Source organism: Arthrobacter sp. 10T416, from assembly GCF_056394165.1.
The window spans coordinates 1-56276 of sequence record NZ_JBFTHI010000004.1 but is presented as its reverse complement, the minus strand read 5'-3'; the positions used below and the strand labels follow the sequence as shown (position 1 = coordinate 56276).

Here is a 56276-nt window from a genome sequence, read left to right as displayed (position 1 = left end):
ACAACGTTGGAGAACGTGCGGGCGCATTTCCGGATGGTTTCCCGGACCGGCCAGAGCCAGGCCGAGTCGATGTGGGCGTGCCCGGTGGCGACCAGCTGGTGCGACGAGGCGTAGGCCGGCCGGTCCAGGACCTCCGCCAGCGCGGCCCGGCCGGCGGCGGCCGTGCCCGGCACGTCGTCGGGGTCCATGATGTCCAGCATCCGCTCGAACGCCCGCAGGATCTCGGGCCGGCGCGGCAGGTCCATCGGCAGTTCGTGCATCAGCCCGCTGAGCGCAACGATTTCCTGCTGCAGGTCCCAGACAGTCTGGTTGATTTCGGCGATCACGATCGGGCCGAGCCGGTAGTGGGGTTCGGAGCCGGCGGTCGCTTTGTCCCCGTAGGGGGTGGCGGCGAACGTCCAGCCCTGTGAGAGGTCCGGGTTGGCTGCCGCCTCGACATAGAAATCCACCGCCAGGCCGGTGCCGAGGAGCTTCAGGGGAATGTACTGGTTGCGCGGCGAGACGGCCTTGATCACTGTTCCGTCCGGCCGCCAGGCGGTGCCTTCGCACTGGAATCCGGGCGCGTCGGTGCTGAAGCCGAGGTTCACCAGGATTTCCACGGCCGTGTCCGCGCCGCCGCCCCAGCCCTCGGGTACCTCACCCTGGAGGCGCAGCCATTTGGTACTCCAGGGACGCCCCCACGGCGCCCCCTGCGGCTGCGGCACGAAGTCCTGCTGCAGCGCCTCCTGAACCGGGACCGGTTCGTCGGGCACGTCCCAACTGCTCAGGGTGAGCGGGAGGCTGCGCGGATAAACCGCGGGGATGATGCGTTCGCGCAGAAAGCGGTCCAGCCGGACTTCCGTGAGACGGCGGTCGTCGTGCAATGTGATCCTCTTAGCGCTGGTGCGGGCAGTTCGACGTCGTGCTCGACCTTGCGTCCAGTCGATGGATAAAATCTACGGCGCCGGGCGCGGTTAAGCCAACGACGCCCGGGTGCCACCGGTTCGCCGACGGGGTTCTGCGGCGGGCGCTGCGGCGGGCCAGGTGGTGGCTCAGGCGATGGCAGCCGGGACGCCCACGCGCTCGTGCCCCGCGTAGACATTGAGGGTGGTGCCCCGGCTGAACCCGGCCAGTGTCATCCCGCCCGCCTCGGCGAGTTCCACGGCCAGGCTCGAGGGCGCACTGACGGCGGCGAGGATCGGGATCCCGGCCAGCGATGCTTTCTGGACCAGCTCAAACGACGCCCGGCCGGACACCTGGAGGACAGTCCCGCGGAGCGGCAGCAGCCCCTCGCGCAGCGCCCAGCCCACCACCTTGTCCACGGCATTGTGCCGCCCCACGTCCTCGCGCAGGCACAGCAGCTCGGCGGACCCGTCGTCGGAGATCCGGAACAGTCCGGCGGCGTGGACTCCGCCCGTAACGTCGAAAACGGCCTGGGCTTCGCGGAGCCGGTCCGGCAGCGACGCGAGGGTCTCCACGGGAATGGTCAGCGGATCCCCGGCCGGGCTGAAGTGGGATGACTTGCGGACGGCGTCGATCGAGTCGGTGCCGCAGATCCCGCAGGAGCTGGAGGTGAAGAAATTCCGGCCCGTGTCCGGCCGGACGACGTCGGCGCGCAGCTGGGCTTCGACGACGTTGAAGGTCTGGACGCCGTCCTCGTCCTCGCCGGCGCAGAAGCGCAGCGAGACGAGTTGCTCCGGTTCCCAAATGACACCCTCGGAGACCAGGAAGCCGGCCACCAGGTCGAAGTCACTGCCGGGGGTCCGCATGGTCACGGAGTAGGACAGGTGGCCCAGCCGGATCTCCAGTGGTTCTTCGACCGCCAGCACGTCCTCGCGGTGCCGGACCGGGAATTCCAGGGCCTGCGGGGAGCCGTCCAGCACGAATTTGTGCACCTTGCGGCGTTGTGTCAGGCGGCCCATTGGATACTCCTCATCAGCAGTGCGTGCGGTACCGTCCGCCCGCGGAGGCGGTCCGGTCCTACATCCATCATGAACGTGGTTGGCGCGTCAGCCAAGCAGGGCGCTCCAGTCCACCGGCCCCTCGGCGGCCTTGCGGGTGGTGCGTTTTGCGGCCGGTTTGGCGGGGGCTTTCGCGGCAGCGGGCGCGGGCAGGGGCGCACCCCAGGGCAGGGCAAACGCCGGCACCGTCTCGCCGAGCTGCACGCCGTGCGGCGGGACCACCAGGATGCCGTCGGCCGCGGCCAGCCCGCGCATCATGCCCGGCCCGGTGTGCTGGGCCGGGGAGGCCATGCCGTACAGCATCCGGAAGGGCATCAGCCGCGTCCGGCCGGGATCGGCGTCGATCATGGTGCCGCAGGGGACCTCGCTGACCGCGGGTGCCGGCCCGTGGCCCAGGGCCGCCAGCAGGGGCGCGCCGATGGTGGAGAGCGCCATCATGGCCGCGAGCGGATTGCCGGGCAACCCGATCACGAAGCGTCCGTCGGGCAGCTCGGCCAGGACGGCGGGGTGCCCCGGGCGCATCGCGATGCCATCGATCAGCAGCCGGCCGCCCAGTTCCGCGACGGTGCGCCGGAGGTGGTCGGTGCCGGACCGGCCGGTTCCCCCGGTGGTGATAACGACGTCGGCCGGTACCTGCTCCGCGTCGGGCTCTGCCGGGGCGGTGCCCTGGGCCGGCTGCACGGCACCCGGGGCGGCGTTACTTGCCGCGGGATCGTTGGTGTCCTCGAGGGCGGCGAGCCACTCCTCGTCGCGGTCCCCGATCTTGACTTCGCCCGCGCAGACACCGCCGAGCATTTCGACGACGGCGGCCAGCTGCGGGCCGAAGGTATCCCGGACTTCCCCGGCCGCCGGGACTCCCGTACTGACGACTTCGGCGCCCGTGAGCACCAGCCGGACCACGGGCTTGCCGAGCACCCGCAGCTCGTCCTGGCCGGCGAGTGCGGCCAGGGCCAGATGCGCCGGGTTGAGTACGGTGCCGGCCCTGATCAGCAGTTCCCCGGCCGCAGCCTCTTCGGCGGCCTTCCGGATATGTTCACCGTTGCGGGGTTCCCCGGGTTTGGCTCCCCCGCCCAGCTTCAGTTCCGGCAGCCCGTCCTCATCGGGGGCGATGACGCCGCTTTCGCTGCGGAGGACAGCTTTCGCCCCGGGCGGGATGAGCCCTCCGGTGACAATCGGACTCGCCTGGTGCGGGGCCAGCCGCTGTCCGGGGTCGGCCAGGATCCACGGCCCGCTGCCGTTGACCGCCCAGCCGTCCATCGCGGAGGACGGGTAGTGGGGCATGTCGTGCAGGGCAAGGACGTCCTCGGCAAGGGTCCGGCCCAGTGCACTCCGGAGCGGGACCGGTGCGGGCGGGATCGGAGTGGCGCAGTCGAACGCCAGCTGGCGGGCCTCCTGCCAGCTGTGGGCGATGTGCCGGTGCGGGGTCTCCGGTTCTTCCGGGCCGTCGGATCCGGGGGCGGATCCGGGGGTAGGGGCGACGGCGTCGGGCCGGGGCCGGTCCTCGTGGGAGCCGCCGCCGCGGGGAGGCTCCGCCGTCATGCCCCGGGAGCCTCGGCGGCCGCGTACTCCTTGGCGAGTTTGCGGGCGACGCCCATGGCGGCCTGCATGGACACGCTGTCCGGCGCCTGGCCGGATCCGGACGCCAGTCCGGCGGCAAAGCCTGCGATGAAGGTGGTCAGCGGCGCGGCGGGGCGCACCACCGAGTGGGCGGCGACGCCGGCCAGTCCCAGCACTTCGTTGATGTCAATGTCGACGTCTTCGAGCTCGAGGGCCTGCAGCAATGCACGGCACCAGTCTTCTAGCGTTTCATCCTGGCTCTTCACCGTTTGCCTCCAAGGTCGAGTTGGGCCGCCGCATTTCCGGGGGGCCGAGCTGGAGTCGGCCGCACCCAGAGCGGCGGCGTCCTCCCAGGTATCCACGTCGTCCGTGGAGCCCGGCGGGACCGGAACCTGCCGCAGCTCCAGACTAGCAAGGAGGGAGAAGACCGATCCGCCTGCCAGGGCGTTTCGCCTGGCGGCTTCAGCAATGGCCCGTTCTAGCGCGGCCGTGCCATAAAGCCCCACCAGGGGCTGCGTCCGCCCGTCCGGGGACACCGCGAGCACGCCGTCGCCGGCCGCTTCGTCGACGCCGGCTCCCGCTTCCAGGAGGGCGCGCACCGCCCCGGCGACGTGGGGCATATCGCAGGCGAGCACGAGGGTCAGCGGGGCGGCGCCGGGAGAGCCCGGCCCGCCGCCGGCCAGGCGCCGGAGTCCCGCGGCAATGGCCGCGGCCGGGCCGGAGAACGGCGGGTCTTCCCGGCAGTCGAGCACCCCGGGCGGGAGGCCGCCGGGGTCCGGGCCGACCACCACCGTACGGCGGGCGCCCCGGGCGGCACGCAGGGTCCGCTCCAGCAAGGTGGCGCCGTCCACCGTGAACCGGGCTTTAGGTGCGCCTCCGAGCCGGGAGGACCGTCCCCCGGCGAGAATTACGGCGTCGAATTCCACCCGCCCAGCCTAGCCGCCCGTGCGCCAGAGCGCTGCCGGGCGAGGGACTTAGTGCGCCTTTTCGGGGAGCAGGAACGGATCCCAGGCCGGGGCTGGCTTCTCCAGCTCTTTGATCTGCCAGATCGTGCCCCTGGGCGGACCCGGCACAAACCCGAGCTTCCAGCCCATTTCGGCGGGGGTGTGGTCGCCCTTGGCGTTGTTGCAGCGCAGGCACGCGGCCACAAGGTTCTCCCACGAGTCGGCCCCGCCGCGGGACTTGGGCTGCACGTGGTCAATGGTGTGAGCGGCCTTGGAGCAGTAGGCGCAGCGGTGGCCGTCACGCCGGAGGACGCCCCGCCGGCTGACGGCCGTGAGGGTGTTGTAGCGGGGGCGGATGTAGCGGTTGAGCAGGATGACCGACGGGCGCCCGAGGATCTCTTGCGGGCCCACTATGGGATCATCCCCCTCGGCCACCACACTGGCCTTCCCTGTCAGCACAAGGACCAGCGCCCGGCGGAAGGTGACTACCGTCAGCGGTTCATATCCAGCATTCAGAACGAGAGTGCGCATCCGCATACCTCTTCACGGCCGCACCCGCCAGGGGCACGAGGGCCGGCTGCCCTGTGCATGGTCGGGCTATGGATCGACACCACAAGAGTAAACACGGATCGCCCGGATCACCGAATTTATTCGTCGCGGATCTATCGCGCCGCGTCCGGAGCGGGTCTCTCCCGACGGCGGTGGGGCCGTCGCCGTACATGGCAAAGGACCCCTGCCGCCGGGCAGGGGTCCTTTGAAATGCTGTGGCCGTAGGCCGGGGTAAGTCCTAGCCGCCGACGCGGATGAAGACCGGGCCGGAGCCGACGTTGACGCTGTACAGCGCGGTGGTTCCGCCGTTCCAGCCGCCGTGAACGGCCATGCCGTTGCCGACGTAAACAGCGATGTGGGCCATGCCCATGCCGCCGTTCTGGTAGTAGGCGAGGTCGCCCGGCTGAGCCTCAGCGGCGCTCACGGTGCGGCCCAGGGAGAGGTAGCCAGCCGGCCAGCCGTGGTAGTGGACGCCCACTGCGGCCAGCGCGTTGGTCACCAGCATGGTGCAGTCCTGGGACACACCGATCTGTGCGTAGGCAGCGGCGGCGATCGAGGCGCCCATGCCGCTGACGGCGGCCGGTGCCTTCGCGTCCAGCGATGCGGTGACCGCGGTGCCAGTGCCGGTACCCGTGGTGGTTCCGGCTTCCTGCACGTTGACAACCGGCTTGGCTTCCTCAACAAAGGGGGCCGGTGCGGTGGTGACTGCCGGCTTCTCGTAGGAGATGGCGATGCTGGAGGCCGCAGAGATGGTGGCCGGTGCGTTGGACTGTACTTCCGTGGCGGAAGCGGAGGTCGATTCGCGCTGAACATTGGTCTCGGCAGCGTTGGCTGCGATACCGCTGGTCAGTACCAGGCCGGAGGCAGCAGCGATAACCGCGGCCTGGCGACCCATACCACCGGCGTTGTCGCCGACGGCCTTAGCAATGACAGCCAGCGAGTTGGTCTTGGTGACCTCCGCGCGGTGGCGTGCAATGTTTGCACGAGTAGTCATTTAGTTCTCTCTTTCGTGATCCTTGTGTCCGCGCGCTTGACAGGCGGGACTGAGGACGCTCCGGCATCTTGGGGGTACGCCGGATCGCCCCGAAACGGGTTTCTTAGCGAAGGGTGTACTGCGAAGACGCGCCAAAAGCGGGAACTGCGTTTACTGATCCAGTCCGGGCGCCGGCAAGGGCAGCACGGAGCATGGAGTTCAGCGGGCTCATCTGAGCCTCGCTGGCGCGAGAACGCGCAGCATTGTGGCGTGAAGACACGAAAGTAGCCTCTCCCAATGCCTACGAGGTGAGCTGTCGGATTCGGATGGGAGTCACCCGGCCGCGCTGCTTCCTGGGAAGCTTTGCGACTTAACCCCTAGGTCTTCTTGCGAAGACCAAAATTGGTTCCCCCGCCCCTGCCAGACGATGTGATGCGAACGGACCTTGAGCGGTGGCAGAGTTAGGCAATCCACTCAAGAGCGCCAACTTCGGAGAAGTTGGCGTGCTTCATACGGTACAGCAGTTGGGACTCAATGTCACATTCAGATCACGGCGTGTCACAGAAATGCGAGTGGTCCCTCGGGTTGGCTAAAGCCAGCCCAGCGGGTCAACGACTTCCCCATTAACCATCACCTCGAAGTGGAGGTGGCAGCCGGTCGAGGCGCCGGTGGTCCCGCTCATCGCCACGACATCTCCGCGTGAGACCTGCTGGCCTACGTGGACATTGGATGACGACAAGTGGTTGTACGTGGTCTCCAGGCCATTGCCATGGTCGATCACGATGCGGTTGCCGCCCCCGTAGGGGTGCCAACCGGAAAAGGTAACGGTGCCGCTCGCCGCGGCGTGCACGGCCGTGCCGCACTGGGCGACATAGTCCTGGCCGCGGTGGAACTCGCCGACGGCCCCGGTGATGGGGCTGATGCGGTAGCCGAAGGGTGAAGCGGTGACCATCACGTCCAGCGGCGCGCCCAGGCTGCCTGCCGACGCTGCCCGGGTGATGGAGCCGGCCGACTGGGCGCTGAGCAGCTGCTTGAGCTTGCTGTCCGGATCGCCCTTGGTGGTCACGGCGGTGCGGTTGAAGTTGATTGCGGCTGCTGCGGCCTTGACTTCCGGCTGTGCCGCGGCGGAAACGGAACCGGACCGGGCCGTGTCGGTGGCCATCGCGGGGCCGGTGGCCGGCACGGCAACGGTGAGGACCAGACCGGTGGCAGCCAGGGCAATGCCGGCTTTCTGCCCGACACCGCTGACGGCGGCAAAGTCGGTCACCTGCCGGAACGGGCTGCGTCTGCCGCGGCGTTCGTCGCGGCGCGCATCGCGCGGGCGCTCGTCGTGTACGACGGCGGCCGGGCGCGGCTCCGGAGCGGGACCGGTCGCACGACGGCGGCCCCTGACGGTCTGGATGGTCAAGAAGGTTCCTCTCTGGAAAGCCTGCGAAGTTAGCTGTCGGATTCGGGTCAGAGAGTTCAAAGACCCGGTCCGCCGGTGCAAGCATTGAGGCGCAGGGGTGTCCAGGGACATTCCTGCGAAAGCGCTTGCCGCTAGCGGACTTCACCCCAAGGCTGCTGGTTCAGCAGCCGTTAGTGGTTCCCCCGCCTCTGCCAGAAAGGTGAATCGCCTACTGATCCGCTGGCAGAGCTCGGCTCCGGATCAGATAACGCTTGTGTATCGGTGCTAGTCATCAACTATAGGCGATTAAGGGACACGGTAATAATTCCGTTATCCGGCCTGTGCATAACTATCCGGCGTCCCCGCGGGCGTCCGGAGGGACGTAGTTACCCCAGCGTAACGAAGACGTGGGCCGCGACCTCGGGGGGCAGTTCGAGGGCCCCTTCGATGTCCGGAACGCGCACCGAGATGTACTCCCCTACCCGTTCCAGCGATACCCGGGCGCCGGGACGGATTCCGCCTTCATCGAGCTGGACCAGCAGCTCCGGCTCCACCTGGATGGGCTCGGCCAGGCGGCTGACGGTGATCCGCGAGTCGGCACCGTAGCCTGCCATGGCGTCAAGGAGGTTGACCACTCCACTTCCGCGCTCGGGCGCCGGGAGGCCGCCGAGGTCGGCAAGTCCGGGGATCGGGTTTCCGTAGGGGGACACGGTGGGGTGGTCCAGCATTTCGAAGATCCGGCGCTCGACGCGCTCACTCATCACGTGCTCCCACCGGCACGCTTCCTCGTGGACGTAGGCCCAGTCCAGGCCGATGACATCGGCGAGCAGGCGTTCGGCGAGGCGGTGCTTGCGCATAACCTCGATGGCGCGTTTCCGTCCCGTTTCCGTGAGTTCAAGGTGCCGGTCGCCGGAAACAACCACCAGGCCGTCGCGCTCCATGCGGCCAACGGTCTGGGAAACGGTGGGGCCGGAGTGGCGGAGACGTTCGGCGATGCGGGCGCGGAGGGCGACGATGTTCTCTTCTTCAAGTTCCAGGATGGTCCGGAGATACATCTCGGTGGTATCGATCAGATCCGTCATTCAGCTCAGCTCCTCGAGCGCCGTCCTTGCGTCTTTCCCACCGTACAGCCTGCAGGATGCGCCCTGGCTGGATCCGGCGTACGTCACGTTCAGCCTAGCCTATTTTGAATTACTCCGGATAATTCGCTGCCAGCGCTGCCCGGCCGCGACCGACCCCTGCCGCCGCGTCTCAGTGACCGGACTATGACGGGACAATTTCCCGCCCGCGCAGGGCCGTCGGGCAGAATAAATAGCGTCACGGCCGCCCCGGCGCCGGACCCGCCCAGCCACGCCACGCACCCAGCCGACAATTGGAGCCACTGTGAGCGACACCAGCATCACCATCCCCGCGAACCTGCTGCCACAGGACGGCCGGTTTGGCGCCGGCCCCTCGAAGGTCCGGCCGGAACAGATCGAGGCCCTTACCGCGGCGTCGGCTACGCTGCTGGGCACCTCGCACCGGCAGGCGCCCGTGAAGGACCTGGTGGGCTCGGTCCGGAGCGGCCTCAGCGACTTCTTCCGCGCCCCCGACGGCTACGAGGTGATCCTCGGCGTCGGCGGTTCCACCGCGTTCTGGGACATCGCCAGCTTCGGCCTGGTGGAGAACAAGGCGCAGCACCTCTCGTTCGGCGAATTCGGTTCGAAGTTTGCCGCCGCCACGAACAAGGCCCCTTTCCTCGCCGAATCGTCGATCATTACCTCGGCGCCCGGCACCCGCCCCGAAGCGCAGGCCGAGGCCGGCGTCGACGTCTACGCCTGGCCGCAGAATGAGACCTCCACCGGGGTCGCGGCGCCGGTCAAACGTGTGGCCGGAGTGGACGGGGACGCGCTGGTGCTGGTGGACGCCACGTCCGCGGCCGGCGGCCTGGACTTGGACGCCGCCGAGGCCGATGTCTACTACTTTGCCCCGCAGAAGAACTTCGCGTCCGACGGCGGCCTGTGGCTTGGGCTGTTCTCCCCGGCCGCGCTGGAGCGCGCCGCCCGGGTCAAGGCCGGCGGCCGCTGGATCCCGGACTTCCTGGACCTTCAGACGGCGATCGATAACTCCCGGCTCAACCAGACCTATAACACCCCCGCGCTTGCCACGCTGGTGACCCTTGACGCGCAGGTTCGGTGGCTGAACAGCAACGGCGGACTCGACTTCGCCGCCGGACGGACCGCCGACTCTGCCGGGCGCATCTACCGCTGGGCCGAGGAATCGCCGTACGCCACACCGTTTGTGGCCCGCGCCGAAGACCGCTCTAACGTGATCGCCACCATCGACTTCGACGACTCGATCGACGCCTCCGCCGTTGCCAAGGTGCTGCGCGCCAACGGGATTGTGGACACGGAGCCGTACCGCAAGCTGGGCCGCAACCAGTTGCGCATCGCCACCTTCGTGGCGATCGAGCCCGACGACGTCTCTGCCCTGCTCGCCTGCATCGACTACGTCGTCGGAGAGCTCAAGAAGTAACGCGTCAACGCTCGACGGCGTCGTCCGGGTCTTCCGCCCCGGCGGCGCCGTCCGTCGTTGACCGACCCGGGACAACCTGGAAGTAGCGCAGACCGCGGGCGCGCCGGTTGAACGCGATCCGCAACTGCTTGGCCCGGACGATCCACACCATGCCGATCAGGGCCGCCAGGACGCCGGAGGCCGCCGCGACCCCCATGGACCAGCGGGCACCGGCGACGTTGGCAACCCAGCCGACCAGCGGGGCGCCAATCGGGGTGCCGCCCATAAAGATGGCCATGTAAAGGGCCATGACCCGGCCGCGCATGACCGGGTCCGTGGTGGTCTGCACGTAGCCGTTGGCGCTGGTCATCATGGTGATGGCAAACAGCCCCACCGGAACCAGGGCCACCCCGAACCAGAAGTAATCCGGCGCCAGGGCGGCCAGGCCCGACGTCACGCCGAAGGCGCCGGCCGCGCCGAAGATCACCCGCATCCTTGGCCGGCCGCGCCCGGCGGAGAGCAGCGCGCCGGCGACGGAGCCGATGGCCATGATCGAGTTCATCAGGCCGAAGGCGCCGGCATCGAGGCCGAATTCGGTGCCGACCATCGCGGCGATAAAGAGGACAAAGTTCAGCCCGAGTGTCCCCACGATGAATACGGCCACCAGCACCACCACGATGTCGGGCCGGAAGCGGACGTACCGCAGGCCCTCGCGGATCCGGCCCTTCCCGGCCGGCGCCCGGGGCAACTGCCGCAGGGAGTCGGCGGGGATCTTGGCCAGGCTCAGGAGCAGCGCCAGGAACGTGACGGTGTTGACCAGGAAGACCCAGCCCGGGCCGATGGCGACGGTGAGCAGCCCGGCGACGGCCGGCCCGATCATCCGGGCCACGTTGAACGAGGCGCTATTGAGGGCGACGGCGTTCGGCAGGTAGTCGTCGCGGACCAGTTCGGAGACGAACGTCTGGCGGACCGGGGCATCGAAGGCGGAGACGACGCCCAGCAGCAGGGCGAAGATATAGACGTGCCACAGCTGGGCTGCCCCGGACAGCACCAGGGCGCCAAGGGCCGCGCTCAGGAGCGCCATGGCGGACTGCGTCAGGACCAGGAGCTGCCGGCGGTTGAAGCGGTCGGCGGCGAGACCGGCCACGGGTGCTAGGAAAAGCTGGGGCCCCAGCTGCAACGCCATGGTGATGCCCATCGCTCCGGCGTCCTGGTGGCTGAGATGGTCAAAGACCAGCCAGTCCTGGGCGGTGCGCTGCATCCAGGTCCCGATGTTCGAGACCAGGGCGCCAATGAACCAGATGCGGTAGTTCAGGATGTGCAGCGATTTGAAGGTGGACCTCATGTCCTGGCCTTCCGCTGCACTGCCCCGAACGGTTCCAAGCTGCTAGTCGGCCTCTACGGTGGAATCGTCGGCAGGTTCGTCCACGGCAGGTTCCTCGTCGGAGGTCCGGGTGTCGTCCGGCTCCTCGTCGGAGGTCCCGGCGTCGGAGTTCGCGGCGTCGTCAGCGGTATCCCGCGGCGCGTCCCCGGCCGGTGCATCCCCGGCGCGGGCCTCGGCGTCGTCGTCCTGCTGGGCGTCCTCCGGCCGCACGCGCTCAGCCCACGGCACCCATTCCGGGGCCAGGATGGAGTCCTCGGAGGGCAGCAGGCCCAGCTCGTCCACGGTCACCACCTTGGAGCGTGAATTGCGGGTCAGGACCGCGTACCACTGCCAGCCGCCGTAACCGGGAAGCTTCGATTCGAAGAGGTGGGTCACCAGCCGGTCGCCTTCGCTCTTGGCGCCGAGGTGCTCCCCGATTTGCTCCGCCGGGGCGATGCCTTCCACTGCGGCGCGGGCGACGTCGACCGAGGCGGCCAGGAACGCGTCCGGCTTTCCGATCCGCCACGCGGGCACGCCGTAGCGCGGCTTGGACCCTGCCTTGGCGCCGGCGGCGGCCGCACCGGCCGTCACGGCGGCGTTCTGCTCAGGTTCCGGAGTCATCGCAGGACCTTAAGCGTCGAGCTCGTCGGCGACTTTGCGCAACGCGGCGGCAATCGCTTTGGCCTTGTTGCCTTCCGGGTACTTGCCCGCGGACAGCGTGCCGGACAGGTTGTCCAGCACACTGACGAGGTCCTGCACCAGCGGGGCCAGATCCTTCGCGCTGGGCCGCTTGGCCTTCGCGATCGACGGCGTCTTGTCCAGCACCCGAAGGCCTAGGGCCTGGGCCCCCTTGCGGCCATCGGCCACACCAAACTCCACCCGGGTCCCGGCCTTAAGCTCGGTTACACCCTCGGGCAGCGCCGACTTGGGCAGGAAGACCTCCTGGCCGTCCTCGCCTGCGAGGAAACCGAATCCTTTTTCCTTGTCATACCACTTGACCTTGCCGGTGGGCACGTAATCAACCTTCTTCGTTCTACGGGGACGCGGCCGGCAGTCAGCGCGTCCGCATGGATATGCGGGTTCAGGGTGTGACTGCCCGGACCGTGTTGGTCTGTTCCCCCAAGGTTATCCTGCCTTGGCCATTTTGACGGTTTGAGGCACGGGCGAAGCCGGGCTGTTAGCGTTGGCTCCATGACTGAACAGCGCTTCCGGCGGCCCCTCCTTCTTCTGGCAGCCGCCGTTGCCGCGCTCTCGCTGGCCGCCGTCGGGACCGTTATGGTCATGGCCCTGAACAACACCGTGGCCCCCGCCTGGATCACCTCCGCCGCCCTGTACGGGCTGCCGGTGGCCTTCCTGCTAATGCTCATCCTGGTGGTCGACGCCGTCGCGGCCCGGCGCCGTGCCCCCGGGCACGGCGAAAGGTAGCGTTGGACTGATGTCCCTCATCCGCGCGCTCAGCAAGGAACTGCAGGCACGCAGCGACGACTCGTTGCGTGTGTTGTTCTCCGCGCGGCCTGACCTGATGTCCCCTGCTGTTCCTGACTTCTCCGCCCTTGCAGCCCGGGCCAGCGGCCGGGTCAGCGTCCAGCGGGCGCTGGAGCGCCTGAACCGTCCGCAGATGCAGGTCCTGGAGACCCTCCACCTGTGCACCAACACGGACACCGGCCAGAGCGCGTCGGCCGCCGCGCTCAAGAGGCTCATCAACGGTTCCACCGTCGCCGCCCTGGACCGGCTGCTCCACTCCCTGCAGGACCTGGCCCTTGTACACCGCGCCGATCCCCCGCACGGCGCAAGCCCGGCCACCGCCCGGCAACGCCACTACCTTCCGGTCGGCAGCCTCAAGGACGTCGTCGGCATCTACCCGGCAGGGCTGGGCAGGAGCTACACCGAGCTCGTCCGGCTCCAGCCCGCCTTCGCCCAGCGCGTGGTGCAGCTGGTGGGCGAACTGCACCACACGGGGGCCGCGATCAGCCCCGCGTCCACGCCCATGGAGGCAGCGTTGTCGCTCCAGCACTGGACTGCCTCCCCGGAGGCGCTGCACGCGCTCCTCGCGACGGCGCCGGAACGCACGGCAGCGTTGCTGGCCCGCTTCGGGAACTGGGCCATGGGGGCCGTGCCGCAGGCGCAGCGGCGCGCCTCCGTGCTCAACGAGGGCGCCGACGTCGGGCCCGTCGACTGGCTGCTCGCCCGCGGGCTGCTGGTGCCGCTGGATGCCGCCCACGTCGAGCTCCCGCACAGCGTCGGCGTCGCGCTCCGCGGCGGCTTCGTGATCGAACACTTTGCACTCACTCCCCCGGTCCCGCGGCTGGGGCAGACCAGCGCGTCCCTTCGCCGCAATGCCGCGCTCGGGGCGATCGCCGAAACCCTGCGGCTGGTCGGTGAGCTGCTGTACGCCGTGCGCGAGCAGCCTCTCGTCACACTGCGCAGCGGCGGCGTGGGCGTCCGGGAAATGAAGCGGCTCGCGGACGCGCTCCGGATCGGCCTGCACGAGGCCGGAGTCCTGGCCGAACTGTGCGCGCTCTCCGGGCTCCTGCGGCTCGACGTGGACAGTTCGGCCTGGGTTCAGCCGCAGCAGCTGGAGTGGTTGACCCTGCCCAGGCAGGAGCAGTGGCTGTGGCTGGTCAACGCCTGGCTCACCAGCGAACGGGTCCCCTCCCTGGTGGGGCAGCCCGTCAGCGGTGCAGCCACGGCACAGGTGCACCGCGGCCCAGCGGGCACCACCATCAACGCCCTCTCCGCCGAGGCGCAGCGGCCCGACGCCCCGGTGGTCCGGAAACGGATCCTGGAAATCCTGCACGAGCTCACGGTGGAAGCGGCCGCCCCGGACGGCGAGGCACCGGTCCTGGACGCGGCCGCGGTGCTGGAACGGGCCGACTGGTCGCAGCCGCGGATGGCACGCCGCTTCAGTTCGCTTATCCAGGGCGTCCTGGCCGAGGCCGAGATGCTGGGCCTGGTCGGCTCCGGCGCCCTCAGCCAGATCGGTGCCGCCATCGCCGTCGAGCAGCCCGAGGAGGCGCTGGCCATCCTCGGCGAGCATCTGCCCGCGGCGCTGAACCACGTGCTGCTCCAGGCCGACCTGACCGCCGTCGCGCCGGGCTACCTTGACCCCGAGCTCAGCGAAAAGCTGCTGACCATGGCTGACGCGGAGGGCCAGGGTCCCGCGACTATCTACCGTTTCTCTGTGGCGTCCGTCCGGCGTGCCCTCGACGCCGGCAAGGACGCCGCCGGCCTGCTGGACTTCCTGCGCGAACACTCCGCCACGGCCGTGCCGCAGCCGCTGCAGTACCTCATCGAAGACACCTCCGCACGCCACGCCCGCCTCCGGGTGGGCCCGGCGTCCAGTTTCATCCAGAGCGAGGACGAAACGGCCCTGCTGGAGCTGCTGAACACTCCGGCAGCGTCCGGGCTGGGACTGGTCCGGATCGCACCCACCGTCCTGATTTCGCACACCGCGCCGCGGGAGGCCGCGCAGCTGCTGCGCGGCCTGGGCCTGTCCCCCGCGGTGGATGACAACGGTTCGGGCGCCGTCAGGCTGGGGCGCAGCACCGCGCTTCCGGGCGGCACCCGGCCGGTCTACACGGCCCCGCGCACCGCACCCGCCGACGCCGACGTCGACGCCCAGCTCGCCGTCCTGCGCAACGGGGTCTCCCTCCCCGCTGCCGCCGCGCCCGGCGGCTCCGGGGCCGGGTCGACGGGCGGCGAAACCGCCACCCAGCTGGGCCTGGAGACGCTGCAGAAGGCTATCCGGCTCAAGCAGCGGGTGGTGATGAACGTGGTGGACAGCCTGGGGAATGCCACCCGCGAAACGGTTGTTCCGGTAGCTGTGAATGGCGGGCGGGTGCGTGTGTTCGATCCGGCGAAGGAAACCGAACGCGTCCTGTCCCTGCACCGGATCATCGATGTTGAAGCCACAGAGGAACTGCTGCAGTGAATGACGGACCGCTGATTGTCCAGAGTGATAAAACCATCCTGCTGGAAGTGGACCACCAGCAGGCCACCGAGGCGCGCCACGCCATCGCGGCGTTCGCCGAGCTGGAGCGCGCCCCGGAACACGTCCACAGCTACCGCCTGACCCCGCTGGGGCTCTGGAACGCCCGTGCCGCCGGGCTCGACGCCGAACAGGTCCTCGACACGCTGCTCAAGTACTCCCGGTTCCCGGTACCGCACTCCCTGCTGATCGACGTTGAAGAGACCATGTCCCGGTACGGCCGGCTGCGGCTGGAGAGGGACCCGCAGCACGGCCTGGTGATGCGTACCTCGGACTACCCGGTCCTCGAGGAGGTCAGCCGCGCCAAGAAGATCGCTCCGCTGCTGGGGCCCCGGATCGACGGGGAAACCGTGGTGGTGCACTCCTCCCAGCGCGGGCAGCTCAAACAGTTGCTGCTGAAGATCGGCTGGCCCGCGGAAGACTTCGCCGGCTACGTCGACGGCACACCGCACCCCATCATGCTCAACGAGACCGGCTGGAAGCTCCGCCCCTACCAGCAGCTGGCCACCGAAAACTTCTGGGCCGGCGGCAGCGGCGTGGTGGTGCTGCCCTGCGGCGCCGGCAAAACCCTGGTGGGGGCCGCGGCGATGGCCACCAGTTCCACCACCACGCTGATCCTGGTCACCAACACAGTTTCGGCCCGGCAGTGGAAAGACGAGCTGCTCAAGCGGACCTCCCTCACCGAAGAGGAAATCGGCGAATACTCCGGTTCCGTCAAGGAAGTCCGGCCGGTCACGATCGCCACCTACCAGGTCCTCACCACCAAGCGCGGCGGCCTGTACCCGCACCTGGAACTGGTGGACGGCAACGACTGGGGCCTGATCATCTACGACGAGGTGCACCTGTTGCCGGCCCCGATCTTCCGGATGACCGCCGACCTGCAGGCCCGCCGCCGGCTGGGCCTGACCGCCACCCTGGTCCGCGAGGACGGCCGCGAGGGCGAGGTCTTCAGCCTCATCGGCCCCAAACGCTATGACGCCCCGTGGAAGGACATCGAGGCGCAGGGATACATCGCCCCCGCGGACTGCGTCGAAGTCCGGGTTGACCTTCCCCGGGACGAACGGGTGGCCTATGCCATGGCCGAGGACGCGGACAAGTACCGGCTGTGCGCCACGTCCGAGACTAAAACCGGCATCGTGGAGCGGCTCGTGGCCGAACACGCGGGCGAGCAGTTGCTGGTCATCGGGCAATATATCGACCAGCTGGACGAGATCGGCGAGCGCCTGAAAGCGCCCGTGATCAAGGGCGACACTTCGGTCAAGGAACGCCAGCGGCTCTTCGACGCCTTCCGCGCCGGCGAGGTCCAGACCCTCGTGGTCTCGAAGGTGGCCAACTTTTCCATCGACCTGCCGGAGGCGTCCGTCGCGATACAGGTCTCCGGTTCGTTCGGCTCGCGGCAGGAGGAAGCGCAGCGGCTCGGGCGGCTGCTGCGGCCCAAACAGGACGGCCGGGCCGCCCGTTTCTACTCCCTCGTGGCCCGGGACACCCTGGACCAGGACTTCGCCGCGAAGCGCCAGCGGTTCCTGGCCGAGCAGGGCTACGCCTACCGGATCATGGACGCCAAGGACGTCGGCGCCGGCGGCTAGCAGACGCCCATTCAACACACATCCGGCTTTCAGAAAACTCACAGAGTCTGGGAGCATCATGGGAATCATGAAAAAGAACGGTCCCGAAGCCAAGCTGCTCGTCGTCGACGATGAACCCAACATCCGGGAGCTGCTGTCTACCTCGCTGCGCTTCGCCGGGTTCGAAGTGGTCTCCGCCGGCACCGGCCGCGACGCCCTTGCCGCGGCGGAGCTGCACGCCCCGGACCTCGCCGTCCTCGACGTGATGCTGCCCGACATGGACGGATTCACCGTGACCCGCAGACTGCGCGCCGCGGGCAAGCATTTCCCCGTGCTGTTCCTGACTGCGAAGGACGACACCGAGGACAAGGTCACCGGCCTCACCGTCGGCGGCGACGACTACGTCACGAAGCCGTTCAGCCTCGATGAGGTGGTGGCGCGCATCCGCGCGGTCCTGCGCCGCACGCAGCCGTTGCAGGACGACGACGCCGTCATCCGCGTCGATGACCTGGAGCTCGACGACGACGCTCACGAGGTGCGCCGCGGCGGGACGGTCATCGAACTCTCCCCCACCGAGTTCAAGCTGCTCCGGTACCTGATGCTCAACCCGAACCGCGTCCTCTCCAAGGCCCAGATCCTGGACCACGTCTGGGAGTACGACTTCAACGGGGACGCCTCGATCGTGGAGTCCTACATCTCCTACCTCCGGCGCAAGGTGGACATCGACCCTGCGGCTCCGGCCCTGATCCAGACCAAGCGGGGCGTGGGTTACGTGCTCCGGACGGCCGAGAAGCGCTGACCTTGCTGCACCGGTGGAAGGCGGCGTCGCTGCGGTCGCAGCTGGTTGCGATCATGATGGCGCTGATGCTTGTGGCCCTGACCGCCACGGGCGCCGGCACGCTCGCCCTGCTCCACAGCTACCTCCAGGGCCAGGTCGATGACAAGCTCAAGGCCGCCGTGGACACGGCCCGCCAGCAGCAGTCGTTCAGCCAGTTGCAGGACCAGAACCCGAACGTTCCCACCGACTATTCGCTGATGCTCTTCAGCCCCGGCCAGCCCGGCTACGTCCTGGGCGGCAGCAAGGGCTCGCACCCCTCCATCGATAGCATCACGCCGCAGGACGCCCACGAGCGCGGCGAGGCCCCGTTCCAGGTCCGCGGCACCGACGGACGCAACTGGCGGGTGGTGGCCGTCATCGTCCTGGACGGCAACCAGCATTCCGCCGTCGTGGTGATCGGGCTGCCGCTCTACCCGGTGGATTCCGTGATGGAGCATGCCATCCTGGTGGTTGTCGGGGTGGGGCTGCTGACACTGGTGCTGGCCTTCTTCATCGCCACGTGGACCGTCACCCGCTCCTTCCGGCCGCTGGCCCGGGTGGAGAAAACCGCTGCGGCCATCGCCGCCGGCGACCTCTCCCGCCGCGTGGAGGTCGGCAACCCGGACACCGAGGTGGGCCGCCTGAGCAGGTCTCTCAACGCCATGCTGGCGCACATCGAAACCGCCTTCGCCGCCCGGATGGCCTCGGAGGAACGGATGCGCCGCTTCGCCGCCGACGCCAGCCACGAGTTGCGCACCCCGCTGGTCACGATCCGCGGGTTCTCCGAGCTCTACCGGCACGGCGCCCTGGCCACGCCCGAGGACGTAGGTACCGCCATGGGGCGGATCGAGAGCGAAGCCATCCGGATGGGCACCATGGTGGAGGATCTGCTGCTGCTGGCCCGCATCGACGAGCAGCGTCCGCTCCAGCAAAAGCCCGTGGACCTGCTCCTGATCGCCCACGACGCCGTGGTGGACACCCAGGCCAGCGACCGGAACCGCGTCATCTCCCTGCGCGGGCTCGACGGCGGCACCGGCGCCCCGGCCCCCGTACTGGGCGACGAGGCGAAGCTGCGCCAGGTGGTGGGCAACCTGGTGGGCAACGCCCTGCGGTACACCCCGGACGGCACCCCGCTCGAGCTGGCCGTAGGTGTCAAGGCCGACGCCGACGGAACCCGCCACTCCATCATTGAAGTCCGGGACCACGGGCCCGGTGTCCCCGACGAAGAGGCGGCACGGATCTTCGAACGCTTCTACCGGGCGGATACCTCCCGCACCCGGGAAACCGGCGGCAGCGGTCTCGGGCTGGCCATTGTGGCCGCCATCGTCGGCTCGCATTCGGGCACGGTCCGCGTCCAGCAGACCGACGGCGGCGGCGCCACCCTGGTGGTCAGCCTCCCGTTCCTGGCGGACCCGGACGCCCCGCGCGGGGACACCCGGGAGGCGGAGGCGGCCGAGGCCGGGACGGCTGGCATCGACGCCGTGACCGGCACCGCGGATACGACGGCGGTCTAAGGGTGGTCTAAGGGTCCCTGCAACGGGCTTTTCCACATAGGGCAGACGGCCGCACGGACGGCCCTGCCGGGCTGCCTAGGCTGAAAGTACCCGGAAATACCGGGCATTCGCACCCGTCCCGAAAGGCCCTCCCGTGAGCATCATCTCCGTCGACACCGAACTGCTCCAGCTCAAGTCCGCCAACGTCCAGGCCACGGTCGAAAGAATCAGCGCCGACGTCCAGGCGATGCGGCACGGCCTGGACGAGCTCCAGGCCAGCTGGCGCGGATCAGCCGCCACGAACTTCCAGGCCCTGGTGGCGGAGTGGACCCTGACGCAGGGGAAGGTGGAGGCCTCGCTGGCGTCCATCAACCTGGCGCTCAACTCCGCCGCTGCCAGCTACGCCCAGGCTGAGCTGAACAACGCCCAGCGCTTCAGCTAGCCCGCGAAAGGCCAGGGCCGCTGCGGCTAGCCCACGGGCCCGCCGCCACGCTGCTGCCACTCTGCGGGCCGCGGAACGGGCCTTAGGCGGGCCGCTAGGCCTCCCTGGTGCCCTGATGGAACCGGAGGCGCCACTGGGCGCCGTCACGGACCCACAGCGAGCTACGCAGTGCCGTCCCGGTGCGGGTGTGGCTGCGGTAGGTCAGGAGCACGGCGTCCTCGCCTAGGCGGTCGGCGGCCAGTAGTTCGAGGTCGGTGGCCATGCCGGGGTCGTCCTCAAGGGCCATCATCATTTCGTCGCGGGTCCAGAGCCGTCCGGAGCTGCCGATCTCGGTGAAGTCCGGGTGCAGCAGCACTCCGGTGCGGCCCAGGTCGGCCCTGGTTTCGGGGCGGAGCAGTTCACGCTCCAGCGCCTCGACGTGTGCTTCCGGGCTCTGGTCCGGGGCGGCCGCGGCGGCGCGGGATTCCTCTTCCAGCTCGCTGAACAGGTCGGGTTCCGCGAAGAGGGTGGACTCACCGAAAAGGGCGGGCTCTGCAATCGGGGCCCGGGACCCGGCGGCGGGTGTGGCGGCGCCGGCAGGTGTGGCCGCGGCGACCGGCTGCGGAACCCGGGGGGCCTCGCCCGCGGCCGCTGCGCTGCTGTCTCCGGCCCGGACGTAGCCGGGCCCCTGCCGCACGGCCACGCCCTGCTGGTGGGCGGTGGCTGCGGCCCGGGCACGGTCGTCCGCCGCCTCGTTGAGCTCGTGGCCGGCGTGCCCGCGGACCCATTCGAACGTGTACTTGCGCCCGGTGAGCGCCTGGTCGATCTCCTTGAGCAGCTCGACGTTGAGCACGGGTTTGCCGTCGGACTTCCGCCAGCCCTTGCGCTTCCAGCCCGGCATCCACTTGGTGACCGAGTTGATCACATACTGGCTGTCGCACAGGATGTGCAGGTGCTCGTCGGGGACATGTGCCGTGGCCCGGAACAGGTCCAGGACAGCCATCAGCTCACCCTGGTTGTTGGTCCCGTGCGGCCAGCCGCCGGCACGCCAGCAGTCATCGTCTACATACCAGGCCCAGCCGGCCGGGCCGGGATTTCCTAGGGCCGAACCGTCGGCCGCTGCTGTAATCGTCACTGCACCATCCTGCCAGACGGAAGCCGTCACCCCGCCCGGCCGGGCCGCCGATGCCCGCTGTTAACGCCGACGGCGGCCCCACCAGTAGTGGGACCGCCGTCGTCGAACGTGCCGTCGCTGACAGGAACCTGCCAGGCCAGGCGTTCAGGGCCTGAGGGCCGGGTGGTTAGAAACCGCCCATGCCGCCCATGCCGCCCATGTCGTCGCCGCCGCCCATCGGGGCGCCGGCCTTCTCGGGCTTGTCGGCCACAACGGCCTCGGTGGTGAGGAACAGACCGGCGATGGAGGCCGCGTTCTGCAGGGCAGAGCGGGTCACCTTGACCGGGTCGTTGATGCCGGCAGCCAGCAGGTCGACGTATTCGCCGGTGGCAGCGTTCAGGCCGTGACCGGCGGGCAGGCCGCGGACCTTGTCGACCACAACACCGGGCTCGAGGCCGGCGTTGAAGGCGATCTGCTTCAGCGGGGCGTCGATGGCTACGCGGACGATGTTCGCGCCGGTTGCCTCGTCACCTTCGAGCTGCAGGTTGGCGAACGCCTTGGCGCCGGCCTGGATCAGGGCCACGCCGCCGCCGGCGACGATGCCCTCTTCCACGGCAGCCTTGGCGTTGCGGACAGCGTCCTCAATGCGGTGCTTGCGTTCCTTGAGCTCAACTTCGGTTGCGGCACCGGCCTTGATGACTGCAACGCCGCCGGCCAGCTTGGCCAGGCGCTCCTGCAGCTTCTCGCGGTCGTAGTCGGAGTCGGAGTTTTCGATCTCGGCACGGATCTGGGAGACGCGGCCTGCGATCTGGTCGGCGTCGCCGGCACCTTCGACGATGGTGGTCTCGTCCTTGGTGACAACAACCTTGCGGGCCTTGCCCAGCAGTTCGAGTCCGGCGGTCTCAAGCTTGAGGCCGACTTCCTCGGAGATGACCTGGCCGCCGGTGAGGATGGCGATGTCGGCCAGCTGCGCCTTGCGGCGGTCGCCGAAGCCCGGTGCCTTGACGGCGACGGACTTGAAGGTGCCGCGGATCTTGTTGACGATCAGCGTGGCCAGGGCCTCGCCCTCGATGTCCTCGGCGATGATCAGCAGCGGCTTGTTGGACTGCATGACCTTTTCGAGGACAGCAACCAATTCCTTGACGTTGGAGATCTTGGAGTTGACGATCAGGATGTACGGGTCTTCAAGGACCGTTTCCTGGCGCTCGGCGTCAGTGACGAAGTACGCGGAAATGTAGCCCTTGTCGAAGCGCATGCCCTCGGTGAGCTCGAGCTCGAGGCCGAAGGTGTTCGACTCCTCGACGGTGATGACGCCTTCCTTGCCGACCTTGTCCAGGGCTTCGGCAATGAGTGCACCGATTTCGTTGTCACCGGCGGAGATGGACGCGGTGGCGGCGATCTCTTCCTTGGTTTCGATTTCCTTGGCGGAGGCCAGGAGTTCGGTGGTGACGGCCTCGACGGCCTTCTCGATGCCGCGCTTGAGGGACAGCGGGTCAGCGCCGGCCGCGACGTTGCGCAGGCCTTCCTTGACGAGCGCCTGGGCGAGCACGGTGGCCGTGGTGGTACCGTCACCGGCGACGTCGTCRGTCTTCTTGGCRACTTCCTTGACCAGCTCGGCGCCGATCTTCTCGTAGGGGTCGTCCAGTTCGATCTCCTTGGCGATGGAAACACCATCGTTGGTGATCGTGGGGGCGCCCCACTTCTTTTCGAGGACGACGTTGCGTCCACGCGGGCCGAGGGTGACCTTGACGGCGTCGGCGAGGATGTTCAGGCCCCGCTCAAGACCGCGGCGTGCCTCTTCATCAAATGCAATGATCTTGGCCATAACGGCAGTAGTCCTTTCGGGACAGTCGTTAAGAATGGACCTTCAGCTGCGGTGCCCGCGACGGACGATTCCTGCCCGGCAGCCTCTGTACGCCGCCGGGCCGGGGATCTCACCCCAGCCAGGTATTTCTCTCGCTCCCGGTCAGCCCGCCACCACGCCGCGACCGGCGGAACCGGGCGTCGGGTTAGCAGTCCATACGCGGGAGTGCTAACTCAATAATTAGCACTCCCCCGGGGAGAGTGCAAGCAGTGGGGGCGTGGAAGTCCGCCGTCGGGCGGCGCTCTTCGCTACGAGCGATCAGGAGCCGGTGCTGCGGGCCGTTTCGCTGCCGGTCATCGCGGCCTTGTTGTCCGCCCCGTAGGTGTAAACCATGTAGGCCGCGGCCGTAACGTCGCCGTTGCTGTCGAAGTTGATCGGCCCGGAGGCGCCGTCGTAGTCAGGTTGTTTGCCGGCGTGGAGGGCGGTGATGCAGTCCTGGTAGGACGCGCAGGCCGTCGCCGCGCCGGAGTTGCCGGCGTCCGGCGCTGTCCCGCCGGAGACGCTCACCAGTTTGGCGGCGATCGAGGCACCGGCGTCATCTTCGGCAGCGGCTGCGGCGAGGGCCGCGAGGTTGACGGCGTCGTAGGTCTCGGCCGCGAAGGCCATGTCCTTCAGGCCGGGGTCCACGGCCACCAGCGCGGCCTGGAAGTGCGCGGAGGGGAACGTGCCGGGGAGGATCCCGCGGGCGCCGTCCAGTGCCCTGGCGCCGAGGGCGTCACCGTATTGGTTGACTGCGCCGTCGCTGAGGATGAGTTTCTTGCCGGCCAGGCCGGCGTTGTTCAGTTCGGCGATGGCGCCCTGCGCGCCGCCACGGGCCACCAGGACGACGGCGTCCGGGGCGGCCGCCTTGGCAGCCGCGGCCGCCTGCTGGGCATGGCCGGCGGTGAACTCCGCGTCGACCGAGGTGCCGAGGCCGGCGCCTTTCGCCGCGGCCGCGACGGCCACGGACACCTCTTTGCCGTAGTCGCCTTCCTCGTGCACCACGGCGATGGTCTTGGCGCCCCCGTCCTTGGCGAGCTTGACCAGCACCGATGCCTGCGCAATGTCAGCGGCGGCGGTACGGAAGTAGTAGCCGTCGCTCTTGTATTTGCTCAGCCCGGGCGCGGTGTTCGCCGGGGAAATCATGGCCACCTTGGCGTGTGCCAGGACATCGATGGCGGCCGCCGCCCTGCTGGAGTCAGTGGGGCCGATGACGACGTCGGCCTTGGCCGCCACGAGAGTCTTGGCCTGGGCGGCGGTGTCTGTGCCGACCGATGCCGGGAGCAGTTCCACCGGGCGTCCCTTGTGTCCTCCGGCCGCGTTGATCTCCTTGACGGCCAGCTTGGCCGCGGCCAGCTGGGGGGCGTTGAGGAAGTCCTGGGGGCCGGTGTTGTCCAGGATCAGGCCGATCCGCAGTGTGCCGTCCCCGCCCGCTTCAACTGCCTCCACCCGTGCATTGCTGCCGGGGCCGGCGCAGGAGGCCAGGGCGACAGCCGTGGCCAGGCCAACGGCGGCCACCCGGCTAAAGCGCTTGAGCTTCGCGGCGGGGTCACGGGGGCGGGCAGCGGACGCGGTCGAGGGGAACTCCACTAGGCGGGCCGGACGCTTTCGGCCTGCGGGCCCTTCTCGCCCTCACCGACTTCAAGTTCCACCCGCTGGCCCTCGTCGAGCGCGCGGTAGCCCTCGCCGGCAATCGCCGACCAGTGCACGAACACGTCCGCTCCGGAGCTGTCCACGGTGATGAAGCCGTAGCCCTTTTCCGCGTTAAACCACTTGACGGTCCCCAATGCCATGTTCTCCACACTTTCAGCTAGCTTGCTTGCGGCCCACCCCAGTGTGTGCCGCAGTCCGTGAAACGAAGCCCGCAGACACTCTACCCACAGCCTCCCACCCGGTCCCGGGCCGGTGCCCGGGTGCCGTGCGAATAGTTATTCAGGCGTAACCGAAACAGAACGCCGGCGGCCCTACTTGAAGCCGGGCCCCAGGACCACAACCAGCGGGAGCTGGAAATCGGCGGAGTTCACCAGCGTGCTAATTCCCAGGAGGGAGCCCAGCTCCTCGGCGCTGGCCTTCTGGGCCGCACCGTTGTAGAACACCACGGAGGTCTGCTGGGGCGCTCCGCTCCAGTTGCCCACCTGGCCGGGCGTCCATCCGGCCGCGGTGACGGTGGAGGCGACCCTGCCGGCGAGTCCGGCTGTCGCGGTGCCGTTGTAGATGGTCACCGGTTGCGTCTTGTCCACGGCGGCGCTCGGAGTGGCCGACGCAGCCGGCGTGGAGGACGCCGGCGAGGGCGTTGCGGTCGGTTTGCTGCTGGCCGACGGCTTGGCCGCGGCGCTGGGTGCCTGCGATGCCGCAGCGTTGCTGCCGGCCTGGTCAGCGGACAGCGAGCCCGTGCCGGGTCCGAAGCCCAGCTTGGGCAGCAGGAGGAAAGCGACAAGGCCGATGGCCAAGGCGGCCACCCCGACGGCCAGGATCGGAATCAGGCGGCGGGTGGAAGGGGTGGCGACTGTACGGTGGACACCCTGCCGGGCGGATGCCTCCGGGATCCGGTCAAATTCGTCCCGAGCGTATTTGGTCATGGTAAAACGACGTCCTTGCTGATTTCTGGCTGACGGCCCGACGCCGGAAACCGCGCGGCTTTCCGCGCTTCCGGCCCGGCCTTACGCGGTTTTTACGCGTCTGAGCCTAAACGGCGTGCCGTGCGGGCACGTTGTCGTGACGTACGTAGTCTACGCAATCTCTTGACCAGCATCGGATCGTGGGCCAAGGCCGCTTCGGTGTCGATCAGGGCGTTGAGGATCTGATAGTAGTGCGTGGCCGAGAGATCGAAGAGTTCACGGACGGCCTGTTCCTTGGCCCCGGCATACTTCCACCACTGCCGCTCCAGCGCCAGCATTTGCTGGTCCCGGCTGCTCAGGGGCGAGTCTTCGGAGACCGCCGTCCGCACCGCGTCGACGTCCTCCGCCGGCAGGTACTCGCGTGCTGCTTCGGCCACTGCGCACTCCTAGTTCGTCGGGGACGGGGGGTCATTGGGGTTGGCGTCTTTGGGGACGGCACTCCCCCTATGTTACGGCCGAATAACAGGCTTGTCATTCAACGGGCGGGAGGGTCCCAACGGCGCCTTCGGCCGCCCTGCAAGAATGGGGTGGTGCCTGATTCGTTTCCTCCCGACACCCTTTTCGACGTTGAGCCCGCAGGCGGCCAGGCCGCGGACTTTGCCGCCCTCGCCGGCCTGCCGCTGGCCGGCCTGATGGCGACGGACTGGGCCGAGGCGCTGCGCCCCGTCGAGCCGGAGCTCCGGTCTGTCCTGGATTTCCTTGCCACCGAGGCCGCAAGCGGCCATGAGGTGCTGCCGGCGCCGTCGAACGTCCTGCGGGCCTTCCGGCAGCCGCTGGCAGGGGTGCGGGTGCTGATCGTCGGCCAGGATCCCTATCCGACGCCCGGGCACGCTGTTGGATTGTCGTTCGCCGTGGACGGCGCCACCCGGCCCGTCCCGCGCAGCCTGGCCAACATCTACAAAGAGCTCGACGCCGACCTGGGGCTGCCGCCGCGGGTCCACGGCGACCTCGGCCGCTGGTCCGACCAAGGTGTGCTGCTGCTGAACAGGGTGCTGAGCGTGCGGGCCGGAGCGGCGGGATCGCACCGCAACAAGGGCTGGGAGGCGGTCACGACCGCCGCCATCCGCGCCTTGGTGGACCGGACCGGTACCGACGGCGGCCCGGTTCCCCTGGTGGCGATCCTCTGGGGCAAGGACGCCGAAGGGGTGCGGCCGCTGCTGGGGTCCGCCGCGGTGATCGCCAGCGCCCACCCGAGCCCGCTGTCGGCCTCGCGCGGGTTCTTCGGTTCCCGGCCGTTCAGCCGTGCCAATGAGCTGCTCGCGGGCCAGGGTGGCGGCGCCGTGGACTGGGAGCTCCCGCCGCTGCCTTGAAAGGTTTGTGGCTAGGCTTAGCTGCATGACCAGCGTCCCCGCCGCCACGACCGCCAACCGGAACTCCCGGCCCCAGACCAACCTCACCGTCCTGCGCCGCGAGCAGCTCTCCCCGCACATGGTCCGGATCGTGGCCGGCGGTCCCGGTTTCGCCGGCTACGTCAACAACGGGTACGTGGACCGGTATGTGAAAATTGCGTTCCCGCAGCCCGGGGTCTCCTACCCGCAGCCGCTGGATCTCTGGGCGGTCCGGGAATCCCATCCCCGCGAGCAGTGGCCGTACACCCGGACGTACACGGTCCGCTGGGTGGACACCGCGGCCGCCGAGCTCGCCATCGACTTTGTGGTCCACGGCGACGAAGGGCTCGCGGGCCCCTGGGCCGCGTCGGCCCGGCCCGGGGATGAGCTTGTCTTCACCGGTCCCGGCGGCGGATACAACCCCGATCCGACGGCCGACTGGCACCTCTTCGCCGGCGACGAGTCGGCGTTGCCCGCGATCAGCGCGGCCATCGAGTCCCTTCCGCGCGATGCCCGCGGCCTGGCCTTCCTCGAGGTGGACGACGACGCCGACGTCCTCACTCTCGAGGCGCCCGCCGGCGTGGAGCTCCACTGGCTCAGGCGCCGCGGCGTTCCGGCCGGGAACAGCAGCGTGCTGGTGGAGGCCGTGCGCGGCGCCCGGTGGCCGGAAGGCCGCGTCCACGTGTTCGCCCACGGGGAGCGCGGCTCCATGAAGGGGCTGCGCGAGGTGTTCTTCACAGAACGCGGCCTGGAACGCGGGCAGGTCTCGCTCTCCGGCTACTGGGCCAGCGGGCGGGTGGAAGACGACTTCCAGGCCGAGAAGAAACTGCCGATCGGCAAGATCTAGCCCCGGCCCCCGCCTAGCGGCGCCGGGCCCGGCGCCGCTCGTTGCTGGCCAGGCTCCGGGTCAGGGGCCGGGCCAGCGTGTCGCCGAGCACAATGCCGGCCGCGACGCCCAGGACGATGGCCCCGGCGTTCAGCATCCCCACGGCACCGGTCAGGATGGCCGATTCCTCGATCGTCAGTACATACATGGACCGGAATATAGTCAGTCCGGGCAGCAGGATAAGGGCCGCCGGAACGGCTACCACCAGCTGCGGGGCACCCATCCGGAGCGCCACCACCCGGGCGAGGAGCCCGATCACCACAGCCGCCAGGGCCGGGGAGAACCGGGGGCCGATGCCGGCAGCCGTGCCGCCGATGAGGGCCAGGTGGCCGATGACACCGACCGCGGCCGTCGGCAGCAGCAGCTTCAGGGACGTCTGTTCGGTGACGCCGATAGCGACGACGGCGATCGCCACCAGAAGGACCAGCACCCATAACGGATACCTCGACGGGAATGTTTCGGTGACGTCGATGGACCGCATCCCGGTCATGGCACCTACCACAAAGCCCACCGCGATGCCGGAGACCAGGGCGCCGAACGTGAGCATGGTGGAGAGGAACCGGCCGGCCGCCGTGACGGGGAAGCCGTTGATCGCATCCTGCACCGATGAGACGAGCCGGCCCGTGGGGAGCAGCAGCAGGATCCCGCCGACCACCACGATGGCGGGGGCGATCTGGATCCCGACGGGGCTGCCGAACCGCCACAGCAGCAGCGCGACGAGCGTGACGACAAAGGAACACGCCGCCGTAACGAAGAAGTCCGGGGTGCGCCACCGGCCCAGTTGCCGGGCGAGCAGGCTGACCAGGAGGTTGGAGAGGAAGGCGACGGCCGAGGCAGCGAGCCCGCCTCCGAGCACACCCACAAAGACGGCGGAGAACACGCCGAACGCCACGGTGACCATCCAGCGCGGGAAGGGTTTCGAGCTGTGGGTGATCTCTTCGAGCCGGCGCACGGCCTCCTCGCGTCCCACACCCCCGGCCACGATGTCCGTGACCAGCTGGTGGACTTCGGCCAGGCCGGCGTAGTTGTTGGTCCACGAGCGCACCACCCGCAGCAGGGTGATGGGGGTCTGGTCCTTCGGGGCGTAGTTGATGGCCACCGACTGGTTGGTGATGTCCACCTCGATGTTCTTCAGCCCCAGCGCCGCGGTGATGGCGATGATGCTGGTCTCCACTTCCAGGGCGCCGGCACCGTAACGGAACATGGATTCGGCGAGCTTGAGGGCGAAGTCAATGGTTTTCCGGGCGGAGGCATCGACGCCGCCCACCTGGATCATCGGGTTGGCGTACGGGCTGCCGGCGAGCCGGTCCACGATACTCAGCGGCGCGGTGGGCGGGTTTTCACCCTGGACCAGCCGGCGGAGCATACGTTTGGCCGCGGCGTTTTGCCGCACCTGCAGGGGCGACATCGGCTCGGTCTTGGGCAGGCCGTCGGTCTGCGGCCCGCGGCGGCCGTCGGGGGTTTTTGTCATTCCGGCCTCCTCACTTCACCCTGGGGCGGTCTAGTAGAACTGCTGGCCCGTGCGCCGGGTGTACAACTGGCGGGCGACGCGCTCCCCCGCCGCCATCCACGCCTTGTATTTCAGCGGGCTCAGCACCTGGTCGTAGCAGCCGACGAAATCGGTGACGGTCTTGCTGAAGCTGGTCTTGAACAGGCCCAGGCCGTGGAAGGGGTTGGAGGTGTCCTTCAGCTTGTCGCTGGGCGGTGTGCCGCAGAAGTCATATTCCGTGCAGCCTAGTTCCTTGAGCTGGTTGATGGCCGTCCACTGGACCAGGTGCGAGTCGCCGTACTGGCTCCTTTTCTGCAGGGACCCGCCGTCCTTGTAAGTGCCCTTGCGGCCGTAGTTGATCACAAAGGCGCCCACGGAGGGGACACCGTTTTCGTAGACGAAGAGCAGGCGGCCCTGGCCGCGGGCCAGGAAGTTGGTCCAGAACTGCCGGTAGTAGTCGTACTCCCGGACGCGGACCTGGGACTTGGCCTCGACCGTGTTGGTCATCAGCGCGTACATGGCCTGGAAGTTCTCCTCCCTGGGCTCGACGTTGTGGACCTCGACGCCCTCGCGGATGGCCCGGCGGACGGCGTTGCGGCCGCGGGAGTGCAGGTTGCGGAGCAGCTGGTTTTCCTGCGGTTCGATGTCCAGCAGCGCCGTGGAGTCGTTGGGCTGCAGGTTGTGGGTCTTGACCAGCCCCGCGCCCTCGATGACCCGGCGGGCGTCGTCGGAGAGGACGATGTCCGGCTCGATCTTGATGGCAAAAACTCCGAGCCGGGCACGCTTGACGAACTCGGCGTTGGCCGCCGCGATGCCCGGGATGTCCTCCACCGAGGCCACATCCGGGCCCTTGATCAGGTACCAGAGTTTGCCGAGGACCGGAAAGGACTTCTCGAGGACAAGGTTGTAGCTGGTGTAGTCCGCCGTCTCATAGACCAGGTGAAGCGGTTTCCAGCCGAAGTGCTGTTTGACCTCGGCGAAGGCTTCGGATTGAAGCAGATTCCCGCCGTTGGGGTTCGCGGTGACGTGTGCGTCCCAGTTGGCGACCTCTTCGGCGGAGGCAAAGCGGGCAGTGAATTCACGCAAGGGTGCGGTATCCAATCTTCGCGGAACGAGCTTCGGCGGCATGGCTGGCATGCAGATTCAAGTCTATCGGGAGGCGGGCACCGTCCCGGTCCCGCGACGCTGTCGGCGGCGCCGTCGGGCGGCACGGTCCGGTTTAGGCTGGAGGTATGTACGCGCACCCTGAACCGCCCGCCGTCGGCCCGCACGCCACCGAAGGCACGGTGCAGGACGCGCGCCCCGGTGCCCAGTGGCTGGCCTTGCTACTGTTCCTGGGCGCGTCGGCCCTCGTCGCAGCGCTCGGCGGGCTGGCCACGGCCGGCAACGTCAACGGCTGGTACGCGGACGCGGACAAGGCGCCGTGGTCCCCGCCGAACTGGCTTTTTGGCCCCGTCTGGACCATCCTCTACATCGCCATGGCCGTGGCCGCCTGGCTGGTCTGGCGCACACGGGCCCGGGCCGGCAGGGCCGCGCTCGGGGTCTACGCCGTGCAACTCGTGCTGAACCTGCTGTGGACGCCGGTGTTCTTCGGCCTGTATCCGGCCTTGGGCACACCCGCCCTCTGGGTCAGCTTCGGCATCATCGCGGCGCTGGCGGTGATGGTGGCCATCACGGTGCTGCGTTTCGGCCCGATCAGCCGCACGGCAGGGCTGTTGCTGCTGCCGTACCTCTCCTGGGTGGTGTTCGCCTCATCGCTGAATCTGTGGGCGGCGCTGCACAACTAGGCCGGCTCTGCACAACTAGGGAATCAGCATTCGACGACGTTGACGGCGAGGCCGCCCATCGCGGTTTCCTTGTATTTGGAGGACATATCCTTGCCGGTTTCGCGCATGGTGATGATGACTTCGTCGAGGGACACACGGTGGGTGCCGTCGCCCCAGAGGGCCATTTTGGCGGCGTTGATGGCTTTGGCCGCGGCAATGGCGTTGCGTTCGATGCAGGGGATCTGGACGAGGCCGCCGATCGGGTCGCAGGTCAGGCCGAGGTTATGTTCCATCGCGATTTCCGCGGCGTTCTCGACCTGGGCCGGCGTTCCGCCCATGACTTCGGCGAGGCCGGCGGCGGCCATCGAGGACGCGGAGCCGACTTCGCCCTGGCAGCCCACCTCGGCACCGGAGATCGAGGCTTGTTCCTTGTAGAGCACACCGACGGCGCCCGCGGCCAGGAGGAACTTCACGATCGTCTCGTCGCGGTCGGCCTGGGTGGCCTGGTCCATGCCGGGGGCGAAGTGCAGGGCGTAGTAGAGCACCGCGGGAATGATCCCGGCGGCCCCGTTGGTTGGCGCGGTGACGACGCGCCCGCCGGAGGCGTTTTCCTCGTTGACGGCCAGGGCGATGAGGTTCACCCATTCCTGCCAGTATTTCGGGTCGCGGTAGTCGGGGTCCTGGCCGGGGGTTTCCTTCAGGAGGCGTTCGTGCCAGTCAGGGGCCCGACGTCGGACGTTCAGCCCGCCGGGGAGCAGCCCCTCGCGTTTGAGGGAGGTCTCCACGCAGCCTTCCATCACGGCATAGATGTGCAGGAGCCCGGCGCGGATCTCCTCGGCGGTCCGGGCCTCTTCCTCGTTGACGCGCATCACGTCGCTGATGCCTAGTCCGGTGGTCTGGCAGTGGGCCAGCAGTTCCGCGGCGGTCCGGAACGGCAGCGGCAGTTCCTTCTTGGAGGCGTCGAGTTCTTTCAGGGCCGCGTCCTCCTCGCCTTCGCGGACGATGAAGCCGCCGCCGACGGAGAAGAAAGTCGCCTGGTGCAGGACGGTGCCGTCGGCGTCGGAGACCGTGAAGGTCATCCCGTTCGTGTGCCGCGGAAGGACGGTCAGGGGGCGCAGGACCATGTCCTTCACCCCGTAGGGCAGCACAACGGTGCCGGCCAGTCGCAGGGTCCCGGTTTCGGCGATCGCGGCGAGCCGGTCCTCGACTTCCTCGGGGAGGATCAGTTCCGGGTGGTAGCCCTCCAGTCCGAGCAGGATTGCCGTCATGGTTCCGTGGCCGTGTCCGGTCGCGGCCAGGGACCCGTAGAGATCCACGCGCAGGGATGCCACGGCATCGAGGTCCCCCGAGGCCTTGAGTTCTTCGGCAAACACCGCGGCCGCGCGCATCGGCCCCACCGTGTGGGAGCTCGACGGGCCGATCCCAATGGAGAAGAGATCAAAGACGCCTACAGCCATGGCCGGGTTTCCTAACTGGGGATGAAAAGTGGAGTGGTGTGAAAAGAGGTGCCCTTGGAGGGGATGCCCCGGAGGGCGGAATGCCACCGGTGGGCCGGCGGCCCGGGGCCGATCCGGAAAGATCGGCCCCGGGGTGATATCAGCCTAGCTTGGCAACCGACGGGTAGAGCGGGTGCGCGGCGGCGAGCGCCTCCACCCGGCTGCGGAGTCCGCTCAGGTCCGCTCCGGCGTCGGCCGTCAGCGCCTCGGCGATGATGTCCGCAACCTCGGCGAACGCGGCTTCGCCGAAGCCGCGGGTCGCCAGGGCCGGGGTGCCGATCCGCAGCCCGGAGGTCACCATCGGCGGGCGCGGATCGAACGGCACGGCGTTGCGGTTGACCGTGATGTCGATCGCGGCGAGCCGGTCCTCGGCCTCCTGACCGTTGAGCTCGCAGTCGCGCAGGTCCACCAGGACCAGGTGCACGTCGGTCCCGCCGGACACCACGTTGATGCCCTTGGCGGTGACGTCCGGCTGGACCAGGCGCTCGGCGAGGATCCGGGCGCCGGCGAGGACACGTCCCTGGCGTTCTTTGAACTCCTCGGACGCGGCGATCTTGAACGCCACAGCCTTGCCCGCGATGACGTGCTCAAGCGGGCCGCCCTGCTGGCCGGGGAACACCGCGGAGTTGATCTTCTTGGCGATGTCGGCGTCGTTGCTCAGGATGATCCCGCCGCGCGGACCGGCGAGGGTCTTGTGCGTGGTGGAGGTGGTGACGTGGGCGTGCGGGACCGGCGAGGGGTGCAGCCCGGCCGCGACCAGCCCGGCAAAGTGCGCCATGTCCACCATCAGGTACGCGCCCACCGAATCGGCGATCCGGCGGAACTCCGCGAAGTCCAGCTGCCGGGCGTACGCGGACCAGCCGGCCACGATCAGCTGCGGCTTGTGCTCCTGGGCCAGGCGCTCCACCTCGGCCATGTCGATCCGGTGGTCGTCCTCCCGCACCTGGTACGGGATCACGTTGTAGAGCCGGCCGGAGAAGTTGATCTTCATGCCGTGCGTCAGGTGCCCGCCGTGGGCCAGGTTCAGGCCCATGATCGTGTCACCGGGACGGATCAGGGCGTGCATCACGGATGCGTTGGCCTGCGCGCCGGAGTGCGGCTGGACGTTCGCGAATTCGGCACCGAACAGGGCCTTGACCCGGTCGATCGCCAGCTGTTCGATGACGTCGACGTGCTCGCAGCCGCCGTAGTAACGCTTGCCCGGGTACCCCTCGGCGTACTTGTTGGTCAGCACCGACCCCTGCGCCTGCATAACGGCGGCCGCGGTGTGGTTCTCCGAGGCGATCATTTCGAGGCCGTCGCGCTGGCGGGTGAGTTCGGCATCGATCGTCGCCGCGATCTCCGGGTCCAGGGCGGACAGGTCCGCGTCCAGCGACGGCGAGACGACCTGCTCGAACGCTACGGTGCCGGCCATCGCGGAGGCGCCGCTCACAGCTCGCCGCCGTTCTTGGATGCGTACTCCTGTGCGGACAGCAGCGGGCCTTCGGACTCCACGGCTACCTTGAACAGCCAGCCCGCACCGTACGGATCACTGTTCATCAGCGCGGGATCAGCGACGACGGCGTCGTTGATCTCGAGCACTTCGCCCGTGACGGGTGCGTACAGGTCGGACACGGACTTGGTCGACTCGACCTCGCCGCAGGTCTCGCCGGCGGTCACCGCGGAACCAACCTCGGGCAGGTCAACGTAGACGATGTCGCCGAGGGCGTCAGTGGCGACGGCGGAGATGCCGATGGACACGGTGTTCGATCCCGCGTCCCGGGCAACCCACTCGTGCTCGTCGGAGTACTGCAGTTCAGGGGCAACTTTTGCCATGGTTTTTTCCTTTGCGTTTGAAAGTCATGGGCCACGTTAGCTGTGGCCGGGTGGGGTGGCGGGGGAGGCGATTCCTCCGCATGCTCGCTCGTTCCTCGCTTAGACGCATGCTTCCGGAATCCCCTCCCCCGCCGCTATCCAGTTCCGTTTTCGGGGCCAACAGTTCTCCGGAAAGAACCAGTGGCCGTTCGTGTAGCACCTTGGAGTTCCAATGCACCCCCAATGGCGCTTGGAACGGAAGGGCGGCTGACCTTGAGGGGCTGGCTGGCCGCGGTTTTCGAAAGCGTGCGTCTAAGCGAGGGACGAGCGAGCACGCGTGAAAACCGGGGCCTGCCGGTCCCGGACTCGGGAACCGCTGCGGCCGGACGGTCCCGGAGCCAGCCTCGGCTCCGGGACCGGAGGGCTACTTCTGGCGCTTGTAGAACGGCAGTGCGACAACTTCGAACGGCTCGGCCTTGCCCCGGAGGTCGACGTCCAGGGCCGTGCCGGGCTCGGCCAGCTCGACGTCGACGTAGGCCATGGCCACCGGGTAGCCGAGGGTCGGCGAGGGCTGGCCCGAGGTCACTTCACCGACGACGGCGCCGTCCTTGAGGACCGGGTAGTGGCCGCGGCCGGCCCGGCGGCCCAGGCCCTTGAGCCCGACGAGCTTACGCCCGGTGGTGGACCCGGCGCCGGCTTCCTTCAATGCCGCCAGGGCTGCTTTGCCCACGAAGTCGCCTTCCTTGGAGAGCGCGACGACGGGTCCCAGGCCAGCGGAGTAAGGGTTGCCCTCGCGGGAAAGCTCGTTGCCGTAGAGCGGCATGCCGGCCTCCAGGCGCAGCGAGTCGCGGCATGCGAGCCCCGCCGGTGTCAACTCGCCGTCTTCGGCGATGGCGAGCAGCGCCTGCCAGAGGGCGGCGGCGTCGTCGTTCGGGACATAGATCTCGAAGCCGTCCTCGCCGGTGTACCCGGTGCGGGCCAGCAGCAGCTCCTGGCTCGTGCCGGCGACCATAAAGGGGACCTCGACGGCGGCGTAGTACTTCAGCTCCGTGACGAGCCCGTGCTGGGCGGCCGGGACCAGGCGGAGCAGGATTGCTTCGGCTTTGGGGCCCTGGACCGCGATGAGGGAGGTCTCGGCGGAGACGTCCTCTACCGTGACGTCGAAGTTGGCAGCCCGTTCGGCGAGCGCGGCGGCGACCACCTTGGCGTTGCCGGCGTTCGGGACGACGAGGAACTTCTCGTCGCCGCGGCGGTACGTGATGAGGTCATCGATGATGCCGCCGTCTTCCTGGCAGATCAGCGAGTATTTGGCCTTGCCCACGGCCATGGCGGAGAGTTTGCCGGCGAGGGCGTAGTCGAGGAACGCGGCGGCGTCCGGGCCGGTGACCCAGACTTCGCCCATGTGGGAGAGGTCGAACAGGCCCGCTGCGTTGCGGACGGCGTGGTGCTCGGCCAGTTCGGAGGTGTACTTCAGCGGCATCTGCCAGCCGCCGAAATCGGTGAAGGACGCGCCGGCCTTCTTGTGCTCTTCGTACAGAGCCGTGTAGTTCTCAGTCATCGGTGGCTGTCCTTAGTTGGCGGAGTCGGAGGTGGCGGAGTGGTCTGCGGTGTCCTCTTCGAAGGCTTCGAGGGGAGGGCAGGAGCAGATGAGGTTACGGTCGCCGGCAGCGCCGTCGATCCGGCCGACCGGCGGGAAGTACTTGTCCTGGCGGAGGGTGTGGACCGGGAACACGGCCTGCTCGCGCGGGTAGGCCCGGTCCCAGTCGGTGGACACGGCGGCCGCGGCGGTGTGGGGTGCGTTGCGCAGCGGGCTGTGCTCGACGGTGAATTCGCCGTGGGCCACCTGGTCGATTTCCTTGCGGATGGTGATCATGGCCGTGATGAACCGGTCGATCTCGCCCAGGTCCTCGGATTCGGTGGGCTCCACCATCAGGGTGCCGGCCACCGGGAACGCCAGGGTGGGGGCGTGGAAACCGTAGTCGATCAGGCGCTTGGCGACGTCCTCGGCGGTCACGCCGGTCTTGGCCGTGAGTTCGCGCAGGTCCAGGATGCACTCGTGCGCCACCAGGCCGCCCTCACCGGTGTAGAGCACCGGGAAGAACTCGTTGAGCCGGGTCGCGATGTAGTTCGCGGCGAGCAGGGCGGACTTGGTGGCCTCGGTCAGGCCGGCACCGCCCATGAGCTTCACGTAGGCCCAGGAGATCGGCAGCACGCCGGCCGATCCGTAGCGGGATGCGGAGATCGGGGTGCCGTCGGCGCCGTTGGCGGGATCCGCGGCGTTGCCCGGCATGAACGGTGCCAGGTGGGCCTTGGCTGCGACCGGGCCGACGCCGGGTCCGCCGCCGCCGTGCGGGATGCAGAAGGTCTTGTGCAGGTTCAGGTGCGAGACGTCGCCGCCGAACTGGCCCGGCTGCGCGAGGCCGACCAGGGCGTTCAGGTTGGCGCCGTCGATGTAGACCTGGCCGCCGGCAGCGTGGATGGCGTCGCAGACTTCGCGGACGTCGGCGTCGTAGACCCCGTGGGTGGAGGGGTAGGTGATCATGATGCAGGACAGCGCGTCGCGGTGCTGTTCGATCTTGGCGGTCAGGTCGGCGTGGTCGATCGTACCGTCGGAGGCCGTGGCCACCACTACGACCTTCATGCCTGCCAGGACCGCGGAGGCGGCGTTGGTGCCGTGCGCCGAGGCCGGGATGAGGCAGACGGTGCGCTGGGCGTCGCCGCGGGAGAGGTGGTAGCCGCGGATCGCGAGGAGCCCGGCGAGTTCGCCCTGGGAGCCGGCGTTGGGCTGGATGGAGACCTGGTCGTAGCCGGTGATCTCGGTCAGCTGTGCCTCGAGGTCCTCGATCAGTTCGCGCCAGCCGGCGGTCTGGGACTCCGGGGCGAACGGGTGGATGGAGGCGAACTCCGGCCAGGAGACGGCTTCCATCTCGGCGGTCGCGTTCAGCTTCATGGTGCATGAGCCCAGCGGGATCATGGTGCGGTCCAGGGCCAGGTCCCGGTCCGAGAGGCGCCGGATGTAGCGCAGCAGCTGGGTTTCGGAGCGGTGGGTGTTGAACACCGGGTGCTGCAGGTAGTCCGAGGTCCGTTCGACGGCGGAGTCCAGGGCGAAGCCTGCGGCATCCTCTGAATTCTTGTCTACGACAGTCGCGCCGAAGGCGGCGACGACGTCGGCGACGATCGCCGGCGTCGTGGCTTCGTCAGCAGAGATACCGACGGTGTCGGCGTCGATGGCGCGCAGGTTGATGCCCTTGGCGTCGGCGGCGGCGATGATTCCGGCGGCGTTGCCCGGCACGGACACGGTGACGGTGTCGAAGAAGGAGGTGTGCAGCACGTCCAGGCCGGCAGCCTGGAGCGAGGCGGCGATGGTCTTGGCGTGGCCGTGGGTGGTCTCGGCGATGGCCTTGAGCCCGTCGGGGCCGTGGTAGACGGCGTAGAAGGACGCGACGATGGCCAGCAGCGCCTGGGCGGTGCAGATGTTGGACGTGGCCTTCTCGCGGCGGATGTGCTGCTCGCGGGTCTGCAGCGCCAGCCGGTAGGCGGGGATGCCGGCGTTGTCCTTGGAGACGCCAACCAGGCGGCCGGGCATGGAGCGCTCCAGGCCCTTCTGGACGGCCATGTAAGCCGCGTGCGGGCCGCCGAAGAACAGCGGCACACCGAGGCGCTGCGCGGAGCCGACGGCGATGTCGGCCCCCTGCTCGCCGGGAGGGGTGATCAGGGTCAGGGACAGCAGGTCCGCGGCCACGGTGACGAGGGCGCCGCGTTCCTTGGCCTCGGCAATGACGGCGGTGTGGTCGAAGACGCGGCCGGAGACGCCCGGCTGCTGCAGCACGACGCCGTTGATAACGCCCTTGGGCAGGCCCTTGGACAGATCGGCGACCTCAACTTCGAAGCCGAGGGCCTCGGCGCGGCCCTTGACGATCGCGATGGTCTGCGGGAGGCAGTCGGCGTCGAGGACGGTCTTGCCGTCGTGGGCGGCCTTGTTCTTGTTGGCCCGGCGCATCATCAGGACGGCTTCGGCAACGGCGGTGGCTTCGTCCAGGAGCGAGGCGTTGGCGATCGGCAGGCCCACGAGGTCCTGGACCATGGTCTGGAAGTTCAGCAGCGCCTCGAGCCGGCCCTGGGAGATTTCCGGCTGGTAGGGCGTGTAGGCGGTGTACCAGGCCGGGGCCTCGAGGATGTTCCGGCGGATGACGGCCGGGGTGACGGTGTCGAAGTAGCCCTGGCCGATCATCTGGACGGCGGTCTTGTTCTTCGAGGCCAGCGTGCGCAGCTCGGCGAGGACTTCCACTTCGCTGAGCGCTACGCCCAGCGCCAGGTCAGAATCCTGCCGGATGTCCTTCGGTACGGCGGTGTCCACAAGGTCGTTGACGGTGTCGTAGCCGACTGCCTTGAGCATGGCGGCGACGTCGGCCTGGCGGCGGGCGCCAATATGCCGGTCAACGAAGGACGTGGAGGCTGAGGTAACAGTCACTAGGAACTCCATAACTAAGGCGGCGCACGGTACGCCACATTGATTCGGGTTCCTCCCCGCTCTGTATTGGACCTGAGAGTTTCCGCGCAGCCGCTATGCGGGGCTCCGCTTGCACCGTCGGTGAGCACGTCGCGTCAGATAACGCACGTGCTACTTTCCAGAGTTGCCTTGCCGCGGCGGTACATGGGCCTGAGAGATTCCTGGGGAGGATTTGCTCCTACGGCGCCTGCTTGTACCTACTTGCAGAACTCTCCCGCCGCAGATCAAAGGCATATTCAATTGCTCGTGACCATAGTCACAGACTTATTGTCCTACGCCGGGGGCAAGGTCCGCAAACCAGTGACGCCGGAGCCGCGACATATACGGCCCCGCCCGTCAGCCGCGCAGCCGTTCGACGGCGGCCAGCAGGCTTTCGACGTCGCCCGCCATTTCCGTCGGCGCCCCGCCCGGTCCCCGGGCGAGCATCGCATTGAAGTACAGCCCGTCCCCCAGATAGAGAACGGGCTTGGCCATCGCGGGGCCGACGTCCGCCGCGAGGAGGGCCAGCCAGCTCGCCTGCACGCCTGCCATCCGTTGCAGGGTCTCGGCGTGTGCCACTTCGGCCAGCCGGGTGGCGGCCACAAAGACCCGGTCCAGTGGGGTGTCGGCCCACACCGAGGACTTGATGAAGTACGCGGCGGCCCCTTCGGGCGCAGCGGCCATGGCGGCGAGGTCGTCGGCGAGGAGCCGGTCCAGGCGCTCCAGCAGCACCGTGATCATGGCGTCCTTGGTGGGGAAATGGTACAGCAGACCGCCCTTGGAGACGCCGGCCAGCCTGGCTACCGCGTCGAGGGTGGCGGCCCGCTCCCCCTCGGTGATGAGCAGGGACTCGAAGGCGTCGAGGACGGCTTCACGGGCGACGGGTTTTCTGGCCATGGCTCCCATCATGCCCGGCGCACCGCCAATTTCTTAACTGTACCGTCCAGACGGTACAGTTATTCGATGACCGTCTCCTACCGCCCGTCGACCTCCGGTACCACCCGCGGCACCACCTCCGCTCCGCGCCCGGCGTGGCGCGACTGGCTGGCCCTGGCCCTGCTGATGTTTCCGGTGCTGCTCGTTGCCGTGGATAACACCGCCCTCACGTTCGCGCTGCCGGCGATCGCGCGCAGCCTGGACGCCTCCGGAGTGGAACTGCTGTGGATCGTCGACACATACCCCCTGGTCCTGGCCGGCCTGCTGGTCGCGATGGGTAGCCTGGGCGACCGGATTGGCCGCCGGCGGCTGCTGTTCATCGGCAGCGCCGGTTTCGCGGCAGTCTCCGCGGTGACAGCCTTCGCGCCCGCCGCTGAGTGGCTGATCGCAGGGCGGGCGGGGCTCGGCTTCTTCGGCGCCATGCTGATGCCGTCCACGCTGTCCCTGATCCGCAACATCTTCCCCGAACCCAACCGCCGGCGGCTGGCCGTGGCGGTCTGGGCCGCGGGGTTCTCCGGTGGCGCCGCGTTGGGGCCCATCTTCGGAGGGTGGCTCGTGGAACACCTCTGGTGGGGAGCGGTCCTGCTGGTCGCGGTGCCCATCATCCTGCCCCTGCTGGTCCTCGGCCCTGCCCTGATCCCGGAATCCCGGGACCCGAACCCCGGCCGGGTGGATCTGCCGAGCATCGCCTTGTCCATGCTCGCCATGGCCCCGGCGGTCTACGGCATCAAAATCCTGGCCACCGAGGGCATGGCAGCGGGACCGCTCGCCGCCCTTGGCGACGGCCTGCTGATGGGGTACGCCTTCGTCCGCCGCCAGCGCCGGCTGGCAGCGGACGAGTCCGGCACTCCCCTGCTGGATCTGAGCCTCTTCGGCAACCCCGTGTTCAGCACCGCCATTACGGCCAACGTGCTGGCGCTGTTTTCCTACAACGGTTTTATCCTGTTCCTCGCCCAGCACCTGCAACTGCTGGAGGGGCAGTCGCCGTCCGAGTCCGGGATGGCCATGATCCCCGCACTGGTCGCCACTGTGGTGGCCGGGCTGCTGGTGGTGCCCCTGGTCCGCAAGGTCCGGCCCGGCTTTGTGGTGGCCGGCGGCCTGGTCCTGAGCGCCACGGGCTACGGTCTGGTGGCCCTGGGCGACCACAGCGCCGGTCCCGGCATCCTGCTGGCGGCCCTGCTGGTGCTCTGCCTGGGCGTCGGAGCCGCCGAAACCATTTCCAACGACCTGATCCTGGGGTCCGTGCCGGCAGCCAAATCCGGGGCCGCGGCCGCCATTTCCGAGACCGGGTACGAGGTTGGCTCACTGCTCGGCACGGCCGTCCTTGGCTCCATCCTGACGGCGTCGTACCAGCACAACCTGCGACTGCCGGCCGGCACTGCGGGGACGGCGCCGGCGGAGGCCACCGCGCGGGCCGGCGAGACCCTGGCCGGGGCTACGGAGCTGGCCCAGACCCTCCCCGGACCCGCGGCCGAGGCCGTGATGACTGCCGCGCGGGCGGCATTCGACTCCGGCGTCCACGTCACGGCCGCCATCGCCCTGGCACTGATGGCCGGCGCGGCAGTGCTGGCCGCCGTCGTGCTCCGGAGGGTGCCGACGGCGGCCTAGCGGCCGCCGCCGTGCGCCCGGCGCTAAACGCCAGCGTCCGACGCCGGGAAACCCGGCGCCGGACGCTGCATGGGCGTAGGGCCCGAACTACTTCTTGGAGTCGGGGGTGGTGACGCTGGCGGTGGCGCGCATCGTCTCGGCGTTCACCATCCAGGCGTACTGCTCGAACTTGGCAATGAACTCGTGCAGCAGGTCCGCGGTGGTGGGGTCTTCCTCGTCGACCTCGTCGTGGACCTTGCGCATGGTGCCAACGGCGGCCTCGAGCGCGGCAACGATCTTGTCGATGGCGTCCTTGGTGTTGATCAGGCCGGTGGGGAATTCGGCGAGCGCGGTGGTCTTGGACACCGTGGAGCTGCGGCCGTCCGGGAGGGCGTGGAGGGCGCGCATACGCTCGGCAAGGTCGTCAGCGAAGCCGCGGGCGGCCTCAATGATTTCATCCAGCTGCAGGTGAAGGTCGCGGAAGTTCGTCCCCACGATGTTCCAGTGGGCCTGTTTGCCCTGGACGTGGAGTTCGATGAGGTCCACGAGAACGGCCTGCAGGTTGCTCGTCAGGGTCGGTGTTGCTTTCATGCATCCTCCTTGATTGGAACGGCTGGTACGGCGTTATGCCTCAGACGCTACTCCAGGGAGGAGAGGGCTTTCGATGGTTCCGGCGGAATTTCACAATTAGCTTACTAAGTGTGCTTACTAAGCTGGCGGAAGGTTCTAGACTGCCTGGTTGAGCATGGGGCCCTGCGGGAAGAGTGCCCGGGTGATACCGCCGGCCGTGGCCTCGGACAGTTGTGCCAGGTAGTCGTTCCGGCGGCGCGGGGTGATGCGGGACTGGGGTTCGTAGCCCTGGTCCGGATCATCGGCGTAGTGGGCCGTGAGGCCGTCACGCATCAGCCGGATTGCCTCGGCACGCTGCTGCGACACGGCTGCGTGCGTCGAGCCGAGTTCCGCGGCCAGGTCCTTGACGGTCCGGTCACCGAAGTAGATTTCCTCCACAACGTAGCGCATCCGCTCCGGCAGGGATTTTACGGCGGCCCGGAGGTACTGGAGCCGTTCGTCCGCGAGGACGGAGCTTTCCGGGGACAGGGTCTCGGCGGCGAGTGTGTCGACGACGGCGTCGTCCAGCGGGGTGAGGGTGCGTGAGGCGTCCGCGAGGGCAGCCTCAACGACACTCTGCTGGACGCCAAGGGCGGACGCGATCTCGTCCACCGACGGGGTGCGGCCGAGGGCTGCGGCCAGGGTTTCCTGGACGGACATGGTCTCTTTGATCCGCCGGCGCGCGGAGCGTGTGGCCCAGTCGCTGGCGCGCATTTCATCGGCGAAGGCGCCGAGGATGCGGCGGCGCGCGAAGGCGCCGAAAGGTACGCCCAGGTCAGGGTCGAAGGAGTCGGCCGACGTAATGAGGGCTACAGCCCCGGCCGACGCCAGGTCATCGCGCGAGAGGTGGGACGCCTTCGAGCACAAATCAGAGACGAGATAGCCAACCAGCGGAAGGTGCTGGGTAACCATCTCGTTGCGTTCCACGCGATTCAATAGTGTGTCCCCCCATGAGACGGATCAGGAGTTTTAAAACCCTGAGCGCCGCACCCGCAAACGGTCCCGTGCTCCCCCCATGGGAGACGGTGTTCGAAGCTCGGGCGCAGCACCCAGAACGAAACCTATCACCTGATCTGGAATCTGCGTGTACCCTCAGGGAAAAGCTTGGCGGAAAATGCGGAAAGCCGTAATTTGGCCGGGATGACAGGGGAATGGGGCCCATGGGTGCAGCGGATCTTTCGGCGGCGCTGTGGCAGGAGCGGCGGCAGCTGGAACTGCTCCTGTTCCGCCTGGAAACGCAGCGCCTGCACGTAGCGGCCGGAAACATCCACTGGATCGCGTTTACGGCGTCGGAAGTGGAGTCGGTCCTGGACCGGATGCGCTTCGAGGCCCTGGCCCGCAATGTCGAATCCGCGGCCGTGGCCGCTGAATGGGGCCTCCCGGCGCAAGCGACATTGCCTGAATTGATTGCCGCCGCACCTCACGGCTCGTGGCCCACGGTCCTGCAGGAACACCTCGACGGCCTGCGCAGCCTGCTCGTCCGGCTTGCCGGGGCAACCCGCGTCAACGAGGACCTCATCCAGGGCCTGCAGCCACCCCCGGCTGCCGCCGATCCCGCCGAGGCCCTCGAACAGTTGACGGTGGCCGGAAACATCGAGCGTGCCCTGGCCATCACGCGCCGCGCCACGCTGCCTCTGATGGTGCAGTACCTGGGCGACGACGCGAACTCGCACTGACGGCAGGGCTGCTGCGGCCCGGAGGTCCAGCCGCGCAGCCGGTGCCGTCAGGCGGCCAGGTTCACTCCGCGGAGGCGGCAGGTGCCTGCGGCAGCAGCCCGCGCAGGGCGTCCTCGGTGCCGGCGTCGGCCTCCGCACCCGCTTCGGCGGCCGCGAGGTTCGCAGCGGCGATGGCCTCGATGACTTCCCGGCGCTGGATGGGGACGCCGCGGGGTGCTTCGATGCCGATGCGGACGCCGTCGCCGCGGCCTTCCAGAACAGTGATGACGATGCCGTCGCCGATCATGATCTGTTCGCCCGGCTTGCGTGTTAGTACCAGCATTCTCTCAATCTACCCTTCGTGGCCGGGGGCTGCGGCCCACGGCGCAGGCACGGGCGCCGGCTGGCCGTCGATCCAGCCCACGGGCAGGCCCAGCGCATCGACGCTTTCGGGCGAACCGGTATCCGCGGCGCCCACGACGGCCACGGCCGTCACCTCAAGGCGGGCGCGCAGCAGGCTGACCCAGCGGGCCGTGTCCTCGTGCTTGCGGCCGGCATCCACCACGACCCAGAGCTGGTCCGGGGACAGCGCCGAGATCGCCTGCAGCCGCGCCAGGGTGTTGCGGGCCGTACCCAGGCCGAAGGCGGTGATCACCGTCTGTTCGGTCTCCACGGCATGGGCGCGGGCCGCCGTCGCGCTTTGGCGTCCGTCCAGGTGCAGGTGCCCGTAGGCGCTCAGCTGCCCCGCGGTGCGGACGTCGGCGCCGCCGGCCGCGATGGACATGGCCAGGGCCGTGTCCAGGGCGTCGTCGCCGAGTCCCACCAGCACCACCAGGTCACCGGTTCCGTTCAAGGGGGCCGGTACCGTTGCCCGGACCGGCATGGCGGGCCGCCCGGGCGACGCCGGAGCCTCCTGCCGCGGCGCCGGAACCGGAGGTTCGCTGTCGATGGCCACAGGGGTAACCCGCGGTACGGGATCGGGCTGGGCCGCTGCCGGCGGCCGGAGTCCCGAGCCGAGCTGGTCCAGCAGTTCGGCGAAGCCCGGCGACTCGGTGGAGACCCCGGGGGCTCCACTCCGGTGCAGGGTCAGTTCGGCGGCGTCCGCCTCGGCCAGCAGGKCCGCGATGGCGTCGCCCTGCAGGGCGTGGCCAGGGGCGGCGACCCGAGGGCCGGCCGGGGCTTCCGGGGCCGGCCGGGCGTCGCGGGGTGCCCGCGGGCCGGCCGGCATGGCCGCGGCCTTCGCGGCGGGCCGGGCGTCAACCGGCCGGGCATCGGGCCGGGCGTCAGCCGGCCGGGCAGCAGTCTGCGCGGACTCGCCGTCGGCCAGGATGATGTCCGCCTCCGGCACCACCTCGCCGGTCACGACGTCGTGCTTGGGCTGGACCTCAACGATCGCCTCGAAGCGGTTGGCGGCGAAGAGCCCGGCGATGCCGGGGCTGATCACGCGTTCGGCGGAGACGATCCGGGCTGCGGGGCCGTACTGGGCTTCGGCCTTGCTGCGGATTTCCTCCAGCGAGGCTCCCTTAAGCCGATAGCGGTTCGGCATGGCGCACGACTCCTACAGTTTCGATCCGGACGTTGGCGGAAGTGACTTCCCGGTAGGACAGCACCGGGACGGACCCGGGCTGGGCACCGATGAGCCGGTGGATGGCCGGGCGCAGCGCCGGGGCGCAGACCAGGACGGCCTGCCGGTTGGCGGCGGCGGCGGACTCCACGGCGTTGTGGACGGAGCGGAGCACGGCGTCGAGCCTGTCCTGGCCCATCACGATCTGGCTGCCGCCCTCGGCAGGACGCATGTCCTCCAGCATGGACTGTTCCAGGACGGGGTCGATCATGATCACGTTCAGCACCGGGCCCTCCATGAACTTCGCGGTCAGGGCGGGGCCGAGGGCCTGGCGTGCGGCCTCCACGAGCGATTCCGGGTCCGTGGAGATCTTGGCCCGGAGGGTCAGGGCCTCGTAGATGCGGGCGAGGTCGTTGATGGGGACCTGTTCATCGAGCAGGCCCTGGAGTACCCGCTGAAGTTCGGCCAGGGACAGCAGTGCCGGGGTGAGTTCGTCGACGGCGGAGGGGCTCTGCTTGCGGACACCCTCGGTCAGGACACGGACGTCCTCGCGGGAGAGCAGCCGGGCGGCGTGGCTGGTGACAATGGAGGACAGGTGCGTGACCAGCACGGAGACGCGGTCGATCACGGTGGCCCCCGTCATCTCGGCGTTGTGCCGCATCTCGGCCGGTATCCATTTCCCGGCGAGCCCAAAGACCGGCTCGATCATCGCGACACCCGGCAGCGAATCCAGCGAATCGCCGAGGGCGAGCATCTGCCCTCCGGGGGCGGTGCCGCGGCCGGCCTCCACACCCGCGATCCGGATGGTGTAGGTGGCCGGCGGCAGGTCCACGCTGTCCCGGGTGCGGACCGGCGGGATGACCAGGCCCAGTTCCATGGCGATCTTGTGCCGCAGGGAACGGACCCGGGCCAGCAGGTCATCGGATGCGCCGGAGACCATGTCCACGAGGTCCGGGGCCAGCAGGATCTCCACGGGGTGGATCCGCATGTCCTCGAGCAGCTTCTCGTTGGGGTCCTGTTCCGGGGAGCTCAGGGCGGCGGCCTCGGCGTCGCGGGCCTTCTCGGCCTGCTGCTGGCTGGCCGCTGTACGGCGCGAGGCGATGATCAGTCCCGCGCCGACCAGGACGAACGGGATGGGCGGCATTCCCGGGATGAGCGCCATGGCGATCGCGGCCACGCCGGCGATCAGCAGGGCGTTGGGTGATTGCAGCAGCTGCGTGGAGGCGGTGCGCCCCATGTCCGCTTCGGCGTTGGAGCGGGTCACGATCATGCCGGTCGAGACGGCCATCAGCAGGGCCGGGATCTGGGTAACCAGGCCGTCGCCCATGGTCAGCAGGCCGTAGGTGCTCAGCGCGTCGCCGATCTCCTGTCCGCGCTGCAGCATGCCGATGGCGATGCCGCCGACAAAGTTGATGATGATAATGATGATGCCGGCAATGGCGTCACCCTTGACGAACTTGGAGGCGCCGTCCATCGCGCCGTAGAAGTCGGCTTCGGCGGAGACCTCGGCCCGCCGCTCCCGGGCCTGCGTGTCGGTGATCAGGCCGCCGTTGAGGTCGGCGTCGATCGCCATCTGCTTGCCCGGCATGGCATCCAGGGTGAAGCGCGCCCCCACTTCGGCGACGCGCTCGGCGCCCTTGGTGACCACCACGAACTGGATGACCACCAGGATGAGGAAGACGACGGCGCCGATGATCATCGACCCGCCCACCGTCACTTTGCCGAAAGCCTCAATGACCTGGCCGGCGTAGCCGTTGCCGAGGACCAGGCGGGTGGAGGCGACGTTCAGGCCCAGCCGGAACAGTGTGGCCACCAGCAGCAGCGACGGGAATACGGAAAAGTCCAGCGGCTTCTTCACGAACATGCTGGTCAGCAGCACCAGCAGCGCCAGCAGGATGTTGCAGACGATCAGGAAGTCCAGCAGCGGCGCGGGCACGGGAACCACCAGCAGCAGCACAATGCCGACGATGCCGATAGGCACCGCAAGCCGGGCGAGCCTGTTGTTCATAACGCGGTCCTTTCACAGACGCTGGTTCCAACGGTGTTCCGAAAAGTGGTCATAGCGAAGCTCCCGCCATCCGGTGCAGGCCGGCCCCGGCACCGCGGGCCTTAAGCGACATCACGAAGGCCAGCACGCCGGCCACGGCGTGGTAAAAATCCACCGGGATTTCCTGCCCCAGTTCACAAGCCCCATGCAGCGCCCGGGCGAGCGGGATGTCCTGGACCATGGGCACGTCCTTAGCTTCGGCTTCCTGCCGGATACGGGCCGCGACGTGCCCGGCGCCCTTGGCGACCACCCGCGGGGCCGACTTGCCGGGTTCATACTTCAGCGCGACGGCGACGTGCGTCGGGTTGACCAGGACGACGTCGGCGTCCCCGATCGCCGCGATCATACGGTTCCGGCTCATGGCCAGCTGCCGGGCCCGGCGCTGGGAGCGGATCAGCGGATCACCTTCGCTGCTCTTGTTCTCGTCCTGGACTTCCTTCTTGGACATCCGGGTTTTCTTCCGGTTCCGCCGCATCACCACAAAGAAGTCGACGGCGGCCAGCGCAATGCCGGCGAAGACGGCGAACTGCACCAGGGAGGAAATACCGCCGCCAGCGGCGGCCACCACTCCGGAGACGGGCAGGCCGCCGGCGGTGAGCAGCACCGGGATGAGCCCCTGCACCACGGAGTAGAGCACCAGCCCGACGACGGTGGCCTTGAGCAGGGCCTTGACTCCGCCCCAGAGCGCCTGCGTGCCGAACGAGCGTTTCAGGCCGCTCAGCAGTTTGAAGTTCTCGAATGAAACCCGGAACTTCTTCACGTGGATCCCGCCCTGCAGGGCGGAGCCGACGAGGACCACCACCAGGACAACTACCAGCAGCGGGCCCAGGATTCCGGCCAGTGAGCCGAGCCCGTTCTCGAGCGCCTTCACGGCCTTCGCAGGGTCAGGTGCGGCCATCACTCCCCGGATGCTGAAGACCTGGTCCGTGGCGGCGTTGGCGCCGCGTTCCACCGTGGCCGGAATCATCACGGCGGCGGCTCCGACGGCCAGCCACGCCGTGAGGTCCTGCGAGCGGGAGAGCTGGCCCTTGGAGCGGACCTCCCGCATGCGTTTGTCGGTGGCTTGTTCGGTTTTCTCCTGTGAATCCGACATCAGCCCACCCCCAGCACTGTCCTGGCGGCCTGGCCGGCGAGGGTGGAGACGATCCGCGGCAGGGCCAGGAAGAGGAATGCGGCCAGCGAGAGCGTCAGCATGATTTTGAGCGGGAAGCCGAGCGAGAACGCGTTCAGTGCCGGGGCCACCCGGGTCAGCAGGCCCAGTCCGACGTCGGCGAGGAATAGGACTACCAGCAGCGGGCCGGCGATCTGGACGGCGGCGAGGAACATGCCGGTGACCGCGGACGTCATGGCCTGGACCGGCTGGGCGAGGTCGATGCCGCCGGCCAGGGGCAGCGCGGTGAAGCTCCCGGTCAGGCCGCCGATGACCAGCTGGTAGCCGTCGGAGGAGAACAGCAGGGCGAGGGCCGCCATCTGCAGGAGCCGGGTGAACTGGGCGCCGTTGACCATCATCTGCGGGTCGAAGGCCTGCGCCATCTGGAAGCCGCTGAAGAGGTCGATCAGGCTGCCGGCGGACTGCACGGCCGCGAAGACCAGCATCACCAGGAACCCCAGGACCAGCCCGGTGATCAGTTCCAGGACCACGCCGGTGAAGAAGCCTGCAGTGTCCTTGGCCGTGTAGCCCGCGGAAAGCCGCTGCGAGACGGCCAGGCCCAGGCCAACGCCGAGCATCGCCTTGATCCGTGCCGGGAAGGCGTGGTGCGCGAACGGCGGTGCCACGATCAGGAACGCCGTCATCCGGACGGTGGCCAGGAGCAGGACCTCCAGCCACGTCTGGTCGATSGGGATGCCCACCTCACAAGCCTCCGAGCAGGGATGGGATCTTGGCGAAGAGGTCGTTGGTGAAGGTGACCATTTCCGAGATCATCCAGTGCCCGCAGACCAGCAGGGCGACCGCCACGGCGGCCAGTTTCGGCACGAAGGAGAGGGTGGCTTCCTGAAGCTGGGTGATGGACTGCAGCAGCGAAATCGCCAGGCCCACCACCAGCGCCGTTACCAGCACCGGGGCCGAGAGCTTGGCGGCCACGATCATGGCCTGGAGGCAGATGTCCAGGACGGCGTTGGCGTTCATCCGGTGCCCGCATAACTCTGGATCAGCGAGGTGATGATCAGGCCCCAGCCGTCCACCAGGACGAAGAGGAGGATCTTGAAGGGCAGCGAGATCATGACCGGCGGGAGCATCATCATGCCCATCGACATCAGGGCCGCGGACACCACCAGGTCGATCACCAGGAACGGGATGAAGATGACGAAGCCGATAATGAAGGCGGCCCGCAGCTCGGAAATCATAAACGCGGGAATCAGGGTCTGCAGCGGCACCGCCTCCGGGGTGGCCGGGTTTTCCATGCCGGCCGCCCGGGTCATCAGCGCAATGTCTTCCTCGCGGGTGTGCGCCAGCATAAAGTGCTGCAGCGGCCCGGATCCGGCGCTGAGGGCACCGTTGAAATCAAGCGTCCCGTTCAAGTAGGGCTGCACGCCGATGGTGTTCATCTCGTTGATGACCGGCCACATCACGAAGATCGACAGGAACAGGGCCAGCCCGGCCAGCACCTGGTTCGGCGGGATGGAGGGCAGCGAGAGCGCGTTGCGGGTCATGGCCAGCACCACGAAAATCTTCGTGAACGAGGTCATCATCAGCAGCAGGGCCGGCGCCACCGACAGTAGCGTGATGCCGATCAGGGTCAGGACGGCCGAGGAGGGTTTGCCGTCCATACCGTTGATTTGGATGTTGACGTTGCCGTTATCCGGGCTGGCCGGCGGTGTCGGCGGAACGGGCGGTACCGGGGCGGTGGCATGGCCGGCAGACGCGTTCAGCCACAGGAGCAGGACGGCCAGGAGCACGGCGGCGAGGCCGACGGCGAGGATCCTGCCGCTGCGGCGGAGGCTGGCGTGGCTGGTACCCGGGAGGGTGGCGGAGCGGAGGGCAGGGCGGATCAATTGCGGCGCCCGCTCCTGAGAGCGGCGGCGGCCTGCTTCCAGGTGGATCCGGACAGGATCGACCCGTGCATCGGCGGATGGGCCGGGGCGGCCATAGTGCCACGTCCCGGGCCAGTCCGGGCGTGTGATTCGCGGTGGATTGAGGTGCGCCGGGACACCGGCGTCTCGGTCGTACCGGCCTGGGCTGCAGCGGCGGGATCGGCGGCTACAGACGGCACGCCGGATCCGGAGTCGGCCGCCGCATCGGCGGCACCGGGTGCCGGGGCGGAGAGGCCGCCGGCGGTGGCAAGGATCTGCGCGAAGGCGCCGGCGGCACCGGTGCGGCGGGGGGCCGGGGACAGCTCTTCGGCCGGTTCGTCCGGGATGTCGCCGGTGTGCAGGACGTTGACGGCGTGGTCGGTGACGCCCAGCAGGAAGCGCTGCCCGCCGGCGTCGACCACCACAACGGAGGCCCGCTGGCCGACGCTTTGCCGGCTGACGACGCTCAGGGTGGCGTCAGCGCGGCGTCGTCCCGGGCCTTTGCCGAGACGGCGTTGCAGCAACCAGATCAGGCCAAGCACCGCGCCCAGGGCTACGGCTACCCGCAGTCCGAGGATCAGCGAGTCCATTCAGCTAAGCCCCTCGGCCACGTCGAGGATCCGGGTGATCCGCACGGCGTAGTCCTGGTCCAGGACCACCACTTCGCCGTGGGCGATCAGCCGGCCGTTGAGCAGGACGTCGGCGGGGGCACCGGCGGAACGGTCCAGTTCGATGATCTTGCCGGGTTCGAGCGAGAGGACGTCTCGGACCGACATGCGGGTCCGGCCGATCTCCACGGTCAGGGCCATTTCGATGTTGTTGATCCGGCCCAGCCGGCCGGCAACGATGTCGCCGCCGCCGAAGAGGTCACCGGCGCGGTCCTGGCTGTTGCCGTGCTCGCGCAGCCGGACAGCGAACCACGCGGCAGGGCTGGTGCCCTCGGAGAGTTCGAAAACGGCGGTGTCCGGGTCCGAGAGCAACCCGGACGCATCGGATTCGCGCAGGTCCGACAGCACGCCGGCACCAAAGACGGAACTTGCGCTTTCCATCGCCGGGCGCAGGACGTCGGTGACGGACACGACGCCGAGCTGGCCGCCGGCCATACCGCCGGCAGCTTCATCGAGGAAGGTGCGGTCGCTGAGCATCAGGGCCAGGTCAGCGGTCACGGCACCGACGAACGTCGCCGTGACGGCCTGCCGGGCGTAGGGCGCCGCGGCGCGGGCCGGGACCAGGGCTGCAACCTTCAGGGCTACCGGGCTGGGCAGTTCCTCAACGAGCCGCTCCGCCGACGATTCGTGCTTGGTCAGGGTGATGCTCATTGGTTGTTCTCCTCGATTGTGACAATGACGGCGGCGGCCCGGGACCCGTTGCGGGCCGGGGCGGCAGTGGCCAGCCTCGTGCCGTCAAGGGTGAGGTCGAAGGGCCGGTTTTCCAGGTGCGGGAGGGTCAGGACGTCCCCGACCGCGAGGCCCAGCACCTGGCTGGGAGTGACGTACGAGGTCGAGAGCCTGACGGAGAGCTCCACGGGAACCCGCTCCAGCTGCGAGCTGACACGGGCTGCGGCGTTACCGCGGTCGTCCGTCGGGTTGACCTTCTTCAGCCGGCCCAGCAGGATCCCGGCCGGCACGGCCAGGGTCGCCGGGGCGCTGATGTTGCCGACGTTGATGGTGAAGGATGCCACGATCATCAGTTCGCTGGGCGCGGCAGCCTGCGCGAACTGCGAGTTGTACTGGACCGTGTCCACCCGGATGGTTTCGCTCAGGAGCGGCCCCAGGGAGTAGCCGAGGTCCTCGAGTGCCTCGTCCATCAGTCCCTTGACCAGGGCCTGCTCGATCTGGGTGAACTTCCGGTCCGGCATGGCGGTGTCGTTCGAGGCGCCGAGCATGCGGTTGATCCAGCCGAGGGCCGAAGGGGCCGGGAACTGCACCACCAGCTTCGAATCGTGGGACTCGACGGTGCAGAGCACCATGGCCGTGACGGCCGGCAGCGACGCGGCGTACTCGTCGTAGCTTTGCATTCCGACGTCTTCGAGCCGGACCACGGACTTCACCCTGACCTTAGCGGTCAGCTGGGTGCCCCACTGGCGGGCGAAGGTCTCGAAGGCGAGTTCCAGGACCCTGCTGTGCTCACGCGCAAGCGTCGCCGGACGCCGGAAGTCATAGACGCTAACGGTCCGCTCCCGTACCACTTCCCGCTCATCCAGAACACTCACGGTTGCCACTATCGGCAAGGGACCCGCCGTCGTAAGCAGTCCGCCGCAGGCAATATGAGGACGGCAAAATGCGGCGGCCGGGCCGGGCTTACTTCTCGCTGAGTTTGAGCGCCTCGGGAATGAGGGCGCGGACGACGTCGGGCTTGTCCGAGATGACGACGATGTCCACCCGCCGGTTCCGTTCCATCAGCTGCGGGGTGGAGTCGTCGTTGACCTGACGGGCGGAGCCGAAGGCGACGGCCCCGATGCGCTGCTGCGGGATCCCGCCGTGGTCCACCATAAAGCGCAGGACGTTGACGGCGCGCGCGGAGGACAGCTCCCACGTGGACGGGTAGGCCGTGATGCCCTTCGCAGCGTGGCCCTCCACCATGATCTCCAGGGATGTCGGGCCCAGGATCGGCGAGATGATGTGCAGCACCTGGGCGGCCCGGTTGGTGAGTTCGGGCCGGTCCGGGGCGAAGAACGCCTGCGAGCCGATGAGCTTGACCGTCAGACCGCGCTGGTCGATCTGGAACTCGACGTTTTGCGTCAGCCCGGCGGCGGCCAGGCCGGCCTTCATCTTCTTCTCGAGCGCGCGCAGCCGGTCCACTTCTTTTTTGGCCGCGGCGAGGGCCTCCTGCTGGGCTGTTTTGCTGTTCGTCTGGGTAGCCGCGAAGGCTTCGAGGTTCTTGTCCACGAATTCGGGCGGGACCACCGTGCCGGAGGCCGTGTCCACCTTTTCGGAGGCCACGGCGCCGAAGCCGGTGGCCAGCGAGTTGCGGAGTTTTTCGAACTTGTTCGCGTCGACCGTGGACATGGCGTAGAGGACGATGAAGAGGCACATCAGCACGGTGACCATGTCCATGTAGGAGGCCATCCAGCGTTCGTCGACGTGATGCGCTTCGGGTTTCTTGCGGGGCCGCCGCCGTCCGCTCACGCGGCCGAGTCCATCGGTTCCGGCTGGCCGTCCCCGCTGGGAGTCTTGCGGCGGCTGTCGGCGCTCTTGAGCTGGTGCTCGGGGACCATGGACCGGAGCCGTTCGGCCAGGAGCAGGGGCTGGGCGCCGGACTGGACGGCCAGCATGCCCTCCATCAGGAGCGTCATGCGTTCGATGTCCAGTTCGGAGAGGCGGGCCATACGCGAACTGAAGGGCAGCCAGATGAAGTTGGCGGAGAGCAGGCCCCACAGGGTGGCAACGAACGCGGCGGCGATCATGTGTCCCAGCTCGTCCGGCTTCGACAGGTTTTCGAGGACGTGGGTCAGGGAGACAACGGTGCCGACGATGCCGACCGTGGGGGCGTAGCCGCCGAGGCTGGCGAAGAACTTTGAGGAGGCGTGGTCGCTGCGGGATTTCGTGTCGATCTCGTCCTCCATCTGCATCCGGAGGTCCTCGGCGTCGGTGCCGTCGGCGATGTTCTGCAGGGCGCGGGCCAGGAACGGATCCTTGACGCTCGCCGCCTCCTCCTCGAGGGAGAGCAGGCCCGCCGCGCGGGCTTTCTCCGCGAAGCGGACCATCTGGTCGATGCTTTCCTGCGGCTTGGCCGTTTTCCCCATGAACATTGCCGGCACGGATTTGAACGCCTGAATGACGTCCCTGAGGGTGTTGCCGGCCATCCCGATGGCCAACGTGGCGCCGAAGACCAGGATGAGCGGTCCGGGCAGCAGCAGGGCGGTGATGCTGCCGCCTTCAACCAGCACCATCGCGATGACGGAACCAAATGCGAGGAGTAGTCCAATGATTGTTGCGGGATCCATGGCTTACTTCCTTGGTGGTTCAGGTGCGGACGAGTCGTCCGGGCCGGCAGACGGGACCAGGCTGAGGGGGTACCCCGTGACCGCGGGAAAATCCCGCGCCTTGCTCAGGACGTAGGCGCGGTAGTCGGCAATCAGCTCCACCACCTCGGCGAGGCTTTCGAGCACCACGTAGGCGGCGCCGTCGAGCGTGACCAGGTGGGTGTCCGGGCTCTCGTGGATCCGTTCAATCAGGTCCGGATTGACCGCGAAGCGCGTTCCGTTGAGGCGAGTGACAACGATCATGGGCCGATTCTGCTCTGTGGACTGCCTGGCTGTGCGGCCAAGCGGAGGGATGGGGTGTTCTACCCTTACTGTCGGCCGCCAGCGCGCTTTCGTTAGGCACGGCCCTCCCACTGCCCTTCCCCTGGCTAAGCCCGCCCTCTCCCCCGGCCTTCCCCCTGGTTGCGCTATCACTTTTGGCTGCTCTCCCCCGGTCTTGCCAGCCAAAAGTKATAGCGCAACTGAGGGGTGTGGATAACCTCAGCGGCCCGGGGGCGTTTGCCGCCACAATGATCCGCATGCGCTCTCCCGCACCGTTGCCCTCCACCCTGTCCGCCGCGCCGTTCACACTGCATGAGGCCCGTGCGGCCAATCTGAGCCGAGCCCGCCTCCGCGCCTCCGACCTCGCTCCGGGCGGCCGCCTGGTCTACCTCCCCGGAGCCTGGGAGTTTGAGCTGCGAGATCTGGCCCGGGCGCTCTCAGCAGCGACGCCTGGCAGCTGGATTTCGCACCTGAGCGCCGCAGTTATTTACGGGCTGTGGCTGCCGCCGTGGCTGAGCGGCTGCCGGGAGCTGCACCTGAGCAAACCGAAGGCACTTCCCCCGGTCAGGCGCAAAGGCGTGATGGGACACACCGTGCTGGCCTTCCCGAACGAAGTCACCGTGGTGGACGGCATCCGGATATCGACGCCGGCCAGGACCTGGCTGGATTTGGCCCGCCGGCTGCGGCTGGAGGACCTCGTTGCTGTCGGTGACCAGCTGGTCCGCCAACCGCGGCCAGGACTCGAGCTCCGCACCGAGCCGTGGGCCACGCGCGAGGAACTGGGCACCATGCTGCACCGCCACCCGAAGCTGCAGGGCATCGTAAAAGCGCGCCTCGCCGCCGAACTCATCCGGCCGGGCGCCGACTCCGCACCGGAGACGCTCCTCCGGCTGGCGCTGACCGCCGCGGGCCTCCCGGAACCGGAGCTCCAGCTCAAGCTAGTGCCCGCGGACCCGTACTCACCGGCCGCCGATCTTGGTTACCGCAAGCTGCGGGTGGCCATCCAGTACGACGGCGCCCATCACCGGACGCCCGAACAGGGGGCAAAGTCAACTGATCGGAGCAACGCGGGTGGTTATGCCGCTTGCAGCAGCTGGTTCAGCCGGTTGGCCGGGGTCTCGAGGTTCAGGGTAGGCCGGGGCCTGCGGTTCAGCTTCGCAGCGACCTGGCGGAGGTCCTCGGGGGTGTGGACGGAGAGGTTCGAGCCTTTCTCGAACCAGAACCGCAGGAGCCGGTTGGTGTTCTCGTTGGTCCCGCGCTGCCAGGGCGAGTGCGGGTCGCAGAAGTAAAGCGTGGTCTCGAGAGCTGTTTGGATCCGGGCGTAGTCGGCCAGTTCCGTTCCGCGGTCCCATGTGATCGAGCGGCGGAGGTGCTCCGGGAGCTGGGCCATCTCCCGGATCATCGCGGCCGCGACCGTCTCGGCGGTGTGGTCCCCGGGGAGGTGGAGGAGGATCGTGAACCTGGTTGAGCGCTCCACGAGCGTGCCGATCGCGGTCCCGTCGCAGCCGATAATCAGGTCTCCCTCCCAATGCCCGGGCACGGCCCGGTCCTGGACTTCGGCCGGGCGGTCACTGATCTTGAACGCTTCCTTGTAGGGGCTGTTCTTCGTCCGGTCCGCGGCATGGGGAACACGCTGTTTCCGCTTCAGGCTCAGCTTCCCGGCCAGGTCTGCCCGCAGGGAGCCGCGGGATTGAACGTATATCGCCTGGTAGATCGTCTCGTGGCTCACCTGCATAGTCTGATCGTCGCCGAAGTGGAAGGCCAACATCTCCGAGATCAGTTTCGGGCTCCACCCGTCATCCATCCACACCCCGATCAGCCGGCACAGCGCCTCGTCCTCGACCAGCTTCAACCGTTTAGGCCGGCGCCGGGACTGATGCGCTTTGGCGTGAGCGATCGAGGCGAAATACTCGCCGCCCTCAACGGTATTCCGGTGCACCTCCCGCCACACCACGGACCTGTCCCGCCCGATCAGTTCGCCGATTTTGGCGAAACTCATTCCACTGCGCCGGCCCATCTGGATCATCCCCCGCTCGGCAAGGCCCAGCGCCCGGCCAGGACCTTCCGCCGTGGGCGCCGGGTCAGCGAGGCCGCCCACAGCACCCATGCTCACAGTCATCATCTGGCCAGACTGAGCCCACCAGTTCCGCCCGGATTGACGCGCCGCGCCGACACGCCGGGCAGCAGCCAGAACCGACATCCCGCCGCACACCAAATCAAAGAACTCAGTCCGGGAATCCAAGGAAAATACGTTGCCCATCAAACGCTCCATCTTTCAGAGCGTTGCAACGACCCTATGACTTTGCC

The 56276-nt window shown here is 68.5% G+C and carries 53 protein-coding genes and 4 riboswitches (1 of these 57 running past the window's edge); of the genes, 12 read left to right on the top strand and 41 right to left on the bottom strand.

Annotation, left to right across the window (positions count from 1 at the left end; translation table 11 throughout):
- The 8 genes from AC1DBE_RS06680 to AC1DBE_RS06645 form a co-directional block, all read right to left on the bottom strand.
- A protein-coding gene (locus tag AC1DBE_RS06680) for an alpha-mannosidase (RefSeq protein ID WP_476970004.1) crosses the window boundary here: on the bottom strand, positions 1-863 show its beginning. 2164 nt of this gene lie to the left of the window's left edge; 863 of the gene's 3027 nt are visible here — the first part of the coding sequence; the start codon lies at positions 861-863; the stop codon falls past the left edge of the window.
- Between the two features lie 168 nt (positions 864-1031).
- Positions 1032-1901, bottom strand: a complete 870-nt coding sequence (gene fdhD, locus AC1DBE_RS06675) for a formate dehydrogenase accessory sulfurtransferase FdhD (protein ID WP_476970003.1) — start codon at positions 1899-1901, stop codon at positions 1032-1034.
- A gap of 87 nt (positions 1902-1988) precedes the next feature.
- Positions 1989-3479, bottom strand: coding sequence for a molybdopterin molybdotransferase MoeA (locus AC1DBE_RS06670; protein WP_476970002.1), 1491 nt, complete (start codon positions 3477-3479; stop codon positions 1989-1991).
- A complete protein-coding gene (locus AC1DBE_RS06665) occupies positions 3476-4423 on the bottom strand; it encodes an NTP transferase domain-containing protein (RefSeq protein WP_476970001.1) in 948 nt (315 codons plus the stop codon). The genes AC1DBE_RS06670 and AC1DBE_RS06665 overlap by 4 nt, the downstream gene beginning before the upstream one ends.
- A 48-nt stretch (positions 4424-4471) precedes the next feature.
- The gene (locus AC1DBE_RS06660; protein WP_476970000.1) at positions 4472-4972 is read right to left on the bottom strand and encodes an HNH endonuclease; all 501 of its coding nucleotides are present in this window, start codon (positions 4970-4972) and stop codon (positions 4472-4474) included.
- Between the two features lie 256 nt (positions 4973-5228).
- Entirely contained in the window at positions 5229-5984 is a 756-nt protein-coding gene (locus tag AC1DBE_RS06655; protein ID WP_476969999.1) for an NlpC/P60 family protein, read from the bottom strand.
- 263 nt (positions 5985-6247) lie between these two features.
- A riboswitch (cyclic di-AMP (ydaO/yuaA leader) is annotated at positions 6248-6425 on the bottom strand.
- A 127-nt stretch (positions 6426-6552) separates the two neighbouring features.
- Positions 6553-7371, bottom strand: a complete 819-nt coding sequence (locus AC1DBE_RS06650) for a M23 family metallopeptidase (RefSeq protein WP_476880471.1) — start codon at positions 7369-7371, stop codon at positions 6553-6555.
- 3 nt (positions 7372-7374) lie between these two features.
- Positions 7375-7591, bottom strand: a riboswitch (cyclic di-AMP (ydaO/yuaA leader).
- A gap of 145 nt (positions 7592-7736) precedes the next feature.
- On the bottom strand, positions 7737-8432 hold the full coding sequence (locus AC1DBE_RS06645) for an iron-dependent transcriptional repressor DtxR (RefSeq protein WP_476903612.1): 696 nt from the start codon (positions 8430-8432) through the stop codon (positions 7737-7739).
- Positions 8433-8733: 301 nt separating this feature from the next.
- Between AC1DBE_RS06645 and serC the strand changes: the two genes are divergently transcribed.
- Positions 8734-9864, top strand: coding sequence for a phosphoserine transaminase (gene serC, locus AC1DBE_RS06640; RefSeq protein ID WP_476969998.1), 1131 nt, complete (start codon positions 8734-8736; stop codon positions 9862-9864).
- Positions 9865-9868: 4 nt separating this feature from the next.
- Here serC and AC1DBE_RS06635 read toward each other — a convergent pair whose 3' ends face one another.
- The 3 genes from AC1DBE_RS06635 to AC1DBE_RS06625 are packed head-to-tail and all read right to left on the bottom strand — an operon-like array spanning position 9869 to position 12220.
- Positions 9869-11188 (bottom strand): MFS transporter, encoded by a 1320-nt coding sequence (locus AC1DBE_RS06635; RefSeq protein WP_476969997.1) that lies wholly within the window; start codon positions 11186-11188, stop codon positions 9869-9871.
- Positions 11189-11230: 42 nt separating this feature from the next.
- Positions 11231-11827: a DUF3027 domain-containing protein gene (locus AC1DBE_RS06630; RefSeq protein WP_476969996.1), complete on the bottom strand. Its 597-nt coding sequence runs from the start codon at positions 11825-11827 to the stop codon at positions 11231-11233.
- Between the two features lie 9 nt (positions 11828-11836).
- Positions 11837-12220, bottom strand: coding sequence for a cold-shock protein (locus AC1DBE_RS06625; RefSeq protein WP_138770163.1), 384 nt, complete (start codon positions 12218-12220; stop codon positions 11837-11839).
- A gap of 177 nt (positions 12221-12397) precedes the next feature.
- On the opposite strand from AC1DBE_RS06625, the gene AC1DBE_RS06620 reads away from it, so the two are divergent.
- The 6 genes from AC1DBE_RS06620 (at position 12398) to AC1DBE_RS06595 (ending at position 19511) form a co-directional block, all read left to right on the top strand.
- Entirely contained in the window at positions 12398-12631 is a 234-nt protein-coding gene (locus tag AC1DBE_RS06620) for a hypothetical protein (protein ID WP_476969995.1), read from the top strand.
- Positions 12632-12641: 10 nt separating this feature from the next.
- On the top strand, positions 12642-15137 hold the full coding sequence (locus AC1DBE_RS06615; protein ID WP_476969994.1) for a helicase-associated domain-containing protein: 2496 nt from the start codon (positions 12642-12644) through the stop codon (positions 15135-15137).
- Complete coding sequence (locus tag AC1DBE_RS06610) at positions 15134-16780, top strand: DNA repair helicase XPB (protein ID WP_476969993.1); 1647 nt, start codon at positions 15134-15136, stop codon at positions 16778-16780. Before AC1DBE_RS06615 ends, AC1DBE_RS06610 begins: the two co-directional genes overlap by 4 nt.
- Positions 16781-16847: 67 nt before the next feature.
- The gene (locus tag AC1DBE_RS06605; RefSeq protein WP_476879095.1) at positions 16848-17558 is read left to right on the top strand and encodes a response regulator transcription factor; all 711 of its coding nucleotides are present in this window, start codon (positions 16848-16850) and stop codon (positions 17556-17558) included.
- Between the two features lie 2 nt (positions 17559-17560).
- Positions 17561-19090 (top strand): sensor histidine kinase, encoded by a 1530-nt coding sequence (locus AC1DBE_RS06600; RefSeq protein ID WP_476903618.1) that lies wholly within the window; start codon positions 17561-17563, stop codon positions 19088-19090.
- A gap of 133 nt (positions 19091-19223) precedes the next feature.
- Entirely contained in the window at positions 19224-19511 is a 288-nt protein-coding gene (locus AC1DBE_RS06595) for a WXG100 family type VII secretion target (protein WP_476879093.1), read from the top strand.
- 94 nt (positions 19512-19605) lie between these two features.
- Here the strand turns inward: AC1DBE_RS06595 and AC1DBE_RS06590 are convergent, their stop codons facing one another.
- From AC1DBE_RS06590 to AC1DBE_RS06565, 6 genes are all read right to left on the bottom strand, one after another.
- Entirely contained in the window at positions 19606-20625 is a 1020-nt protein-coding gene (locus tag AC1DBE_RS06590; RefSeq protein WP_476879092.1) for an RNase H family protein, read from the bottom strand.
- 166 nt (positions 20626-20791) lie between these two features.
- Positions 20792-22429, bottom strand: a complete 1638-nt coding sequence (gene groL, locus AC1DBE_RS06585; RefSeq protein WP_476903619.1) for a chaperonin GroEL — start codon at positions 22427-22429, stop codon at positions 20792-20794.
- Between the two features lie 297 nt (positions 22430-22726).
- On the bottom strand, positions 22727-23965 hold the full coding sequence (locus tag AC1DBE_RS06580) for an ABC transporter substrate-binding protein (protein WP_476970102.1): 1239 nt from the start codon (positions 23963-23965) through the stop codon (positions 22727-22729).
- 71 nt (positions 23966-24036) lie between these two features.
- On the bottom strand, positions 24037-24240 hold the full coding sequence (locus AC1DBE_RS06575) for a cold-shock protein (protein WP_476879090.1): 204 nt from the start codon (positions 24238-24240) through the stop codon (positions 24037-24039).
- Positions 24241-24411: 171 nt separating this feature from the next.
- Positions 24412-25026, bottom strand: coding sequence for a LytR C-terminal domain-containing protein (locus AC1DBE_RS06570; protein WP_476969992.1), 615 nt, complete (start codon positions 25024-25026; stop codon positions 24412-24414).
- A gap of 92 nt (positions 25027-25118) precedes the next feature.
- Positions 25119-25442 (bottom strand): DUF3263 domain-containing protein, encoded by a 324-nt coding sequence (locus AC1DBE_RS06565; RefSeq protein WP_476969991.1) that lies wholly within the window; start codon positions 25440-25442, stop codon positions 25119-25121.
- A 153-nt stretch (positions 25443-25595) separates the two neighbouring features.
- On the opposite strand from AC1DBE_RS06565, the gene AC1DBE_RS06560 reads away from it, so the two are divergent.
- Together AC1DBE_RS06560 and AC1DBE_RS06555 are read left to right on the top strand one after the other, a co-directional pair.
- On the top strand, positions 25596-26375 hold the full coding sequence (locus AC1DBE_RS06560) for a uracil-DNA glycosylase (protein ID WP_476879087.1): 780 nt from the start codon (positions 25596-25598) through the stop codon (positions 26373-26375).
- Positions 26376-26400: 25 nt separating this feature from the next.
- Positions 26401-27240 (top strand): siderophore-interacting protein, encoded by an 840-nt coding sequence (locus tag AC1DBE_RS06555; protein WP_476969990.1) that lies wholly within the window; start codon positions 26401-26403, stop codon positions 27238-27240.
- A 13-nt stretch (positions 27241-27253) separates the two neighbouring features.
- Here AC1DBE_RS06555 and AC1DBE_RS06550 read toward each other — a convergent pair whose 3' ends face one another.
- Positions 27254-28750, bottom strand: coding sequence for a threonine/serine exporter family protein (locus tag AC1DBE_RS06550; RefSeq protein ID WP_476879085.1), 1497 nt, complete (start codon positions 28748-28750; stop codon positions 27254-27256).
- Between the two features lie 30 nt (positions 28751-28780).
- Positions 28781-29854: a lipid II:glycine glycyltransferase FemX gene (locus AC1DBE_RS06545; protein WP_476969989.1), complete on the bottom strand. Its 1074-nt coding sequence runs from the start codon at positions 29852-29854 to the stop codon at positions 28781-28783.
- A gap of 146 nt (positions 29855-30000) precedes the next feature.
- On the opposite strand from AC1DBE_RS06545, the gene AC1DBE_RS06540 reads away from it, so the two are divergent.
- A complete protein-coding gene (locus AC1DBE_RS06540; protein ID WP_476969988.1) occupies positions 30001-30555 on the top strand; it encodes a TspO/MBR family protein in 555 nt (184 codons plus the stop codon).
- 23 nt (positions 30556-30578) lie between these two features.
- Here the strand turns inward: AC1DBE_RS06540 and AC1DBE_RS06535 are convergent, their stop codons facing one another.
- The 6 genes from AC1DBE_RS06535 to AC1DBE_RS06510 all read right to left on the bottom strand — a co-directional run bounded on the left by AC1DBE_RS06535 (position 30579) and on the right by AC1DBE_RS06510 (position 39210).
- Positions 30579-31991: an L-serine ammonia-lyase gene (locus tag AC1DBE_RS06535; protein ID WP_476969987.1), complete on the bottom strand. Its 1413-nt coding sequence runs from the start codon at positions 31989-31991 to the stop codon at positions 30579-30581.
- A 139-nt stretch (positions 31992-32130) separates the two neighbouring features.
- Positions 32131-33444 (bottom strand): serine hydroxymethyltransferase, encoded by a 1314-nt coding sequence (glyA, locus tag AC1DBE_RS06530; protein WP_476970101.1) that lies wholly within the window; start codon positions 33442-33444, stop codon positions 32131-32133.
- 14 nt (positions 33445-33458) lie between these two features.
- Entirely contained in the window at positions 33459-33845 is a 387-nt protein-coding gene (gcvH, locus tag AC1DBE_RS06525) for a glycine cleavage system protein GcvH (protein ID WP_476903622.1), read from the bottom strand.
- A gap of 403 nt (positions 33846-34248) precedes the next feature.
- Complete coding sequence (gene gcvT / locus AC1DBE_RS06520; RefSeq protein WP_476969986.1) at positions 34249-35382, bottom strand: glycine cleavage system aminomethyltransferase GcvT; 1134 nt, start codon at positions 35380-35382, stop codon at positions 34249-34251.
- Positions 35383-35394: 12 nt separating this feature from the next.
- Entirely contained in the window at positions 35395-38307 is a 2913-nt protein-coding gene (gene gcvP, locus AC1DBE_RS06515) for an aminomethyl-transferring glycine dehydrogenase (protein WP_476969985.1), read from the bottom strand.
- A 39-nt stretch (positions 38308-38346) separates the two neighbouring features.
- Positions 38347-38461, bottom strand: a riboswitch (glycine riboswitch).
- Position 38462: 1 nt separating this feature from the next.
- Positions 38463-38561, bottom strand: a riboswitch (glycine riboswitch).
- 109 nt (positions 38562-38670) lie between these two features.
- A complete protein-coding gene (locus AC1DBE_RS06510; protein WP_476879919.1) occupies positions 38671-39210 on the bottom strand; it encodes a TetR/AcrR family transcriptional regulator in 540 nt (179 codons plus the stop codon).
- Between the two features lie 66 nt (positions 39211-39276).
- Here AC1DBE_RS06510 and AC1DBE_RS06505 point away from each other — a divergent pair, with 66 nt between their 5' ends.
- On the top strand, positions 39277-40857 hold the full coding sequence (locus AC1DBE_RS06505; RefSeq protein ID WP_476969984.1) for an MFS transporter: 1581 nt from the start codon (positions 39277-39279) through the stop codon (positions 40855-40857).
- An 87-nt stretch (positions 40858-40944) separates the two neighbouring features.
- Here the strand turns inward: AC1DBE_RS06505 and AC1DBE_RS06500 are convergent, their stop codons facing one another.
- Positions 40945-41427 (bottom strand): Dps family protein, encoded by a 483-nt coding sequence (locus AC1DBE_RS06500; protein WP_476879917.1) that lies wholly within the window; start codon positions 41425-41427, stop codon positions 40945-40947.
- Between the two features lie 135 nt (positions 41428-41562).
- Positions 41563-42381: a sigma-70 family RNA polymerase sigma factor gene (locus AC1DBE_RS06495; RefSeq protein WP_476969983.1), complete on the bottom strand. Its 819-nt coding sequence runs from the start codon at positions 42379-42381 to the stop codon at positions 41563-41565.
- 224 nt (positions 42382-42605) lie between these two features.
- On the opposite strand from AC1DBE_RS06495, the gene flgN reads away from it, so the two are divergent.
- Positions 42606-43121, top strand: a complete 516-nt coding sequence (gene flgN / locus AC1DBE_RS06490) for a flagellar export chaperone FlgN (protein ID WP_476879565.1) — start codon at positions 42606-42608, stop codon at positions 43119-43121.
- Positions 43122-43182: 61 nt separating this feature from the next.
- Here flgN and AC1DBE_RS06485 read toward each other — a convergent pair whose 3' ends face one another.
- The 14 genes from AC1DBE_RS06485 to AC1DBE_RS06420 all read right to left on the bottom strand — a co-directional run bounded on the left by AC1DBE_RS06485 (position 43183) and on the right by AC1DBE_RS06420 (position 56229).
- Complete coding sequence (locus tag AC1DBE_RS06485; RefSeq protein WP_476879564.1) at positions 43183-43443, bottom strand: carbon storage regulator; 261 nt, start codon at positions 43441-43443, stop codon at positions 43183-43185.
- A gap of 9 nt (positions 43444-43452) precedes the next feature.
- Entirely contained in the window at positions 43453-44646 is a 1194-nt protein-coding gene (locus AC1DBE_RS06480) for a hypothetical protein (RefSeq protein ID WP_476969982.1), read from the bottom strand.
- Positions 44624-46672: a flagellar biosynthesis protein FlhA gene (locus AC1DBE_RS06475; RefSeq protein WP_476969981.1), complete on the bottom strand. Its 2049-nt coding sequence runs from the start codon at positions 46670-46672 to the stop codon at positions 44624-44626. Before AC1DBE_RS06475 ends, AC1DBE_RS06480 begins: the two co-directional genes overlap by 23 nt.
- A gap of 49 nt (positions 46673-46721) precedes the next feature.
- Complete coding sequence (locus AC1DBE_RS06470; protein ID WP_476969980.1) at positions 46722-47804, bottom strand: EscU/YscU/HrcU family type III secretion system export apparatus switch protein; 1083 nt, start codon at positions 47802-47804, stop codon at positions 46722-46724.
- Positions 47804-48562, bottom strand: coding sequence for a flagellar biosynthetic protein FliR (locus AC1DBE_RS06465; RefSeq protein WP_476969979.1), 759 nt, complete (start codon positions 48560-48562; stop codon positions 47804-47806). The genes AC1DBE_RS06470 and AC1DBE_RS06465 overlap by 1 nt, the downstream gene beginning before the upstream one ends.
- 1 nt (position 48563) lies before the next feature.
- Entirely contained in the window at positions 48564-48839 is a 276-nt protein-coding gene (fliQ, locus tag AC1DBE_RS06460; RefSeq protein WP_476879559.1) for a flagellar biosynthesis protein FliQ, read from the bottom strand.
- The gene (fliP, locus tag AC1DBE_RS06455) at positions 48836-49705 is read right to left on the bottom strand and encodes a flagellar type III secretion system pore protein FliP (protein WP_476879558.1); all 870 of its coding nucleotides are present in this window, start codon (positions 49703-49705) and stop codon (positions 48836-48838) included. Before fliP ends, fliQ begins: the two co-directional genes overlap by 4 nt.
- The gene (fliO, locus tag AC1DBE_RS06450) at positions 49702-50313 is read right to left on the bottom strand and encodes a flagellar biosynthetic protein FliO (protein WP_476969978.1); all 612 of its coding nucleotides are present in this window, start codon (positions 50311-50313) and stop codon (positions 49702-49704) included. The genes fliP and fliO overlap by 4 nt, the downstream gene beginning before the upstream one ends.
- Complete coding sequence (gene fliN, locus AC1DBE_RS06445) at positions 50314-51042, bottom strand: flagellar motor switch protein FliN (RefSeq protein ID WP_476879556.1); 729 nt, start codon at positions 51040-51042, stop codon at positions 50314-50316.
- A complete protein-coding gene (locus AC1DBE_RS06440; protein ID WP_476879555.1) occupies positions 51039-51935 on the bottom strand; it encodes a flagellar motor switch protein FliM in 897 nt (298 codons plus the stop codon). The genes fliN and AC1DBE_RS06440 overlap by 4 nt, the downstream gene beginning before the upstream one ends.
- 88 nt (positions 51936-52023) lie before the next feature.
- Positions 52024-52851, bottom strand: coding sequence for an OmpA/MotB family protein (locus AC1DBE_RS06435; protein WP_476903624.1), 828 nt, complete (start codon positions 52849-52851; stop codon positions 52024-52026).
- Complete coding sequence (locus tag AC1DBE_RS06430; protein WP_476969977.1) at positions 52848-53669, bottom strand: motility protein A; 822 nt, start codon at positions 53667-53669, stop codon at positions 52848-52850. The genes AC1DBE_RS06435 and AC1DBE_RS06430 overlap by 4 nt, the downstream gene beginning before the upstream one ends.
- 3 nt (positions 53670-53672) lie before the next feature.
- Positions 53673-53951: a flagellar FlbD family protein gene (locus tag AC1DBE_RS06425; RefSeq protein ID WP_476880648.1), complete on the bottom strand. Its 279-nt coding sequence runs from the start codon at positions 53949-53951 to the stop codon at positions 53673-53675.
- A 1093-nt stretch (positions 53952-55044) separates the two neighbouring features.
- Positions 55045-56229 (bottom strand): IS30 family transposase, encoded by a 1185-nt coding sequence (locus AC1DBE_RS06420; protein WP_476969976.1) that lies wholly within the window; start codon positions 56227-56229, stop codon positions 55045-55047.
- Between the last annotated feature and the right edge of the window lie 47 nt (positions 56230-56276).

What these genes read in the sequence shown, in the direction of transcription:
- fdhD (WP_476970003.1), bottom strand. Translation starts at nt 1,901, where the DNA reads ATGGGCCGCCTGACACAACGCCGCAAGGTGCACAAATTCGTGCTGGAC.
- AC1DBE_RS06670 (WP_476970002.1), bottom strand. Translation starts at nt 3,479, where the DNA reads ATGACGGCGGAGCCTCCCCGCGGCGGCGGCTCCCACGAGGACCGGCCC.
- AC1DBE_RS06660 (WP_476970000.1), bottom strand. Translation starts at nt 4,972, where the DNA reads ATGCGCACTCTCGTTCTGAATGCTGGATATGAACCGCTGACGGTAGTC.
- AC1DBE_RS06655 (WP_476969999.1), bottom strand. Translation starts at nt 5,984, where the DNA reads ATGACTACTCGTGCAAACATTGCACGCCACCGCGCGGAGGTCACCAAG.
- AC1DBE_RS06645 (WP_476903612.1), bottom strand. Translation starts at nt 8,432, where the DNA reads ATGACGGATCTGATCGATACCACCGAGATGTATCTCCGGACCATCCTG.
- AC1DBE_RS06635 (WP_476969997.1), bottom strand. Translation starts at nt 11,188, where the DNA reads ATGAGGTCCACCTTCAAATCGCTGCACATCCTGAACTACCGCATCTGG.
- AC1DBE_RS06630 (WP_476969996.1), bottom strand. Translation starts at nt 11,827, where the DNA reads ATGACTCCGGAACCTGAGCAGAACGCCGCCGTGACGGCCGGTGCGGCC.
- AC1DBE_RS06620 (WP_476969995.1), top strand. Translation starts at nt 12,398, where the DNA reads ATGACTGAACAGCGCTTCCGGCGGCCCCTCCTTCTTCTGGCAGCCGCC.
- AC1DBE_RS06615 (WP_476969994.1), top strand. Translation starts at nt 12,642, where the DNA reads ATGTCCCTCATCCGCGCGCTCAGCAAGGAACTGCAGGCACGCAGCGAC.
- AC1DBE_RS06605 (WP_476879095.1), top strand. Translation starts at nt 16,848, where the DNA reads ATGAAAAAGAACGGTCCCGAAGCCAAGCTGCTCGTCGTCGACGATGAA.
- AC1DBE_RS06575 (WP_476879090.1), bottom strand. Translation starts at nt 24,240, where the DNA reads ATGGCATTGGGGACCGTCAAGTGGTTTAACGCGGAAAAGGGCTACGGC.
- AC1DBE_RS06570 (WP_476969992.1), bottom strand. Translation starts at nt 25,026, where the DNA reads ATGACCAAATACGCTCGGGACGAATTTGACCGGATCCCGGAGGCATCC.
- AC1DBE_RS06555 (WP_476969990.1), top strand. Translation starts at nt 26,401, where the DNA reads ATGACCAGCGTCCCCGCCGCCACGACCGCCAACCGGAACTCCCGGCCC.
- AC1DBE_RS06550 (WP_476879085.1), bottom strand. Translation starts at nt 28,750, where the DNA reads ATGACAAAAACCCCCGACGGCCGCCGCGGGCCGCAGACCGACGGCCTG.
- AC1DBE_RS06540 (WP_476969988.1), top strand. Translation starts at nt 30,001, where the DNA reads ATGTACGCGCACCCTGAACCGCCCGCCGTCGGCCCGCACGCCACCGAA.
- AC1DBE_RS06535 (WP_476969987.1), bottom strand. Translation starts at nt 31,991, where the DNA reads ATGGCTGTAGGCGTCTTTGATCTCTTCTCCATTGGGATCGGCCCGTCG.
- glyA (WP_476970101.1), bottom strand. Translation starts at nt 33,444, where the DNA reads ATGGCCGGCACCGTAGCGTTCGAGCAGGTCGTCTCGCCGTCGCTGGAC.
- gcvH (WP_476903622.1), bottom strand. Translation starts at nt 33,845, where the DNA reads ATGGCAAAAGTTGCCCCTGAACTGCAGTACTCCGACGAGCACGAGTGG.
- gcvT (WP_476969986.1), bottom strand. Translation starts at nt 35,382, where the DNA reads ATGACTGAGAACTACACGGCTCTGTACGAAGAGCACAAGAAGGCCGGC.
- gcvP (WP_476969985.1), bottom strand. Translation starts at nt 38,307, where the DNA reads ATGGAGTTCCTAGTGACTGTTACCTCAGCCTCCACGTCCTTCGTTGAC.
- AC1DBE_RS06510 (WP_476879919.1), bottom strand. Translation starts at nt 39,210, where the DNA reads ATGGCCAGAAAACCCGTCGCCCGTGAAGCCGTCCTCGACGCCTTCGAG.
- AC1DBE_RS06505 (WP_476969984.1), top strand. Translation starts at nt 39,277, where the DNA reads ATGACCGTCTCCTACCGCCCGTCGACCTCCGGTACCACCCGCGGCACC.
- AC1DBE_RS06500 (WP_476879917.1), bottom strand. Translation starts at nt 41,427, where the DNA reads ATGAAAGCAACACCGACCCTGACGAGCAACCTGCAGGCCGTTCTCGTG.
- flgN (WP_476879565.1), top strand. Translation starts at nt 42,606, where the DNA reads ATGGGTGCAGCGGATCTTTCGGCGGCGCTGTGGCAGGAGCGGCGGCAG.
- AC1DBE_RS06485 (WP_476879564.1), bottom strand. Translation starts at nt 43,443, where the DNA reads ATGCTGGTACTAACACGCAAGCCGGGCGAACAGATCATGATCGGCGAC.
- AC1DBE_RS06475 (WP_476969981.1), bottom strand. Translation starts at nt 46,672, where the DNA reads ATGAACAACAGGCTCGCCCGGCTTGCGGTGCCTATCGGCATCGTCGGC.
- AC1DBE_RS06470 (WP_476969980.1), bottom strand. Translation starts at nt 47,804, where the DNA reads ATGTCGGATTCACAGGAGAAAACCGAACAAGCCACCGACAAACGCATG.
- fliQ (WP_476879559.1), bottom strand. Translation starts at nt 48,839, where the DNA reads ATGAACGCCAACGCCGTCCTGGACATCTGCCTCCAGGCCATGATCGTG.
- fliO (WP_476969978.1), bottom strand. Translation starts at nt 50,313, where the DNA reads ATGGACTCGCTGATCCTCGGACTGCGGGTAGCCGTAGCCCTGGGCGCG.
- fliN (WP_476879556.1), bottom strand. Translation starts at nt 51,042, where the DNA reads ATGAGCATCACCCTGACCAAGCACGAATCGTCGGCGGAGCGGCTCGTT.
- AC1DBE_RS06430 (WP_476969977.1), bottom strand. Translation starts at nt 53,669, where the DNA reads ATGGATCCCGCAACAATCATTGGACTACTCCTCGCATTTGGTTCCGTC.
- AC1DBE_RS06425 (WP_476880648.1), bottom strand. Translation starts at nt 53,951, where the DNA reads ATGATCGTTGTCACTCGCCTCAACGGAACGCGCTTCGCGGTCAATCCG.
- AC1DBE_RS06420 (WP_476969976.1), bottom strand. Translation starts at nt 56,229, where the DNA reads ATGGGCAACGTATTTTCCTTGGATTCCCGGACTGAGTTCTTTGATTTG.